39 protein-coding genes, 1 tRNA gene and 1 pseudogene are annotated in these 47,062 nt (G+C 61.4%); 12 read left to right on the top strand and 29 right to left on the bottom strand.

Translation table 11 applies throughout. The features are described from left to right. The coding region (locus WH91_RS22625; RefSeq protein WP_144408370.1) for a flagellar hook-basal body complex protein at window positions 1–1,400 on the bottom strand (1,400 nt) is incomplete at its 3' end. Between the two features lie 227 nt (window positions 1,401–1,627). On the opposite strand from WH91_RS22625, the gene WH91_RS11440 reads away from it, so the two are divergent. The 4 genes from WH91_RS11440 (at window position 1,628) to WH91_RS11425 (ending at window position 6,217) form a co-directional block, all read left to right on the top strand. Beyond that, window positions 1,628–2,494 carry a hypothetical protein gene (locus tag WH91_RS11440; RefSeq protein ID WP_046171145.1) on the top strand — a complete coding sequence of 289 codons (867 nt, stop codon included), beginning with the start codon at window positions 1,628–1,630 and terminating at the stop codon, window positions 2,492–2,494. Between the two features lie 125 nt (window positions 2,495–2,619). Continuing rightward, on the top strand, window positions 2,620–3,534 hold the full coding sequence (locus WH91_RS11435) for a homoserine O-succinyltransferase (RefSeq protein ID WP_046171144.1): 915 nt from the start codon (window positions 2,620–2,622) through the stop codon (window positions 3,532–3,534). A 224-nt stretch (window positions 3,535–3,758) separates the two neighbouring features. Then, on the top strand, window positions 3,759–5,210 hold the full coding sequence (locus WH91_RS11430; protein ID WP_046171143.1) for a YcjX family GTP-binding protein: 1,452 nt from the start codon (window positions 3,759–3,761) through the stop codon (window positions 5,208–5,210). After that, entirely contained in the window at window positions 5,207–6,217 is a 1,011-nt protein-coding gene (locus WH91_RS11425; RefSeq protein ID WP_046171142.1) for a YcjF family protein, read from the top strand. The genes WH91_RS11430 and WH91_RS11425 overlap by 4 nt, the downstream gene beginning before the upstream one ends. On the opposite strand, the gene WH91_RS11420 is transcribed toward WH91_RS11425, so the two are convergent. The 11 genes from WH91_RS11420 to WH91_RS11370 form a co-directional block, all read right to left on the bottom strand. Then, window positions 6,218–6,646: a winged helix-turn-helix transcriptional regulator gene (locus tag WH91_RS11420; protein ID WP_046171141.1), complete on the bottom strand. Its 429-nt coding sequence runs from the start codon at window positions 6,644–6,646 to the stop codon at window positions 6,218–6,220. A gap of 140 nt (window positions 6,647–6,786) precedes the next feature. After that, complete coding sequence (locus WH91_RS11415) at window positions 6,787–7,554, bottom strand: EAL domain-containing protein (RefSeq protein ID WP_046171140.1); 768 nt, start codon at window positions 7,552–7,554, stop codon at window positions 6,787–6,789. A 111-nt stretch (window positions 7,555–7,665) separates the two neighbouring features. After that, window positions 7,666–7,986: a 2Fe-2S iron-sulfur cluster-binding protein gene (locus WH91_RS11410; RefSeq protein WP_046171139.1), complete on the bottom strand. Its 321-nt coding sequence runs from the start codon at window positions 7,984–7,986 to the stop codon at window positions 7,666–7,668. A gap of 75 nt (window positions 7,987–8,061) precedes the next feature. Next, window positions 8,062–9,087, bottom strand: coding sequence for an NAD(P)/FAD-dependent oxidoreductase (locus WH91_RS11405; RefSeq protein WP_046171138.1), 1,026 nt, complete (start codon window positions 9,085–9,087; stop codon window positions 8,062–8,064). A 73-nt stretch (window positions 9,088–9,160) separates the two neighbouring features. Then, window positions 9,161–10,435 (bottom strand): phosphoadenylyl-sulfate reductase, encoded by a 1,275-nt coding sequence (locus WH91_RS23425; RefSeq protein WP_082102121.1) that lies wholly within the window; start codon window positions 10,433–10,435, stop codon window positions 9,161–9,163. Further along, the gene (locus WH91_RS11395) at window positions 10,422–12,080 is read right to left on the bottom strand and encodes a nitrite/sulfite reductase (RefSeq protein ID WP_046171137.1); all 1,659 of its coding nucleotides are present in this window, start codon (window positions 12,078–12,080) and stop codon (window positions 10,422–10,424) included. The genes WH91_RS23425 and WH91_RS11395 overlap by 14 nt, the downstream gene beginning before the upstream one ends. Continuing rightward, entirely contained in the window at window positions 12,067–12,390 is a 324-nt protein-coding gene (locus WH91_RS11390; protein ID WP_046171136.1) for a DUF2849 domain-containing protein, read from the bottom strand. Before WH91_RS11390 ends, WH91_RS11395 begins: the two co-directional genes overlap by 14 nt. A 4-nt stretch (window positions 12,391–12,394) precedes the next feature. After that, window positions 12,395–13,795 carry a siroheme synthase CysG gene (gene cysG / locus WH91_RS11385; protein ID WP_046171149.1) on the bottom strand — a complete coding sequence of 467 codons (1,401 nt, stop codon included), beginning with the start codon at window positions 13,793–13,795 and terminating at the stop codon, window positions 12,395–12,397. Between the two features lie 504 nt (window positions 13,796–14,299). Continuing rightward, on the bottom strand, window positions 14,300–14,620 hold the full coding sequence (locus WH91_RS11380; protein ID WP_046171135.1) for a 2Fe-2S iron-sulfur cluster-binding protein: 321 nt from the start codon (window positions 14,618–14,620) through the stop codon (window positions 14,300–14,302). A 101-nt stretch (window positions 14,621–14,721) separates the two neighbouring features. After that, complete coding sequence (locus tag WH91_RS11375; RefSeq protein ID WP_046171134.1) at window positions 14,722–15,897, bottom strand: class I SAM-dependent methyltransferase; 1,176 nt, start codon at window positions 15,895–15,897, stop codon at window positions 14,722–14,724. Next, complete coding sequence (locus WH91_RS11370) at window positions 15,894–17,495, bottom strand: peptide chain release factor 3 (RefSeq protein ID WP_046171133.1); 1,602 nt, start codon at window positions 17,493–17,495, stop codon at window positions 15,894–15,896. Before WH91_RS11370 ends, WH91_RS11375 begins: the two co-directional genes overlap by 4 nt. A gap of 256 nt (window positions 17,496–17,751) precedes the next feature. On the opposite strand from WH91_RS11370, the gene WH91_RS23420 reads away from it, so the two are divergent. Together WH91_RS23420 and WH91_RS11365 are read left to right on the top strand one after the other, a co-directional pair. Next, entirely contained in the window at window positions 17,752–18,066 is a 315-nt protein-coding gene (locus WH91_RS23420) for a GIY-YIG nuclease family protein (protein WP_074797425.1), read from the top strand. A 42-nt stretch (window positions 18,067–18,108) separates the two neighbouring features. Continuing rightward, window positions 18,109–18,397, top strand: a pseudogene (locus WH91_RS11365) (HigA family addiction module antitoxin). Here the strand turns inward: WH91_RS11365 and WH91_RS11360 are convergent. Then, entirely contained in the window at window positions 18,394–18,786 is a 393-nt protein-coding gene (locus WH91_RS11360; RefSeq protein WP_046171132.1) for an Hpt domain-containing protein, read from the bottom strand. The pseudogene WH91_RS11365 and the gene WH91_RS11360 sit on opposite strands and share 4 nt — an antisense overlap. A gap of 365 nt (window positions 18,787–19,151) precedes the next feature. On the opposite strand from WH91_RS11360, the gene WH91_RS11355 reads away from it, so the two are divergent. Next, window positions 19,152–24,473 carry an apolipoprotein A-IV repeat region-like domain-containing protein gene (locus WH91_RS11355; protein WP_046171131.1) on the top strand — a complete coding sequence of 1,774 codons (5,322 nt, stop codon included), beginning with the start codon at window positions 19,152–19,154 and terminating at the stop codon, window positions 24,471–24,473. A gap of 583 nt (window positions 24,474–25,056) precedes the next feature. Here WH91_RS11355 and WH91_RS11350 read toward each other — a convergent pair. The 5 genes from WH91_RS11350 to acs form a co-directional block, all read right to left on the bottom strand. Then, on the bottom strand, window positions 25,057–26,250 hold the full coding sequence (locus WH91_RS11350) for an MFS transporter (protein WP_046171130.1): 1,194 nt from the start codon (window positions 26,248–26,250) through the stop codon (window positions 25,057–25,059). 81 nt (window positions 26,251–26,331) lie between these two features. Then, window positions 26,332–27,393: a glycosyltransferase family 4 protein gene (locus tag WH91_RS11345; protein WP_046171129.1), complete on the bottom strand. Its 1,062-nt coding sequence runs from the start codon at window positions 27,391–27,393 to the stop codon at window positions 26,332–26,334. A gap of 87 nt (window positions 27,394–27,480) precedes the next feature. Further along, entirely contained in the window at window positions 27,481–28,275 is a 795-nt protein-coding gene (locus tag WH91_RS11340) for a UDP-2,3-diacylglucosamine diphosphatase (RefSeq protein ID WP_046171128.1), read from the bottom strand. 94 nt (window positions 28,276–28,369) lie between these two features. Then, window positions 28,370–29,461: a glycoside hydrolase family 3 N-terminal domain-containing protein gene (locus WH91_RS11335; protein WP_143078089.1), complete on the bottom strand. Its 1,092-nt coding sequence runs from the start codon at window positions 29,459–29,461 to the stop codon at window positions 28,370–28,372. 302 nt (window positions 29,462–29,763) lie between these two features. Further along, window positions 29,764–31,707 carry an acetate--CoA ligase gene (gene acs / locus WH91_RS11330; protein WP_046171127.1) on the bottom strand — a complete coding sequence of 648 codons (1,944 nt, stop codon included), beginning with the start codon at window positions 31,705–31,707 and terminating at the stop codon, window positions 29,764–29,766. Between the two features lie 190 nt (window positions 31,708–31,897). On the opposite strand from acs, the gene WH91_RS11325 reads away from it, so the two are divergent. Further along, the gene (locus WH91_RS11325; protein ID WP_046171126.1) at window positions 31,898–32,506 is read left to right on the top strand and encodes a GNAT family N-acetyltransferase; all 609 of its coding nucleotides are present in this window, start codon (window positions 31,898–31,900) and stop codon (window positions 32,504–32,506) included. 9 nt (window positions 32,507–32,515) lie between these two features. Here WH91_RS11325 and WH91_RS11320 read toward each other — a convergent pair whose 3' ends face one another. The 4 genes from WH91_RS11320 to WH91_RS11305 all read right to left on the bottom strand — a co-directional run bounded on the left by WH91_RS11320 (window position 32,516) and on the right by WH91_RS11305 (window position 36,133). Then, a complete protein-coding gene (locus WH91_RS11320; RefSeq protein ID WP_046171125.1) occupies window positions 32,516–33,841 on the bottom strand; it encodes a lipopolysaccharide biosynthesis protein in 1,326 nt (441 codons plus the stop codon). Beyond that, on the bottom strand, window positions 33,838–35,019 hold the full coding sequence (locus WH91_RS11315; protein WP_046171124.1) for a lipid II:glycine glycyltransferase FemX: 1,182 nt from the start codon (window positions 35,017–35,019) through the stop codon (window positions 33,838–33,840). The genes WH91_RS11320 and WH91_RS11315 overlap by 4 nt, the downstream gene beginning before the upstream one ends. A 111-nt stretch (window positions 35,020–35,130) precedes the next feature. Next, the gene (locus WH91_RS11310) at window positions 35,131–35,832 is read right to left on the bottom strand and encodes a YjbE family putative metal transport protein (RefSeq protein ID WP_046171123.1); all 702 of its coding nucleotides are present in this window, start codon (window positions 35,830–35,832) and stop codon (window positions 35,131–35,133) included. A gap of 225 nt (window positions 35,833–36,057) precedes the next feature. Continuing rightward, window positions 36,058–36,133 (bottom strand) — tRNA-Lys (locus WH91_RS11305). Window positions 36,134–36,266: 133 nt separating this feature from the next. Here WH91_RS11305 and WH91_RS11300 point away from each other — a divergent pair. Continuing rightward, complete coding sequence (locus WH91_RS11300) at window positions 36,267–37,118, top strand: mechanosensitive ion channel family protein (RefSeq protein ID WP_052952780.1); 852 nt, start codon at window positions 36,267–36,269, stop codon at window positions 37,116–37,118. A gap of 690 nt (window positions 37,119–37,808) precedes the next feature. Beyond that, window positions 37,809–38,915, top strand: coding sequence for a pyridoxal phosphate-dependent aminotransferase (locus tag WH91_RS11295; protein ID WP_046171122.1), 1,107 nt, complete (start codon window positions 37,809–37,811; stop codon window positions 38,913–38,915). Window positions 38,916–38,961: 46 nt separating this feature from the next. On the opposite strand, the gene WH91_RS11290 is transcribed toward WH91_RS11295, so the two are convergent. The 7 genes from WH91_RS11290 to WH91_RS11265 all read right to left on the bottom strand — a co-directional run bounded on the left by WH91_RS11290 (window position 38,962) and on the right by WH91_RS11265 (window position 45,067). Continuing rightward, window positions 38,962–40,521 carry a 2-isopropylmalate synthase gene (locus WH91_RS11290; protein ID WP_046171121.1) on the bottom strand — a complete coding sequence of 520 codons (1,560 nt, stop codon included), beginning with the start codon at window positions 40,519–40,521 and terminating at the stop codon, window positions 38,962–38,964. Window positions 40,522–40,630: 109 nt separating this feature from the next. Then, window positions 40,631–40,756, bottom strand: a complete 126-nt coding sequence (locus WH91_RS25790) for a hypothetical protein (protein ID WP_280140232.1) — start codon at window positions 40,754–40,756, stop codon at window positions 40,631–40,633. Between the two features lie 111 nt (window positions 40,757–40,867). Next, window positions 40,868–41,761: a PhzF family phenazine biosynthesis protein gene (locus WH91_RS11285; protein ID WP_046171120.1), complete on the bottom strand. Its 894-nt coding sequence runs from the start codon at window positions 41,759–41,761 to the stop codon at window positions 40,868–40,870. Window positions 41,762–41,764: 3 nt separating this feature from the next. Beyond that, complete coding sequence (locus tag WH91_RS11280; protein ID WP_046171119.1) at window positions 41,765–42,256, bottom strand: heme-degrading domain-containing protein; 492 nt, start codon at window positions 42,254–42,256, stop codon at window positions 41,765–41,767. Between the two features lie 113 nt (window positions 42,257–42,369). Next, window positions 42,370–43,389, bottom strand: coding sequence for a ketol-acid reductoisomerase (gene ilvC / locus WH91_RS11275; protein ID WP_046171118.1), 1,020 nt, complete (start codon window positions 43,387–43,389; stop codon window positions 42,370–42,372). A 22-nt stretch (window positions 43,390–43,411) separates the two neighbouring features. After that, window positions 43,412–44,062, bottom strand: coding sequence for a TetR/AcrR family transcriptional regulator (locus WH91_RS11270; RefSeq protein WP_046171117.1), 651 nt, complete (start codon window positions 44,060–44,062; stop codon window positions 43,412–43,414). A gap of 105 nt (window positions 44,063–44,167) precedes the next feature. Next, window positions 44,168–45,067, bottom strand: a complete 900-nt coding sequence (locus tag WH91_RS11265; protein ID WP_046171116.1) for a hypothetical protein — start codon at window positions 45,065–45,067, stop codon at window positions 44,168–44,170. Window positions 45,068–45,206: 139 nt separating this feature from the next. On the opposite strand from WH91_RS11265, the gene WH91_RS11260 reads away from it, so the two are divergent. Then, the gene (locus WH91_RS11260; RefSeq protein ID WP_046171115.1) at window positions 45,207–46,334 is read left to right on the top strand and encodes an NADH:flavin oxidoreductase/NADH oxidase; all 1,128 of its coding nucleotides are present in this window, start codon (window positions 45,207–45,209) and stop codon (window positions 46,332–46,334) included. A 121-nt stretch (window positions 46,335–46,455) separates the two neighbouring features. Beyond that, window positions 46,456–46,893: a hypothetical protein gene (locus WH91_RS11255; RefSeq protein ID WP_052952774.1), complete on the top strand. Its 438-nt coding sequence runs from the start codon at window positions 46,456–46,458 to the stop codon at window positions 46,891–46,893. The last annotated feature ends 169 nt before the right edge of the window (window positions 46,894–47,062 follow it).

Genomic DNA, 47,062 nt, shown 5'->3' with positions numbered 1-47,062 from the left:
TGTGGGCGGGTGGCCTGAAACGCGCCGTTAATGCCTAGGGCAGTCGCACCTGCACCGGCAACCGTAAGGTTGTTGGTCTTGTTCGTGCCCATGCTCACGCCAATTTGGCCTGTGGCGTCAATGCTGACAGTAGCGGTCGAAAATGCGGCCCCACCTTGGGATCGGAGCTTTTCCTGCATGGAGGCCAGCACGTCCCCGACCTTGGAGCCAGCCGGAATACTAACTCCAACATTACCTGCCGAGGCCGTGCCGGGAGGAGTGTAGAACTGAAGGGACACGGTTTTCGGAGGAACGGTATTTGCTGTGAAGCTCAATACACCCTGATCCACGAACGCTGCGCCGATAACGCGCTGCGCCGCAGTTGGTGGCTTTTGCGTGCCTTCGACAAGCCCCAGACTCGTGGCCCCCGTGCCACCGCCTATGACTAGTGAGTCTGTGACATTGGAGCCCATGCTGACAGCGAGCTTTCCATCTACAACGCCAACTGTGGCCGATCCGAATTGGGGGCCCGCAGCCTGCAACTTTAGCTCCATCTCGGCGAGTACGTTGACCGTCTTCCGATTGGCGGTAAGTTCGATTTCGATATTCGGAGGCGTTACCGCAGGACCGCCAGTGGCTCGGAACTGGAAAATAACAGTTTGCCCGGCGGCTCCAAAGCTGACCGTCTGACCTGCAACAAACCCGTTGTTTATGGCATCATCCGCACCTGAAACGGGATTGGTGGCAGCGGCAAATGTCCGACCGGTCACCGTTGCGGGCTGACCTGGGATAGTTATGCCGGTATCCGCCGCCGCAAGACCTAGATAGCTACCCGTATTTAGCAATTCACTGCCCGGCACCAGTGCATTATACGATGTCGTCTTGGGAATCTGCGGCAGGTTCGCCTGATAGTCGATCCGGCCCGTCCGCTGCGCTGGGAGGAACGCGTTCGACAGCTTGATGACTTCTGGAACCGATCCGGACACGTTACCGGTTGTCGTATCGATCGGCAGGCCCTTGAGATAGTAGCCGGCACCGTTGACCAGCATACCATCCTTGTCGATTTCAAAGTCGCCGCGACGGGTGTAGAAATTGCTGCCCGAAAATACTGGCTTGCCGTCCGACTGGCCAGTTTTTGGCTCGACGACGAAAAAGCCGTTGGAGTTCAGCGCGATGAAGGTCTCGTTCGAGACCGTCTTGATATCGCCGCCGATATCATTGGTACCGCGCGACTGTGAGAGAACGGCGCCGGGGACCTGGCGCGAGATCGGAGCATCGGGGATCAGGTCGAGAAAATCGGTCTCGATGCGCTTGTAGCCCGTGGTCTGCGAGTTCGCGATATTACCCGAAATGTTTTCCAGCGCATGCGCCTGGGCCCGCAGACCGGTCACCGCACTGGAAAGAGCGCCATAAATGCCCATGTGAAACTCCGTAAAACCCGTTTGCGCCGTCCGACGCGTTCCCCACTACCTGTGCAAGGAGGATGCCAACTACCTTGGCCTCTGATTTTGCTGGGTTTTTCAGGATAACTGCCTGCAATTGCGGCGATATCCCGGCAAGAGAGTCCGAGCACGCGGCAGAAATTGCCGCCCGCTTGTGATCGGAGGGCCGTTGCAGTAATGCAGAGACCGCAATACCGGGGCGTTCCATGCTGTTTTCGAGTGCCGATGAATTCGTGAAAGCGCCACGCCGCGCCGTGACCGTGTTCGGCATGGCCGGTGTTGGCAAGACGCGCCTGAGCAACATGCTGCGGGCCAGCAAGTGGTTTCACTACTCGGCCGATTACCGCATCGGCACGCGGTACATGGGCGAGTACATCGTTGACAACTTCAAGCACGAAGCGATGAAGCTGCCGTTCCTCGCCGAACTGCTGCGCTCGGACTCGATCTACATTTCGTCCAACATCACCTTCGACAATCTCGATCCGCTCTCGACCTACTTGGGCAGGCCCGGAAACCCTGACAAGGGAGGCTTGCCGCTGGAGGAATACCAGCGTCGCCAGGAGCAGCATCGGGTGGCCGAAATTGCCGCACTCAGGGACGTGCCACATTTCATCGAACGCGCGCAGTCGCTCTACAACTATGACGATTTCATCACCGATACCGGCGGTTCGCTGATCGAGGTCATCGACCAAACCGATCCGAACGACGAAGTGGTGAAAACGCTCGCCGCCTCCACGGCCCTCCTCTACATCCGCGGCACCGGCAAGGACGCGGCAGAGCTGGTCCGCCGCTTCAAGCAGAGCCCCAAGCCGATCTATTACCGGCCCGAATTCTTGGTGGCGAAATGGGCCGAGTACAAGCTCATCAACGGCATCGTCGAAGATCATGACGTTGACCCAGCCGGCTTCGGCGCCTGGGGTTTCGAAGCCCTGATGCATGACCGTCTGCCGCGCTACCAGGCACTGGCCGACAATTTTGGCTATGTGGTGGAGGCTTCAGACCTCGCCACCGTGCGCGACGGCGACGAGTTCATCGACCTGATGGCCGCCGCGATCGAAAAGCGAATGCGCTAGCGCGCTTCCAGGAAAAGTGGACCCCGCTTTTCCGGTTCGGAAGCGCGCCACGAGACCGGCGATCTCCACGGGGAGACGCGTACCGCCTGAATCGTTTTTCGATCAAACTGGCTTAAGAGGCTGATATGCCTATTCGAATTCCCGACAACCTGCCCGCTCGCAAGACCCTTGAAGACGAGGGTGTCTACGTGATGGATTCGACCCGCGCCGCGCGGCAGGACATCCGTCCGCTCTCCATCGGCCTGCTCAACCTCATGCCCAACAAGGAGCGCACCGAAACCCAGTTCACCCGCCTGATCGGCTCGACGCCGCTGCAGGTGGAGCTGACCCTCGTGCGCATCACTGAGCACCAGTCCAAGCACACCTCGGAGGACTACCTCAACACCTTCTATAAGACCTGGGAACAGGTGCGGGAGCAGAAGTTCGACGGCTTCATCGTCACGGGTGCGCCCATCGCAAACATCCCGTTCGAAGAGGTGCGCTATTGGAAGGAGATGGTGGAAATCATGGATTGGACGCAGACCAATGTGCACCACTCCATGTTCATCTGCTGGGGCGCCCAGGCCGCCCTGCACCATTTCCACGGTGCGCAACGCTATCGTATGGCGGAAAAGGCCTTCGGCGTATTCCGCCATCTGGTGGTCAACCCGCGCTCGCCCTTCCTGCGCGGTTTTTCCGATAGCCCAATGATCCCGGTTTCGCGCTACAATGATATCGACCGCACCACGCTGGGTGCCGATCTCGAAGTGCTGATCGACAATGCCGAGATCGGCGTCTCGATGCTCGGTGACCAGAAGCACCACGCGGTGCATTTTCTCAATCATCTGGAGTATGACAACCGCTCGCTAGCCGATGAATATGAGCGGGACGTCAAGGCGGGGCTCGATACGCCCCAGCCGACAAACCTATTTCCCAATGGCGACACCAGCGCCACGCCGGAAAACCGCTGGCGCAGCCATGCCCATCTGCTGTTCCAGAACTGGATCAACGAGATTTACCAGACGACGCCTTATGACAAGGCCGAGATCGGAAAGGCCTAGACGCGGCTTTTACCAAGGCGCTGCGGCCTTTGCTCCCCTCCCCATTGAGGGGAGGGGTTGGGGTGGGGTCTATCCGTAATCAACCGGACCACCCCCTCCCTCGCTCCATCCCCTCAAGGGGAGGGAGGCGAAAGCCCTCGTACCAGCGAGCAAACGCCCTTCCCATCCCCGCTTGAACCCTTTCCACAAATCCCTATCTTGCGGATTGATCGAGAGACCCGCGCGTGCCCAATTCTCCCACGACCATCGTCGACGAACTGGGCATTGCCCTCTCCAACCTGGCCGATGCCGCGACTGGGGCCTTTACGCCGACGCTTCGGCTAGGCGTCACCGGCCTCAGCCGCGCCGGCAAGACCATTTTCATCACCGCCCTAGTCCACAATCTGCTGACCGGGGGCCGCATGCCCGGCTTTGCGCCGCTGGCCGAGGGGCGCTTCATCGGCGCCCGGCTTGCCGAGTATCCGGACGCCACTATCCCGCGTTTTGCCTATGAGCAGCATCTGGCCGCGCTGACCGGCAAGACGCCGTTCTGGCCCGAAAGCACGCGTCGCATATCCCAGCTCCGTCTCGTCCTGAAATTCCAGTCGAGGCACTGGTACGCCGGCATCACGGGCCCATCGACGCTCAATCTGGATATCGTCGATTACCCCGGCGAATGGCTGCTCGACCTGCCGCTGCTGGGACTGAGCTTTGCCGAATGGAGCGCAGAAGCGCTCGACCGAGCCAATCGCCCGGACTCCGGCAAGGAGGCCGGCCCCTTCATCACACTGCTCGGGGAAATCGATCCGCTCAAAAACGCCAATGACGTTGATGCCGAACGGCTGGCCGCGGCCTTCACCGATTATCTGCGACGCTCCCGCGAGCATGGCGCGCTGTCAACCCTGCCGCCCGGTCGTTTCCTGCTGCCCGGCGACCTCGAGGGCTCGCCCGCGCTGACCTTTGCCCCGTTGCCCCGCCCGCAGCAGCACGTGCGTGGCAACAGCCTCTATGCCATGCTGGAAGGGCGCTACGAGGCTTACAAGGATCAAGTGGTTCGCCCGTTCTTCCGCGATCACTTCGCCCGGCTCGACCGGCAGGTCGTGCTGGTCGATACGCTTCGCGCCCTCAACGCCGGCCCCACCGCCGTTGCCGATCTGGAAACCGCGCTCAGCGCCGTCCTCGCCTGCTTCCGGCAGGGCGAGACCAATCCATTGCTGCGCCCATTCGTACGCAAGATCGACCGCATCCTGTTTGCCGCCACCAAGGCCGACCACGTGCATCACACCAGCCACGACCGGCTGGAAATCATCCTCAATCGTCTCGTTTCGAATGCCAGCAAGCGAGCCCGCTTTGCTGGTGTCGAGACGAAATCCATCGCCTTGGCCGGTATCCGCGCCACCCGCGAAGGCACAATCAGCGAGGGCGGCGAGACGCTGCCCACCATCATCGGCACGCCGATGGCCGGCGAAATGCTCGATGGCACGGCCTATGACGGGAAAACCGAAATCGCCTTGTTTCCCGGTGACTTGCCGGAGCGCCCGGACTCATTGTTCGAGGACGGACGGCCGGTGGAGCTGAACTTCCTGCGCTTCACGCCACCCCAGACCCTAGACCGCAACACCAACGGCGATGTCGTGCTGCCCCATATCCGCTTTGACCGCGCCCTCGACTATCTGGCGGGAGACTGGCTCGCATGAAACGCCCGATCGCACGCCCCACCACCACGCCCGTGGAAGACACCGAAGCCTACCGCATGCCACGCGCCTTCGCGCCGGCCAGCGTGATTTTGACCGAACCAGAGTTCGACGCGTCCATCGACGAAGCGGAGGCTACTGCGCGCCCGCCCCGCCGCATGGGCTGGCTGAAGCGACTGGCCTGGACCACAGGTGGGATATTGGTTTCCGCCGGCCTCGGCCTCGCCGCCGACCGGCTGATCCATGACCTGTTCACCGCCAATGAATGGCTAGGCTGGCTTGGTCTCGGCGTGCTGGGTGCGTTCCTCGTCGCCGTGCTGGCTTTGTGCGCACGCGAAATGTTCGCCCTGCGCCGCCTGCGCGTGCTAGATGCCCTCAAGCGCGATGCCGTCCTGGCGACCGCCGAAAACGACGCTCACCGCGCCCACAAGGTCGTCGATAGCCTGACCGCCATCTATGCCGCCCGGCCCGACCTGGCCCGCGCGCGGCAGCAGGTGGTCGATAATATCCCCCATCTGTTCGACGGCCACGAAACTATCGCCCTCGCCGAACGCAGCCTGATGGCGCCCCTCGACGCCCGCGCCAAGGCATTGACGGCAGCGTCTGCCAGACGCGTCGCGCTCGTGACTGCAGTCTCGCCTCGCGCCTTGGTGGATATCGCCTTCGTCGTGTACGAGAGCATCCGGCTGGCAGGAGCTATTGCAGCCCTTTACGGCGCCCGCCCGGGCCTGTTCGGCTTCTTCCGGCTTACCGGTGCCGTACTGGCCCATCTGGCTGTCACCGGCGGCCTGGTTCTGACCGACGGCGTTGTCGAGCAACTGGTCGGCCAAGGCATTGCCGCAAAGCTCTCCGCCCGCTTGGGCGAAGGCGTGGTCAACGGCCTGATGACGGTCCGTGTCGGCATCGCCGCAATGCGCGTCGTCCGCCCCCTGCCCTTCGAAACGCAAAAGCAGCCGATGGTGCGGGACTTCATCGGCGAACTGACAAAGCTGGCGGCCGATCCGAAATAACTATTCGGCGGCTTGCATCAACGGCAAAGTGGCCAGCTTCGAATTGGCTTTGGGTTTGGCCTCGGGGTGCAGGCTGAAAAACCGCCCGCGCGCTTCGAGCACCTTCGGCCGGTTATCGACGGCCCACCTGCCCAGCACGTCGAGCGGCTTCTGTAGGTCGCTTCCCAACTCGGTCAGTTCGTAATCAACCCGCGGCGGGATTGATGGCGTCACCGTCCGGGTGACAAAGCCGTCCATTTCCAACTCACGCAACGTGGCCGTCAGCACTTTCTGACTGATCCCGCCAATCTGGCGCTTGATCTCAGAAAACCTTTTCGGTCCGTCGCTCAGCAGGTTGATGGTCAGCACTGTCCATTTGCCGCCGATATGGTGCAGGATCTCGCCAACGGGCCGGCAATCGTTGTGAATGTGCAGTTGTGCCGGTGTCATTTTTGGTGCCTCGGGTATGGAAAAAACAACCGTCCCGCGCCACCCTGGACAGTCACTTATATAGCGTCAGTTTCCAAAGGATACCAGATGATAATTTGAATGAAAACAACCGGAGCCGGACCGATGGCCGGCCCTGACTCCTAGGCGGCCCTGCTCAACTCGCCATAAGACTGGAATTTCTCGACAACCGGTCGGGCAAAATAATAGCCTTGGAACAGCCTGATGCCAGTGGCCCTGAGCACCGAAAGCTCTTCAGCGGTTTCGACGCCTTCGGCCAGCACCGTTATTCCAAGTTCTGCGGCGATACCCACCAGGCCGCGCACGATGGCCTGCTTGACCCTTGAGGCCTCGATGTGGCGCAGCAGTTCCATATCAAGCTTGATCAGGTCGGTCTGGAACTTGGCCAGTAGCGCCAGCCCGGCATAGCCAGCGCCGAAATCATCGAGCGCCGTGGTGAAACCCATCCGGCGATATTCCGCCACGATGTGACTGACGTGAGCAACGTCGTCCATCCGCTCGTTCTCGGTAAACTCGAACATCAGCCGCTTCGGATCGAACTGCATCCGCCCGGACGCCTCAAGGGTGGCGCGAATGCAGGCCTTGGGCTCATAGACGGCGTTGGGCATGAAGTTGATGCTGAGCTTTGCGTCCCCTCCAGCGATACCGGCACCGGCCAGCTCGATCGCCTTGACCCGACGGGCCTGGTCGAAAGCGTAGCGGTTTTGCTCGTTGACCTGGCTCAACACCTGGAAGGCGCCCTCGCCCCCGACGCCGCGGACCAGGGCCTCATAGCCCCATATCTTGTCCGCCACCACGTCGACGATCGGCTGGAACGCCATGGTGAATGGTATGGCGAATGCACTGGCGTCAGCGTTGCGACAGCCGGCGCAACTGGTTGCAGAAGTCATCACTATGATCCTGAGATGATTGTCATTTTTGGGCTGATGCTGACGCTAGGCTGCCACAGGATTGTAAACATTCTCTCAAATCAGGTTACGCATAACTACGTCTGCGACCGATCAGTCCTTCGAGGCACTGGCCGCCAGCGTAACCTTGAGCCCGTCCAGCGCATCGCTGCACAGGATCTGGCAGCTGAGGCGGGAATTGGAGCGGACATCGCCGACGCTGTCGAGCATGTCTTCTTCTTCGTCGCTGGGGGCGCCGACGACGTCGAGCCAATCTTTGTCGACATAGACATGGCAGGTGGCGCAGCTCAGTGCGCCGCCACATTCTGCTTTGATATCAAGGCCCCAGTCGCGGATCACTTCCATCACGCGCCAGCCTTCGAGACCTTCGAGCGCGTGGTTTTCACCCTGCTGGTCGGTGACGTGAATGATCATGCGCGGTCCTCAACAACGCGGCGTCCATACCCCGCAAAATGCCTTTCCCGCAAGGAAAAGGCGTTAACGCTAGGCTCAGGCCACGCCAAGCTTCTTTTGCAGCTTGGTCGAGCTGGTGGTGTATTGGAACACCACGCGCTCGCCGGGCGAAACGATGGCCTTTGCGGCTTGGGCCATCAGGGCAGCTTCGTGGAAACCGGAGAGGATAAGTTTGAGTTTTCCCGGGTAATAGTTGATGTCGCCGATGGCAAAAATGCCGGGCACCGAGGTCTCGAATTTCTCGGTATCGACCTTGATGGTGTTGTCGTTCAGCTCAAGGCCCCAGTCCGCGACCGGACCGAGCTTCATGGTCAGCCCGAAGAACGGTAGCAGCCGCGTTGCCGGCACCGATAAGTCGCCCGCGTCAGTGATCAGATGCACATGGTTGATCTGCCCGTTCTCGCCATCCAGTTTGCCGATCTGGCCGAGGAGAAAGTTGATCTTCCCCTCCATCACCAGCTCTTTCATCTTGTTGACCGAGGCCGGCGCGGCCTTGAAGGCGTCGCGGCGATGCACCAGCGTCAGCGAGCGCACGATAGGCTGCAGGTTGAGCGTCCAGTCGAGCGCCGAATCGCCGCCGCCGACGATCACCACGTCCTGGTCGCGGAAGTCGTCCATCTTGCGGACCGAATAGAAAACCGACTTGTTTTCAAAGGCTTCGATGTTTTCGACAGGCGGGCGCTTGGGCTGGAACGAACCACCACCGGCGGCGATCACCACTACCTTGGTGTGGAAGATTTCGTCAGCATCGGTCTCCAGCCGGAACGATCCGTCGGCCTGCTTCTCGATCGAATTGACCATGCGGTTGAAATGGAATTCCGGCGCAAACGGCGAAATCTGGGCCATCAAATTGTCGGTCAACTGCTGGCCGGTGATCACGGGGAAGCCGGGGATATCGTAGATCGGCTTCTCAGGATACAGCTCGGCGCACTGCCCGCCGGGCCGGTCAAGGATGTCGATGAAATGACATTTGAGATCGAGCAAACCAAGTTCGAAGGCTGCAAACAGTCCGCAGGGGCCAGCGCCGATGACGACGACATCGGTAGTGATTTCAGTGCTCATCTTGATCTCAAAGTCCGTTTCGCCGGGGGTTCAAGGTCCCCGGATTAAATAGGATAGTTGCGGTCCACTTACCTCAGTGGACGCGACGAAGAAAGGGGCGCGTGCCGACAGGGATTTCAGTGACCCCGACCGGCTGATAAAACAGCGCCACCTCAGGCAGCCGGTTCTCGATCAGCGCTTCGCGCGTCGGCTCATGGGTCACTACAAAAGCGTTGAAACCGCAGCGGCGCATCAGCGGAATCTGGTCCTGCAAGACGTCGCCGATGGCTCGCACTTCGTTAGCGTAATTGTAGCGTTCTACTAGCAACCGTGCTGTCGAATAGCCGCGTCCATCGCTGAAGGCGGGGAACTTGATGGCCACCGATACAAAGCGTCCGAGATCGGCTTCCACCTGCTCGACATTGTCGCCCGGCAGCACCAGCAGCCCGAGCGGGTGCTGGGTGGCGAGGAAGGCATCGCGGTTGGCGAGGAACACCGGCAGCGGCACATGCTTGTAGCTTGCCGTCGCCGGCTCGTCGGCTTCGGTCCATTCGTGGAACGGATCGGCGATGAAGGCGCCATCTTTCCAGAGCGTATGTTTGGTCGCAGCGGTCATGGGCGAGGCGATCGCTCCGTTGAAATCGAAATGGATGCCGCACTCTTTCTTGTTGAGGCCGCGCCAGCGTCCGGCGCGCGGATCCTCGCCCTCGGCAACCACCGAAGTGCAGGGGGCGCAGCCGATCGACTTGTAGCCCTTAGCGAACAGCGGGTGCTCGGGCAAGCCGTGGTCGATCTTGTATTGGTTGACATCGGCATCGGTAAAGTAGGCCAAAGGGTTGACCTTGATGCGATCGTCGCTGGTCAGCTCGAAATGCGGCAGCACGCCGCGCTCCTTGGTCTGGAAGCGTTTGCGGCCGGTAACCCAGCCGCCATACTGCTCTGTGATCGGCTCCAGCGGCTCGGTCTTACGAATGTGGCAGCAGCTGTCGGGATCGGTTTCCCACAAGGTTCCCGCCGGATCAAAACGCTTCACATCTTCCGGGCTGGGATGGATGGCGTGGACATTGATCAGGCCGAGGTGCTTTTTCAGCGTCTCGACATAGTCCAGCGTCTCGGTGAAATGCTTGCCGGTTTCGAGGAAATACACCGGCATCGACGGATCGACCTGCGCCACCAGATGCAGCAGCACGCCGGAATCAGCGCCGAAAGACGAGACGATCGCCAGGTCGCCCGGCAACACATCGCTCACCGCGTAGCGCAGCACGCCGACGGCGTCCATTTCGTCGAACATGCCATTGAGGGCAAGAATGCCCAGCGCCCGCAGCTTGTCCTGCGCGGCGGGAGTATGAGCCAATTTAGGCATTGCCATAGAGGGCCTCCTTGAACGGCGCTTCCCCGAGGCGTCGGTAGGCTTGAATGAACGTCTCGTCAGCGCTTTGGCGCCGCGCGATATAGGTGTCGACCAGCGTTTCGATGGCGCCAGGCACCTGCTCGGCCTCAAAGCCGGGCCCGATGATCTTGCCGACCGCGGCGTGCTCGGTAGCGTCGCCGCCCAAGGTGATCTGGTACAGCTCGCCGCCCTTTTTCTCGACGCCGAGAATGCCAATGTGGCCAACGTGATGGTGGCCGCAGGCATTGATGCAGCCCGAGATCTTGATCTTGAGCTCGCCGATTTCCGCCTGACGCTTCGGCTCGGCAAACTTGCGCGAGATTTCCTGCGCAAGCGGGATCGAGCGCGCATTGGCAAGCGCGCAGAAATCGAGCCCCGGGCAGCAGATCATATCGGTGATCAGCCCGGTATTGCCGTCGGCAAAACCAGTGGCCACCAGTGCGTCATAGACGACACGCAGGTCAGTGATGGCAACATGCGGCAGCACCAGGTTCTGCTCATGCGTCACGCGCAGTTCGTCGAAGCCATAGCGCTCGGCGATATCGGCGATGTCGTCCATCTGCTTGTCGGTGGCATCGCCGGGGGCGCCGCCGACGGGCTTGAGCGAAATGGTGACCGAGACATAGCCCGGCTCGCGATGCGAGTTGATGTTGTGGTCGAGCCAGCGCCCATAAGCCGGGTCGATGATTGACTGGTAGGCCACGTCGATCTTGGTCGCAGGCTGCACCTTGAATGCGGGCGGCGCAAAGTACGTCGTGATGCGATCGACTTCCTCGGACGGCAGAGACAGCACGCCACCGCGCACTTCGGCGAACTCTGCTTCGACCTGGCCCTTGATGGTCTCGAGGCCTTCTTCATGCACCAGGATCTTGATGCGCGCCTTGTACTTGTTGTCCCGGCGGCCATAGCGGTTGTAAACGCGCATGATGCTTTCGAGATACGCCAGCAAGTGCTCGTTCGGCACGAAGCTGTTGATCAGCTTGCCGATCATCGGCGTGCGGCCAAGACCACCGCCGACCCAGACCTCCCAGCCGATATCGCCCGCCGCATTGGTCGCCGCCTGCAGCCCGATGTCGTGAAAACGGATGGCAGCGCGATCGTTCGGCGCTCCAGTGACGGCAATCTTGAACTTGCGCGGCAGGTAGCTGAATTCGGGGTGGAGGCTCGACCACTGGCGCAGGATTTCAGCGATCGGGCGCGGATCGATGATCTCGTCGGCGGCAGCGCCGGCGAAATGATCGGCCGTGACATTACGGATACAATTGCCCGAAGTCTGGATGGCGTGCATCTCTACCGATGCCAATTCTTCGAGGATCGCCGGGACGTCCTTGAGCCGCGGCCAGTTGAACTGGATATTCTGGCGCGTCGTGAAGTGGCCATAGCCGCGATCATAGGTGCGCGCGATGTGGGCAAACATCCGCATCTGCTTTGCCGACAGGGTGCCATAGGGCACCGCGATGCGCAGCATATAGGCATGCAGCTGCAGGTAGAGCCCGTTCATCAACCGGAGGGGCCGAAACTGCTCCTCGGTCATTTCGCCCGACAGGCGGCGCTTCACCTGATCGGCAAACTGCGCGGTGCGGCCCATGACGAAGGCCGCGTCGAATTCGTCATATCGATACATGACCGTCCTCATCCAGATGCTGGCGGTCGTAAATCTCGCCGTTTAAAGTCAATGGCGCGGAGGGACCCGCAGCCCGAATGCGTTCGCGCAGGCGCTTGGGAGTGATGATTCCCTGCTCCAGCGTCACTTCCTCGATCTCAAGGCTGATTACCCGGCCGCCGGCTTTGGTGGCCGCCAGTGCAGCATCGCGCTCGGCGGTCTCTTCCTTGGAAAACACGCGCGCTGCCGCGAGGCTTTCCACCCAGGTGCCGCTTGCGTCGAGGTAAACCGTCCCGCCGGACGTCAGTTCATTGCCAGTCAGAATTTCCATGCTGCTATGCTACCTTGAAGCTTATGCCGGCGAGCTGGACGGAATTTGCCCAGTCTCCGGCCTCAACGGCTTCGCCTACGAGAATGATTGCCGGGCCTTCGTTGAACGCTACCTGACCCGAGGCCAAGGCGGACAGCTTGCCCGAATATGTGGATCTGTCGGCGCGGCCTGCATTGATCACGATGCCAACCGGCAAATCTGCCGATGCGCCATGCGCGATCAGCCGCGACGCGACGTCGGACGCGATTGATTTGCCCATGTAGAGCGCCAGCGTCAGGCCAGACTGCGCCAGTGACGCCCAGTGGCTGAGGTCGCCATCATCGGCGCCATGCGCGGTGGCCATGATGAAGCCGCTTGATACCTTGCGCAGGGTAACCGGCGTGGCGGTATCTGCGGCTGCAGCGAGCGCCGCGCTGATGCCGGGGACGATCTGGTAATCGATCCCGGCCTTGCGCAGCGCCACGATTTCTTCGCCGGCCCGGCCGAAAATCATCGGATCGCCGGACTTGAGGCGAGCAACGCGCTTGCCCTGCCCGGCCAGCCGCACGATCAGCGTATTGATCTGGGCCTGCGAAAAGCTGTGATGGCCCGTGGCCTTGCCGACGTCGATCCGCTCGGCATCGCGGCGGCCCATATCGACGACGACGGTGGGTACCAGCTGGTCATGCACGATGACATCGGCTTCCTGCAGCAGCCGCTGGGCGCGCAGGGTGAGCAGGTCTTCCGAACCGGGACCGGCGCCGATCAGCCAGACGACGCCCTTGGTCTCGCCGGCCTTGATATGCTGTTCAAGCAGGACTTCAGCTTGATAGCGACCCGCCACCGGGCTGGCACTGACGGCAGTTTCGACCTGGGATGAGCTGACCAGTGCCTCATAATAGCGACGGCGGGCTGGACCATCGTGGATCAAGCTTTCAACCCGCTGGCGCAAGCCGCCAGCCAGCCGCGCGACCTTGCCGAAAGCCGGCGGCAGCATGGCCTCGATCCGGGCCCGAACCAGCCGCGCCAGCACCGGGGCATTGCCCTCGCTGGAAATGGCAATGGTCAGCGGTGCGCGATCGACGATGGATGGCGTGTAAAAATCACACTCGGCGGGCACGTCGACGACGTTGAGCGGAATGCCGCGAACGCGGGCGGTAACCTTGGCCAGCTCGGCATCGTCGCTCTCTTCGGCAACGAAAACCAGGGCGGCATTGTCGAGATCGGACGGCACAAAAGGACGCCTGATCAGCTCGACGTCGAAGGCTGCAAACAGCGGCTCGATGTTGCGGGAGATAATCACGACCTGAGCAGTCGTCTTAATGACCAATCGGACTTTGTTGAGGGCTTCTTCTCCACCGCCGATGAGGACGATGCGCTGACCCTGTACTTTGTAGCTCAACGGAAATGTGTTGAGTTGACCCATTGGAACCCTGGTGATGACCGTGGGAAAATAATCCGATCCGGCCCACTCCGGCAAGGCGTTGAAATTCAATCGCTTTTATATTCCCCTTGCAGGGCGGCGCGTGGAAAGCTCGAAGCGTTCTAAGGTGAAAGCCGCTAAATGAATCTTAGCGCGGCGAGCGGGAAGAAAATTTTGCTCATCCAAGGAGCGCATCTGACCCACGCTGTCATTCCGGCGCAGGCCGGAACCCATCCTGAGATAGCGTCGCCAACGCTGCCCGCGGAAAGACCTAAGGATGGATCCCGGCCTGCGCCGGGATGACATCGAGAGTGGGGTGGCGGGCTGGCAAGCACCTGAATGGACCCACTAATGGCTTTCTCCCTCGGGCTTGACCCCAGGGCCGCTCACAATTCGGCGCAAGCGACAAGCAACCCTCGGATCAACTCCCAGGGAAAAGCGGTGGGTGGAAGGGATATTGCACCACCGCAGAATGCTCCCACTAGGATTGCGCCTCCAAGCTAACGCTTAGCCCTGCCGGCTCGGCACATGCACCACCAAGCCATCCAGCGCGTCCTTCACCTTGATCTGGCAACTCAACCGGCTCTGGGCGGTGACGTCGAAGGCGAAGTCCAGCATGTCTTCTTCCATGTTGGACGGGCCGCCGACCGCTTCGGTCCAGGCTTCATCGACATAAACATGGCAGGTGGCGCAGGTACAGGCGCCGCCACATTCGGCGATGATGCCCGGAACGGCGTTCATGATGGCGGTTTCCATCACGGTGGAGCCATTCTGGCCTTCAGTCTCGATGCGGGCGCCGTCCTTTTGGACGAAGGTGATCTTGGTCATGGGTCTCTAGGGGCTTGCTGTGTGAGACGGATATAGGGGATGGGGATGGATTTAGGAAGGCGGGGCGCCTTCACCTCTCCCTTGGGGGAGAGCTGAGAAGATCAGAGCCCCAGCAATCCTTCGAGGTAATGCTTGTCCACTCCGAACATCGCCTTCACCTCCGCAATCTGCTTGAGCACCGCATCGCGGTCGCGCCCGGTTCGGGCGTCCTTCTCCGCGACGATCAGATTGTTCTTCGGCGTATGCGCATCCGAGACGAATTCGAACACCTTGGTCTTGTAGCCGCTGAACTCCAGCAGCAGTGCCCGCAGCGTGTCGGTGACCATCTCGGCTTGGCGTTCCAAGAAGATGCCGTGGCGCAGCAGCACATGCAGCTCACCGGCCGGCTTCCCCGCCTCCATCTGCCGGCGGATTTGCTTGTGGCAGCAAGGCGCGACGGCGATCAGCGACGCTCCAGCAGTTATCCCCTTGAAGATGGCGTCGTCAGTCGCGGTATCGCAGGCGTGCAGCGCAATGACGGCATCGGCCCCCGTCGCGTCATAGTCGATGATGGTGCCGGGCACGAAGGTCAGGTCGGAAAAGCCCGATGCGGCAGCGGTGTTGTTTCCGTCCTTCACCAAGCCATCGCGCAACTCGACACCGATGACTTCGGCCGGGCGATTGGCGACATTGGCAAGATAATCGTACAGCGCGAAATCGAGGTAGCCCTTGCCGGCGCCCATGTCGACGATGCGCGGCTTGTCGGCCTCGATCGCCTGAATCAATGGCGCGAAAATCTCGACCATCTTGTTGATTTGCCGGAACTTATCCTGCGCATCATTGCGCACGACGCCGTCCTTGCCGGTGATGCCGAGGGCAAGCAGGTAGGGCTTGTCGGTCTCGCGCAGCGGACGGTTCTTGGCGCGGTTATGATCGGTCGATGGCGCCTCGCGGCCGGCGGCTTCCATGCGCTTGAGCCGCACCTTGTCGCCATTTCGCTCAAAGCTCATGTCGAACTCGGTGGTGGCGAGCTGGGCGCTGCGGAACTCCTCGGTCAGCGCGATGCGCAGGTTGCCCAGCGCTTCGGGCTGGATCTGATTCTTGATGATGTCGCGGGTCTTGTAGTGGAAGGTGAAGCTGAACTTATCCCCGCCCTTGACCACGATTTTCTTGACGTCGATCGACTTCAGATCGGGCTCGTCGCCGTGATAGCCGCCCAGTTTCAGCCGCAACAATGAACCGTTTATAAACGCATTCTTAACGGCCGAAAGGAACTCTTCGATGCGCTCGGTGCTCAATGCCGTTCCTTCGTGGTCAGGAAGCGGATTTTCGGGAAATCCTGCTTGGCACGATCGGCCCACCAGGCGTTTTGCGCCAAGAATACCGGGGCGTTGGTGCGGTCCTCGGCCATGTTCATCTTCTGGGAGGCGATGAAACGATCCAGCTCCTTGGGATCGTCGCTTTCGACCCAGCGCGCCACTTCGTAGTTGAGGCTCTCAAAGGTGATCGGCACGCCATATTCCTTGGCGACACGCGAGCTCAGCACCTCGAGCTGCAGCGCGCCGACCACGCCGACGATCCAGTCGGCACCGACCATGCGGCGGAACACCTGGGTGACGCCCTCTTCCGACAGGTCGGACAGCGCCTTGGCCATCTGTTTGGTCTTCATGTGGTCGGTGAGGCGGACGCGGCGGATGATTTCCGGCGCGAAGTTCGGAATGCCGGTGACGTTGATGATGGCGCCCTCGGTCAGCGTATCGCCCACCGACAGTGTGCCGTGATTGGGAATGCCGACGATGTCGCCCGCCACAGCCTGTTCCGCCAGCTCGCGATCATTGCCAAAAAAGAACATCGGATTGGAGACGGCCATGTCCTTGCCCGAGCGTACGTTCTTGAGGCGCATACCGCGCGTGAAAGTGCCCGAGCAGAGCCGGACAAAGGCGATACGGTCGCGGTGATTGGCGTCCATGTTGGCCTGCACCTTGAACACGAAGCCGACAACCTTTTTGTCGCTCGGCTCGATCGGCTCAGGAATGGCGGGCTGCGGCCGTGGTTCGGGGCCCCATTCGCCCAGCGTGCGCAGCAGCTCGGCAACGCCAATGCCCTTGAGTGCCGAACCGAACAGTACGGGACTGAGATGGCCGGCATGGAAAGTTTCGAGGTCGAACGGCGGCAGCATGGCCTTGGCCATTTCCAGCGTTTCGAGCGCCGTCATGAACACCGGATCGTCGACTAGGGTCTCGTTGTCCAGCAGGTCTTCGATTGCATCATATTCGGCGATCGGCTTGCCCTGCGGCGACAGCACGCGCTTTTCCAGCAGGTCGAGATAACCGTGGAAATCGACGCCCTGCCCGATCGGCCACAGCACTGGCGTCAGGTCGAGCGCCAGCTTGCCCTGGATTTCGTCGATCAGCTCCAGCGGGCTGAGTCCCTCGCGGTCCACCTTGTTGATGAAGGTGATGATCGGAATGTCGCGCAATCTGCAGACTTCGAACAGCTTCAGCGTCTGCGCCTCGATGCCCTTGGCGGCGTCGATCACCATGATGGCGGCGTCGACGGCAGTCAGGGTGCGGTAGGTGTCCTCGGAAAAGTCCGAGTGGCCCGGCGTATCGAGCAGGTTGAGCGTCAGCCCGTCATACTCGAAGGTCATCACCGAGGAGGTGATGGAAATGCCGCGCTGCTGCTCCATCTCCATCCAGTCCGAGCGGGTCGAGCGCGTCCCCGCCTTGCCGCGCACCGCGCCGGCCGACTGGATGGCGCCCGCTGCGGCCAGCAGCCGTTCGGTCAGCGTGGTCTTGCCAGCATCCGGATGCGAGATGATCGCAAAGGTACGGCGGGTGCGGAACGGTTCGGAGATGGGCCGGGGCGCGACCTCGGCGGCGGTGGATACGGTCATCGATACTGCTGGACTCGAGGGGCCGCAGGCAAAGGCGCGGCAGGGTTGCGCGCTATATAGGTGATGGTGCGCAGAGGGTCAAATTGGGCGGGCGCCAGCGATTGTCGGTGGAGTGCCCAAACTGTTACGCCACGCCCTCGTGGTTCGACGGCCTCACCACGAGGTCTACTCAGAAATCAGCTCAAGATTTCTGCGGCATTGCGCGATCCACCAGCAGACCTCATGGTGAGCTTGTCGAACCACGAGGGCGTGGCACATGACTTTCACAGTTTACATTCTCGAGTGCTCGGACGGTTCTTATTACACCGGACTGACACGGCGCCCCATGGAAGAGCGCCTTTGGGAACACAATGCGGGTGTGGTCGAGGGCTACACGCATTCGCGTCGGCCGGTCGTCGTGAGGTGTGTCGAAACCACTGAAAGTGCACGCGAAGCCATCACCCGCGAGCGGCAGATCAAGGGATGGTCACGCAGGAAGAAAGAGGCGCTGATGGCAGGCGACTATGAGGGGCTGCCTGCGCTGGCCCGAACGGCGGCAGCACGCCCTCGTGGTTCGACGGGCTCACCATGAGGTCCACTGGTAGTCACCACAGCCCATGGAGCGGCATGACAAATGGCAATCACTATGCCGGTGTTTCATCCCGGCGAAATCCTGCGAGAGGAGTATCTTGTTCCTCTCGGCATGTCGGCAGGGGCGCTGGCCAGGAAGCTGAACGTGCCGCGCACGCGGATCGAGCGACTGGTCAAGGAAACGCATTACGGCTGACACGGCACTTCGTTTGGGGAAGTATTTCGACACGACGCCGCATTACTGGCTGAACATGCAGGTGGCCTATGATCTTGGCCACGACGCCGCAACCTTGGCGGCAGAGCTCGAACGCATCGAAACGATGGCAGCCTAGGCCGCTTCGTTGCTCAGCATGCGGGCGATGAAGCTCCGCACTTCTTCCACTGCGATGCCAAGGTCGGCGATGCGTTCGGTGGTCAGGGGACGGCCGGCCTGCAGTTCGGCTTCGCAACCCTTGGCGAGATCCGCGATGGTCCAGGCGCCGACGCCGCTGGCGGCGCCCTTGATGGAATGCAGGTTCAGCGCCAGATCGTCGTAGTTGGCAGCCAGTTCGAGCCGGTCGAAATAGGTTTTCACCGTGGTGTCGAATAGGCGCAGGATTTCCAGTTCCAGGTTTTCGTCGCCCAGGCACTGCTTGGCCAGATGCACTAGGTCGACCGGCCGCATCGAGCGCATATAGAGGGTCGGTTCGGCCTGTTTGGCGGTTACTGCTGACGACGCCATGGCGGCTCCTTGGTCTGACGTGGTCCGCATGCCCGTTACAAAACTGGGCAATACCACCCCACCAGCCTAGATTGCCCGGGTGAACAGCTGATTAAGCCACACCTTCGCCTTGCTTGCTCGATTGAGGTGACGGCGCGTCTTCCCCAAAAAATTAACCTTTGGGTAAGATAGCGCTCGGTTTGCGTAAAATTGAATGTATTAATGAGCTTTGAACCAGCGCGCGGCGGCGAGGGCGGGGGAACGATGCGGGGCAATTGCATCGAATTGTTTCCATTTGACGATGCGACCGGAAACGGGTGCGGAGTCATGACAACTCCCATAGTCCGCCTTGTTGCTGTGAAGCCGACGCGAGAGTTGTAAAGAGTATGGCGAAGAACCTGACCCCCCATAACGATCCTGCCGCGCTGGCCTTTTCGGCAGTGGAAGACGCTCTCAAGGATTCGGTGTTCAATCTCGATAGTACCCCGGACAAGGCGCCCGAGCGCCGCGCCTCCGATACGGCGCGTTCGGAACGCCTACGTGCGGCCGACAAAATCGCCCAGCAGGCCGGTCCTGTCGCCAATGACGATCGTTTCCCAGCCTCGAAGATTCTCTACAACCTGCAGAGCCGCTCGTCGGCCACACCGACCTGGATCGCAGTCTTGCTGTCGCTGGTCTGGCTTGCCGTTTCCGGCACGGTCGCATGGCTGCGCTATGGTCCGCAGATGGCCAACTTGGGCCAGTTCGTCGGCACCGTCGATTTTATCGGCCTGATCGCCATCATTTTCCTTCCGGTGATGGGCTTTTTTGCCGTCGCCACCCTGTTCCGCCGCGCGCAGGATCTGCGCAACGCCGCCTCCTCGATTACCCAGGCTGCAATGCGTCTGGCCGAGCCTGAAGTGACTGCCGCCGACAAGGTCGCCTCGGTCGGCCAAGCCGTGCGCCGCGAAGTCAACGCGCTGGGCGATGGCCTCGAACGCGCCCTGTCGCGCGCTGGCGAGCTCGAAGTGATGATCCACAACGAAGTCACCGCGCTCGAGCGCACTTACTCAGACAATGAATCGCGCATGCGTGCGCTGATCGCCGAACTGGCCAGCCAGCGCGAAAGCGTGCTGACCAATACCGAGCGCGTCCGCGAAGCCATCACCGAGAGCCATACCGGCCTGGTGTTCGATCTCGACATGATCAGCCAGCGCATCGCCGGCACCATCGTCGAAAGCGGCGGCAACCTGACCCGTGCGCTCGAAACCGCCGGCAATACGCTGACCAACACCTTTGGCGAACGCACCGAGAACTTTGTATCCTTGGTCGATAACCGTACCAACGACTTCATGGGCGCCCTCGACGACAGCGCCGGCCGCCTGGCCCTGTCTTTTGACGACAAGACGGCCACTATGACCAAGGCGCTCGACGAGCGCGCCGCCGAGCTGAATTCGGGCGTAGAACATCGCATTGCCTCGCTGACCGATGCCCTCGATTCGCACTCCATCTCGATCGCCTCGGCGATCGATTCGCGCACCCAGGCCATCGAAGAACGCACGGCGGCCCTTACCGGCAGCTTCGAAGACCGCACCCAGACCATTGCCGGGCTGATCGAACAGCGCACCGGCGAGCTGACCTCGGCGCTCGACGAACGCACCGCAAGTCTCTCTACCCTGTTGACCGACGGCGGAGCTTCGCTGCTGGATCAGTTGCGTGACCGCGGCCACGAAGTGACCGGCGGCCTCGACATGATCGGCCAACGCATCGCCGAAGACATTACCTCCCGCTCGCGCGAAGCCGAGGTCATGCTCAATGCCCTCACCCGCCAGCTCGACGAGTCGGTATCGATCCAGCTCAATGCGATGGATAGCCGCCTGCAGACGGCTGTGCTCGAAATCAACGGCGCATTGGACGACACCTCGGAGCGCGCCCGCATCACGCTGGCTACAGCCGGACAGGATTCGCTGGGCCAGTTTGACGCCCGCTTGAGTGAAATCGCCTCAATACTCGACACCCGCCTGCACACGCTGGACGGCGTCATCGGCGACAAGGGCGATACACTGATTGCCCGCCTCGAAGCACAGGGCACCAGCTTTGCCGCCCGCGCCAATGTGCTTGAAATGGCCCTGAATGAAGAATCCGGCCGCTTCAACGACGTCGTCACCGAACGCACCCGCGAACTGGGCGAAGTGCTGGGCGCCCGCACCAAGGCAATCACCGAAAGCCTGACCAACCGCACCCGCGAAATGTCGGACTCGCTGGAAGGCCATGCCGGCGTCATCGCCGAGGCACTCGACGCCCGCAGCTCGGCTGTCGATGACCTGCTGGTCGCCCGCACCACCGAACTTACCGACGCGATCCGCGCACGCAGCGAAGAGCTTGGCGCGACCCTGACCAGCAGCACCACCACCTTCGACCAGGCCATTGCCGGCCGCACCCAGCGCCTCGCCGATACGCTTTCGGAAAAAACCACAACGCTGTCGCTCGAGATCGATTCTCGCACCGGAACGCTGGCCAACCAGCTCGACGAACGCACCAGCGCCCTAGTCAGCCAGCTCGATGAGCGGACGGGTTCACTTGGGATTGGCCTCGAAGATCGCATCGGCACGCTGGTCAGCCAGCTCGATGAACGCACCAATGCGCTGGTGAGCCAGCTGGACGAGCGAACCGGCATCCTTGGTGTCGGCCTTGGCGACCGCATCGATACGCTGGTCAACCAGCTCGATGAGCGCACCGTAGCGCTGCACGGCGAACTTGACGCCCGCGCCATGGAGTTCCGGACCACGCTCGATGGCGGCACTCAGCAACTGGCCCAGGCAGTCGGCACCCGCACCCAGCAGCTGTCGGAGGCCCTTGGTCAGCGCACCCAGGCGCTCAACGACACGTTGGCAACCCATACTTCGTCGATAGGCGAAACCATCGGCTTCCGCACGGCCGAGCTGGCCGAGACCATCGCTCTGCAGGGCGAAGATGCTCGCACCAAGATCGACGGCGCATTGCGCGAAGCAACCGACAATATGGGCCAGCGCGTCGATGCCATGTCCTCGCGCATTGCCGACAAGGTATCCGAGCTCAACAGCAATCTCGGCACTGGCCTCGACAACGCCATCTCGCGCCTGTCCGATGCCGAGCACGGCATGACGGCGCGTATCGATGCGGCCAGCAGCACCGTCAGCGAAAGCGCGCGCAAAGCTGCCGAGCTCATTGAATCCGGCGTTACATCGGCACGCGACGCCATCACCGAAATGGTCGACAAGCGCCTGGGCTCCCTGCCCGAGGCCATCACCGCCCGTGCGGATATCACGGCCGAGCGCCTGGCGGCCCTCAACGCCTCGATCAACACCTCGATCACCCAGTCGATGACCGACCTCGAAGCCGGCGCCGACCGCATCGAGGAAACCATCGCCACCCGCATCACCGTTGCCAGCCAGAATATCGTCTCCGATATCACCGCCACGGCCAATCGCATGGATGGCGCCGTACGCACCGCGCTCGAGCACATCCGCTCCGCAGCGACCGATATCGACGAGCTGATTACGGTCAAGGCCGTTGGTGCGGCTACCAGCATCGAAGCCCGCCTCACCGACATCAACCAGTCGGTCGAGCAGCACACCACGGCCTTCGCTCATCTGGTCAACGAGAAATCGGCACAGCTGCAGGGCGCGCTCAACAGCCATGGCAACCTGCTGCGCGATGCGCTGGGCGAGAACGCCCGCGAAGCCGAAGCCATCATGGCGGTGTCCACCTCGCGCATTCTCACCGATGTCACTTCGGCACTCGGCAAGCTCAACGACAGCAACCTGCTGCTGCAGCGCGTGCTCGATGCGTCGACGGCCAACCTCGCCAATCTCGAAACCAGCGTTGCCCAGCAGACCTCGACCTATTCGAGCACCGTGCGCGACGCCATCGGCCAGACCGAACAGGCCGGCGCCATGGTCAGCCAGCACGTGCAGGCACTGCAGGCCACCATCCGCGGCATGGTCGAGGAATTCTCCTCGGTCCTTGGCAAGCTCGACGCCGAAGCCGCCCAGATGTCTCAGGCTTCGACGGCGCTCACCCTTAACGGCGACAATGCCCTGCAGACGCTGGAAGATCGCCGCGGCGCCATGGATGCGCTGGCCGAGAGCTTCGCCACCCGCGCCGACGATATCGATGGCCGCATGCGCATGTTCGCCCAGTCGATCGCCGACACGGTCAACGACACGGAACGCCGCCTGATCGGCGCTCGCCGCGCCATGGACGAGGCATTGACCGCAACCACCGGCACCATCGTCGAGACCATCGAAACTTCGACCAACACCGTGACAAACGCCCTCCAGACCAATGCCGATCAGGTCGACAGTGCCGTGCAGCGCGCCGCCGACGCCGCCGCTGCTGTCCTCAGCCAGACTTCTTCCTCGGTCCGCTTCGCCCTCAACGACCAGACCGCGCAGGTCAATTCCGCGCTGGAAGACAATGCCAGCCGTGTCAGCGATATGCTGTCCTCGACGGCCAGCAGCGTCACCGACGTGCTGACATCCACCACCAGCACACTGGCCGAGACGATCAACGACAGCTCCGCTTCGGTGCGCAACGCCATCGCCAGCAACACCGGCAACTTCCGACGTGCCCTGGACGAGACCACCGGCACGTTCCGGCAGACGCTGGACGACACCACTGGAACCTTCCGCCAAACGCTGGACGAGACCACCGGCGAAGTCACCGAGAAAATGGGCGACTTCCGCACCGCTGCCGATGCCGAAAGCCGCCGCGCCTCTACTGCCCTGCAGCAGGCCCAGCAGCAGATGGCTACCGAAATGCAGCGCGCCATCGAGGAAGCCACCCTGCGCTTCAACGACACCGCCCGCGCCATGCGCGAGACGGCGCGCGAAGTGGGCAGCGAACTTGAAGCAACGCGCGCCGAACTGGCCCGCGGCGTCAACGAACTGCCCGAAGAAACCCGCGCCAGTGCCGCCGCCATGCGCCGCGTGGTGGCCGAGCAGATCGAAGCGCTCAGCGAACTCAACGCCATCGTGCGCAGCCAGCCTGCCACGCATGACCTCAACGATCGCCGCCCGCCGCGCCCTGCCCCGCGCGTTGAAAACCGCATCGAGGCTCCGGCCTACCAGCCGCGCCAGCCGGAACCGGCCCGCGAAACCTATCGTGCCGAGCCCGCTCGCCAGACGCTGGTCGATCCGATCCGCACCGTGGAGCGCCAGCCCGAACCCGTGCGTCAGGCCGCGCCCGTTCGTCAGGCCGAGGCGGCCCGTCAGCCGGAACCTGTGCGCCAGCCCGAGCCCGCTCAGGCGGAAGCCGAGCCGGCAACGGCCGCCGCCGACGGCGGATGGCTACGCGACGTGCTGCGCAATGCCACCGCCAAGCAGCAGAGCACCCAGCCCCAGCCGCAACAGCAGAGCCTCTCCGGTCTGACCGATGAGATCGCTCGCTCGATCGACGATCGCGCGCTAGCCGATGCCTGGGCTCGCTATCAGGCTGGCGAGTCAAACGTGTTCTCACGCCGCATCTATACGCTGAGCGGTCAGGGCACCTATGACGACGTCCGAAAGAAGCTGCAGCGCGATCCGGAATTCGCCCGCACCGCACAGGCCTATATGGCGGAGTTCGAACAGCTCCTGAAGCGCGCCGCCGCTGGCGCACAGCCCGCCGCCGAGACCCGCGAATACCTCCTGAGCGACCGCGGCAAAGTCTACACCACCCTCGCCCACGCAGCCGGCCGATTGAACTAAGCGGATTGCATGAATGAAGACGGCCCTGGGAAACCGGGGTCGTTTTGTTTGTGCACGCTATTTGGGAGAGGACTCAAACTTATGTAGGAAGGTAGCCCAAGCCTTCCCTGCTGCTATACCGTCATCAAGGCTCTGAGGCTTTTCTGCTCGTTCACGCGCTATTTTATACGCGAGCCAAAGCTTAGAAACGCGGCGGCGTTGAAGGCCAATCACGTCATTTAGATTAATAGTGTCGCCCATCCCGAGTCTCCGAGAAATGTAGGTGACCTGTTAATAACTATGGTTAATGGCCAGAGTTCCTAGCTATAGCCAAGGGTTAACGGTTCCAGCGTTGGGCTGTGAACACTGTGAACACTGTGAACAACGGGGAGAGCGGTGCATTCGCCTCGACTTGGAAAGAAGCTCTCAGCCTACCGATTCGGATTACATTCCCTCCTGCGCTAGACACGCCCTAGCGCATGTTTTTTGGGTCGCGTCAGGCGTGGGACGTCCAAACGTAGAAGGCGCTGATTACGCCGCGATCAGCGCGATGTCGGATAGCAGTTGCCGCATGCAAACACCGATATCAGCTCCACTAGGCAGGTCACCGCGCGTCCTTGGGTGGCTTGAGATACAGCGACACCAGCACGCAGCCGATGGCGATGAGGGCGGTAAGAGTTGAGTAGAAGAAGGCTTGGCTGCCAAAATGCTCGACCAGCACGCCAAAGACGATCAGCGCCAGCATTGCGGCGCCCATGTTGAGCATGTTGAAAAAGCCTTGGGCCTCCGCGGCATTTTCCTCGTTCGTCCAGTTGGCGATAAAATGCACCACGCCGAAGTAACCCATACCAAAGCTGAAAGCGTGCAGCAGTTGGGTCAGGAACAGCACCCCGACCGGCGGATTGAACGCCATTATGGTGAAGCGGACGAGGCCAGCCACCGCAGCCACGAGGATCATGTTGCGGGCCGTGACCCGCCCGCCAAATCGCCGCCACGCAAACATCAGGATGGCTTCTCCCACTGCGGCAATGCCCAGCAAGGGTCCGAGAAAATAGTTCGGAATGCCGTTTTCATGCCAGAGCAGCGCAGCAAAGCCTCCGAGCACTGCATTGCTCGAGTTGACCAGCGCAAAGGCCACCAGCGGCAATACGAACCAGAGCTGCAGCGAATCCCTGAGGCGGCTGGGCTTGGTTTCCGCACCGGGTACATTGGCAAGGGTTGCCTTGAGTGCCGGTGAACGGAAACGGGGCAGCAGGTAGGCAAGGCCAGCGCGCGCCACCACGGTTGCCACGTAAAGGGTAATGAAGGCTCCAGAACCTAACACATTGAGGAACAGGCCAAGGCCGCCGGCAGCGAACACGTAACCAACCGTGGCCCAGGCGCGGACCGCACCGAAGTCGGTACCGTTGCGGCGCGTCATTCTCATTGTGGCGGCGTCAATGACCGGTGCGATCAACCCGTTGCTGGTGGCGCAGAGTGCCCAGACTAATAGGATGCCCCAGAATTCCGAAACAAAATACAGGGGCAATGGCGCCAGCGCCGAAAGGAGAGAAATCACGATCAATGCCGTGCGCCAGTCGTCCGCCTTGTCGGCAATCCGGCCGACCACGATGTTGAGCATCAGTAGGCACAGGGTCGGCAGCGCGTTGATAATGCCGATCTGGTCGGCAGGCAGTCCATGTTCGCTGAGCCAGATGCCCAAAAACACCGAGGCTACGCCCCCGGGAATATAGACAGTGAACTGGTAAATGGAGGCGCGCAGCTCGGGACTGGCCGAGCGCGAAAGTGCCGAAGGCATGAGGAAATCAACTCCGGGCAAATCAGTGCCCGATGTCTTTCGTGACTCGCATCGACCTTCAAGGCAAGGCGGTTTGCAACGTTATTGTACGGAGGAGGCGCGCAATTTGTGCTGGGGCGCGTGCAGGGGCTCGAGTGCGGTGAAAAACTGCGTCGCGCTGGCTGCCCAGGTGAAGCGTTCGCCATGCGCCCGTGCGTCGGCCCGTTTGAGCGTCAATGCCCGCGCGACCGCCAGATTGAGGTCGGCATCCATCGACCCGGCCTTGGGGTCGCTGAGTACGTCCACCGGTCCGGTCACCGGATAGGCAGCGACGGGAGTGCCCGATGCCAGCGCTTCAGTAATGACATTGCCAAATGTGTCGGTGAGGCTGGGAAACACCATCACATCGGCACTGCGATAGAGCGCGCCCAGTTCCTCACCATGACGATAGCCGAGGAACACTGCCTCGGGATAGGCACGCATCAGGCGGGCACAGTCGGGTCCGTCGCCAACCACGATCTTGGTGCCGGCAATGTCGAGCTTGAGGAAAGCCTCGATGTTCTTCTCGGCGGCAACACGGCCGACATGCAGCAAATGCGGCCCGGGCAAGTCCACGAACCAGGTCTTGGGGCCGGGGCGAAAACGATTGCCATCGACCCCCCGGCTCCACAGCGTGAGATTGCTGAAGCCGCGCGCCAGCAGATCATCACGCAAAGAGGGAGTCGGCACCATGGTGCGGGCGGCAGCGCTATGGAACCAGCGCAGATAACCATAGGTCCAATCCTGCGGCACCGGCATGCGCATGGCCAGATATTCCGCGAAACGTGTGTGGAAACTGGTGGTGAAGCCGAGCTGCCGGTCGATGCAATATTGCCGTGCCAACAGACCCAGCGGCCCTTCCGTCGCGATGTGGATATGATCGGCCTCAATGGCGCGGATCTGTTTTGCCACGGCGCTGCCGGTGGCCAGCGACAGCCTTATTTCGGGATAGGTCGGCACAGGAACGGTCCAGAACCGCTCAGGTGTCAGATAGTGGACCTCATGGCCCGCCTCGACCAGTGTCTTGCCGACACTTTCAAGAGTGCGGACCACGCCGTTGATCTGCGGACGCCAGGCGTCGGTCACAATGAGAATGCGAGCGGATTTGAACGCTTCGAGTTGCATGGCTGCACCACATGGGTTCGAATACCCATGCAGTGTCGCCCGAGTCCGCGTCGGTTATGTGAATGATTGGCGACGGGTTGGTGACGCCTAAACGGCCTTGCGCAGCCTGAACTTGCGGGGTTCGCCCACGACCATCTCGGTCCACTTCACCAACTCGAACTCCCCTTCAGGGGTCTCGACGATGGCGGTGCAGCTTTCCACCCAGTCGCCGGTGTTGATGTAATGGATGCCCAGCCGGTCGTGCATGTCGGCAAAATGGATGTGGCCGCAGATCACGCCATTGACGCCGGATTCCTTGGCCTCATGCACCAGGGCTTCCTCGAAACGACCGATGATCGAGACGGCGTTCTTGACCTTCTGCTTGGCCCAGGCGCTGAGCGACCAATACTGAAGGCCGAGCCGGCGGCGTACCCAGTTGATGGCAATATTGACCCGCAGCGCGGCGTTGTAAGCCCAGTCGCCGGCATGGGCGAGCCACTTGGCGTTCATCACCACCACATCAAACTGGTCGCCGTGAATGACCAGATAGGTCTTGCCGGTCGCCGTCGTGTGGACGGTGCGATCGACGAATTCGACTTCGCCGAAATAGGTACCGAGATATTCCCGCAGGAACTCGTCGTGATTGCCCGGCAGGTAGACGATGCGCGTTCCGGCCGTGGCCTTGTCGAGCAGCACCTGGATCAGGATGTTATATTCGTTTGGCCAGTGCCAGTTTTTGGCCAGGCGCCAGCCATCGACGATGTCGCCGACCAGGTAAATGGTCTCGGCTTCATGGGCGCGCAGGAACTCGATGAGTTGCCCAACCCTGATGGGCTTCATGCCCAAATGGACATCCGAGATAAATATGGCCCGGACCTGTCGGACTTCACGGTCTTCCGCCATCCAGCGACGACTCCTGCTTCTTGGGTCGCACTTTATCTGCGGATGAGGCAGGAGGGAACCGTTGGCGACGAGAAGATGGGGAAATGCCGCAGGATCAGCGTATAGCCGCTTTCAGTGCCACGATACGCGCATAGCTTTGCTCGATCCGCGCGGCAAACTCGGGGTCGGCCTTGGCCTCGGCCAGCAGGATATCCAGGATTTCCTGCCCCAGCCCCGCATGATACTTCGCCGTGTTGGAGAATAACAGCACGTCCGTTCCGGCACGCACGGCCAAGGTGACCGTATCATGCAGGTCATAATGCTCGCGAATGGCGCCCATTTCGAGATCGTCGCTGATCACCACGCCATCGAAACCCAGCATTTCCCGCAACACGCCGGTAATCCACTGGCGCGACAGCGAGGCCGGCGTCTGCGTGCCCTTGTCAGCATAGCCGGCGTGGTAGAGGTGACCCACCATCACCATGTCCACCACGTCGTCGGCGATCATGGTGCGATAGGGATCGAGTTCACTGTCGGTCCAGGTCTGGGTGATATCGACGAAGCCCTCGTGGCTATCGGCCGTCGATGAGCCGTGGCCAGGGAAATGCTTGAGCGCGGTCAACAGGCCCGCGGCATGGTGAGCCTTGATGAAGGCTTCGTCATAGCTGGCGACAACGTCCGGATCAGCGCTGAAGGCGCGGCCGAACCTGGCGATGACCTGATTATTCGGGTTGAGGTTGACGTCGGCGACGGGACCGAAATTGACGCTGAATCCGAGGTCGGCGATAGACGCAGCCATCTTGGCATAGATCGCTTTGGCCTGTTCGGGTGTGTTGTTTGCAGCGATGCTGATTGCATTGGGGATTTCGGTAAAGCCGACATCCTTGGTCAACCGCTCGACCGCGCCACCCTCCTGGTCCAGCGTAATGAACGGCAGCAGGTCCGGCGATGCGGCGCGGAAGGCGTGGTTCATCGCACGAACCGCGTCGAGCGACTTGATATTCGTCTTGAGGAACATCACGCCACCGAGACGCCCCGCGGCCAGTTCATCGCGCAGAGCAACCACCGACGCGTCATCGGCATCATCGCCCTGGAAACCGACCACGATCATCTGGCCTGCCATCTGCTCAAGCGTGGCGGCATGTGCTGAGACGGGAAGAAGTGCCAGGGTGAGAGCGGCGCAGAGACGGGCGAGAAGAACGGTCACGGGCTGGTCCGGCTGTGGGAATCAATGGCCTGACGATGACGGGGAAAAGCCGGTGAAACAATGGCCGGAGCAACTGATCGCCGAAGCGTGAGCATCAGGCGACGACAGCGCAGTCGACACCCTCCCCCTTGAGGGGAGGGATCAAGGGAGGGGGTTCCGGGCTATCCACAAACATCGAAGTTAGCGGATAGCCCGAACCCCCTCCCTACTCGATAACGGAGTTAGCAAGCTAACTCCTATCTCGCGTCCCTCCCCTCAAGGGGGAGGGTGAAGCCGGTGTTTTCGGCACTATCGAAAGTTAGCTACCTATTCTGCCTATTCTCAATCAGATCAGTCACCACCGCTGGATCTGCCAACGTGGACGTATCCCCCAATGACCCAAAATCATTCTCCGCGACCTTGCGCAGGATGCGGCGCATGATTTTGCCAGAGCGGGTTTTCGGCAGGCCGGGGGCCCACTGAATTAAGTCGGGTGTGGCGATCGGCCCGATTTCCTTGCGGACCCAGTTGCGAAGCTCGCTCTTGAGGGCGTCGTCGCTGGCTTCGCCCGACATCAGGGTGACATAGCAGTAGATGCCCTGCCCCTTGATGTCGTGCGGATAGCCGACCACGGCCGCCTCGGATACCTTGGGATGCGACACCAGCGCGCTTTCGATTTCGGCGGTGCCGAGGCGATGGCCCGAGACGTTGAGCACGTCGTCGACCCGGCCGGTGATCCAGTAATAGCCATCCTCGTCGCGGCGGCAGCCATCACCGGTGAAGTAGTAGCCCTTGTACTGGGTGAAGTAGGTTTCGACGAACCGCTGGTGATCGCCATAGATGCTGCGCATCTGCCCCGGCCAGCTGTCCTGAATGGCCAGCACGCCCTCGGCCTTGGTCTGCTCCTGCAGCCTGCCCTCGGGCGACAGCACGACAGGCTGCACGCCAAAGAACGGCTTGGTCGCAGAACCGGGCTTGGTCGGAATGGCGCCGGGGAATGGCGCGATCATGTGGCCGCCGGTTTCGGTCTGCCACCAGGCATCGACGATCTCGCAGCGCTGCTTGCCGACATGCTTGTGATACCACATCCAGGCTTCCGGATTGATCGGCTCACCCACCGTGCCGAGCAGGCGCAGGCTCGGCATATCGTACCTGTCGGCAAAAGCCGACCCGGCGCCCATCAGCGCCCGGATGGCGGTCGGCGCGGTGTGGAAGATGTTGACCTTGTGCTTTTCGACCACCTGCCAGAAGCGCGAGGCGTCCGGATAGCTCGGAATGCCTTCGAACATCAGCGTCGTGGCGCCATTGGCCAGCGGGCCATAGACGATATAGGTGTGTCCAGTGATCCAGCCGACGTCGGCGGTGCACCAGAACACCTCGCCATCCTGATAATCGAAGCTGAGCTGATGGGTCAGTGAGCCATACAGCAGATAGCCCCCCGTGGTGTGCAGCACGCCCTTGGGCTTGCCGGTCGAGCCCGAGGTATAGAGGATGAACAGCGGATCCTCGGCGTTCATCGGCTCGGGTGGGCAGTTGGCGTCTACCGTTTCGACGACCTCGTGATACCAGACATCGCGGCCCTCGACCATGTTCACGCGATTGCCGGTGACCTTGACCACGATGACCTTCTCGACGCCGGAGACCTTGGCCAGCGCCTCGTCGACATTCTTCTTGAGCGCTACGGTCTTGCCGCCGCGACGGCCTTCGTCGGCGGTAAGGATGATCTTGCTGCCGCAATCGGCAACGCGGCCGGCAATGGAGTCGGGCGAGAACCCGCCAAAGATCACCGAATGCACGGCGCCGATGCGCGAGCAGGCCAGCATGGCTACGGCGGTATCGATGACCATGGGCATGTAGATGGTGACGCGGTCGCCCTTCTGGACGCCATTAGCCTTGAGTACATTGGCGTAGCGGCAGACGCGGTCATGCAACTCGCGGTAAGTCGCCTTGCCGTCGGTGCCCGGCGTATCGCCCTCCCAGATGATCGCAGTCTGGTCGCCACGGGTTTCCAGGTGCCGGTCAAGGCAATTGTAGGAGACGTTGAGCACGCCATCCTCGAACCACTTGATAGAGACATCCGGATATTCAAACGTGGTGTTCTTGACCACCGTCGGAAACGTGATCCAGTCGAGGCGCTTGGCCTGCTCTGCCCAGAATCCATCCGGATCGCTGAGCGAGCGCGCATACATCGCGTCATACTGGTCTTTGGCTACATGGGTGCGTGCGATCGCAGCCGCACTCGGCTGGAATACGAGCTGCTCGCTCATACAGTTCCTCCCTTATCTCTCCCGACACCCGTTCTAGTGACCTGACCAGTTCCGGGCAAGGCCTTGAATGTGCCACTTAATGCGCAGTTGCCGGGTTTCGTCCGCGACGCGCTATTAACTGCCCGGAAGCTCGGCGCTTCGGCAGTATCCGTGGCTCTGCTATGATCCAAAGATGGACCCGGAGCCCGTCATGAGCGACATCGCCGCCACCGCCAGCGAGACCCAGGTTGCACCACGGGCACGCATTTATCGCGCCGCAACCTATGCCGATATCGCCTTGGTGCAGACGCGGCTCCAGGAAGCCATCGAGACGTCGCCCTATTATAGCCCCGAGTTCAAGGCCTACGAGTCGGCACGCCTGACCAAGGATTATCTGGCCAGCCTGATCGACGCCGACCCGTATCACGTCATGGTTTTCGAGCGCGACGGCAAGACGGCAGCCTTCATGATTTCAGGGCCAGAACTGGGGACGCTCTGGCTCTACTGGAGCTATGTGTTCCCGGAAAATCGACGCTCGACGCTCGGCGTTTCTGGCATGCGCGCCTTCATCAATCACTGGGATAACGGGCGCTTCCACAAGATCGCTACCTATACCAAGACGGGCAACGAACCGGCCGAGGCCATCATGGGCCGAATGGGCTACGAGCACGTCGCCACGCTCAAGCAGCATATCTTTGGCGATGACTATCAGCTCTACGAGCGGACGCTGAACAAGGTGGAACCCGGTTACGACCGCGGCACCATGGGCGGCTTGAGGCATAAGCTTTTGCGGACGCTTAAACTCGCATTGAACAGATAGCTCCACGCCCTACTCCGCAGGCACGCCGACGGTGCGGCGGTTGCGGAACCACTGCATGATGGACGCGTCCATATGGGCGGTCCGGAGGGCGATCCACCACAGGCCCACCGACCACACCGAGATGGCGATGATGGCGGCAAGCGCCGCTCCCATCAGGCCCAATGTCGGCACCAGCAGCCAGTTGCACAGCACCAGGGCGCCAATGCCCAGGGCCACGAATGGCAGGCTGGCGTAGGGACGGTCGTGAATCGACAACACGAGCGAGGCTGGCCCCATTACCGAACGAATGACCAGCGCCAGGCATAATACCGCCAACGGGGCGGCGCCGGCCGAAAAACTCGGCCCAAACAGCTGAAGCAGCAGCGGCGCTACGAGGGCCATGCCAACGAACAGCGCCACGGAAATGACGCTGGCGACGAAATTGGCATCACCAATCTTGCGCTTGAACGCCTCGCGGTCGGCATTGGCCTCGCTTTCGAACATATCGGGCAAGGTGACGGCATAGACCGCGGCAACGCCGAACGAGATCAACGAAAACAAACGGGTGCAAACGCCGAAAATCGCCAGTTCTTCGCGGCTGAGCGTATGGCTCAACAGCAGCAGGTCGATGTCGAAGAAGAAATCGGTAGCGAGCGAGATGAGCACCCATGGCAGGGCAAAACGCCACCAGCGCTGAAATTCCCGCGAGCGCAATTGCGCGGTGTCCGGCAGACGGTTGAATGACGTGACCACGAAGCCGAAATGCAGCAGTGCAATGCCGACATAGCCGATGGCGATCAGCCACAGCATAAACGAGAAACCTTCTGCCGGTGACGCTATGCCCAATGTGGCCAGAAACGCACCCACAACGATCATCGGCCGGAACATGGTATCGGCGAAGAAGCCGGCAAATGGGCGCTTCAGCCCCACCAGAACCGCGCCGTTGACATAGACCAGCGCCGTGCCGAAGGCGAGCAGGATGATCGGCACGAAGTGCAGCGCCAGCACGCTATCGCCCTGCCCGACGAGGCCCAGCAGGTATGGACCGGCCAACAACAGCACGACGAGCGAGCCCACGACATGACCATAGGCGTGTCTGATGAAGCTCAGGAATTGCCGACGTTCGCCACGCGCCCGGTATTCAGCGGCAAAATAGGTGCCCACTGTATGGAAGCCGAGCGGCATGACCACGGCGATCAAATTGACGGTGGCAATCACCACCAGATATTCGCCCAGCAGTTCAGGGCCCCAGATGCGGGCAATCAGTGCCTGCACTAAAAAAATCAGTCCGGCACCGCCGAGGCGCGCCCCGAAAATGATGGTGGACTGCGATGCCAGGCGGTGGTGGATGCTCATTGCTCTGACTCGTCACCATCGCGTTTCTGCGTCGGCAGCGTCTTGGGATTGCGCCAGCCATCGATCTTGCGGCGCAAGGCATATAATGTATCGCGGACCCAGAAGGCGCCGGCACCAAATGCATAGGCCAGCGGCCTGTGCGCATAATTGGCCACTGGCGGCACCGGGCGGATAACACCGGCAGTGCCCACCATGCCCTTCTTAAACTGATGCAGGCCCTGGAAGCCGTCGGTGCCCCCGAGGTCGTACCAGGTGGCGGTGGTATTATCGCGCAGCCAACGAATGATGTGCCAGTGCATGAAGTAGCCGGCGCGCAGCGGCAGCGCCTTGTCATTGGTGGCGCCATAGAGATAAACCGCGCGGTCGCCAGCCTTGAAGATCAGCGCGCCACCGACCAATTCGCCCTCGTGCCGCACATAGAACAGTTCGGGCCGCAGCGCGGGCACCTCGATGGACATCAGGGCCGGCAGGGTTTCGTAGGCCGAATGGTCGGTAAACTGCTTGCGATCGGTCATCGCATTGTACAGCGCTTCGAAATCGCCAACCGTCTCGGGCGTGGCGTGTTCGAAGGTGAGGCCCGCCTTCTCCGCCTTGTTGAGCTGGCGCCGCCATGTCTGCTGGAAGCTCTTGCGCTGCTCCTCGTCGCTGAGGCTCAGGTTGACGATATAACGGTTGGGAAAGCCCAGCACCGAACCACGCTTGAAGCCGCGGGCAATTAGCCGGTCATAGTCGTGGTTGGTTTCGGTTAGCGACGCGCGTGGCAGCACCGATAGCATATGGCCGCGGTTCTCGGCATAGGTGGCGACCATGGCTTCGACCATGCCGGCCTGGATGGCGACAGCGTCGGGGCGCGAAGCGTCCTTCAGCATCGGCGCCCATTTTGCGACGGCAATCTCGCCCAAGCCCAGCGGCAGCTTCTGCACCATGACCAAAGCGCCGCCGACCACCTCGCCATTGTGCAGGAACAGCATCGGCTCCTGCATCACCGAGGGCCAACGCGTCGATGCGAATGCGTGCATCTGCTCCTGGCAGACCTCGTCGAACTCGGCGATCGTGCGGTCCCATTCCGAACCGCCGACGATCAGCGTCTCCAGCTTGGCGGCAGCAACACCCGTCGCGCGGGCAACGGAAGTGCTGGAGCCGGCCGAATGGGCGACGCGATCGACGATAACGGACATTATGGGCAATTCCCGCTCATGAACTTGAGCGGGAAGCTAGACCTCGTAGGTGAGTAAATCCCTATCCCGTGGCGGCGAATGCCACAAATCGGGACCAATGGTTACCAAAGGCTAATGTGCGACGGCAGCCGCGCCAACAGCATGCGGCGTATAGAGCAGCGGAATTTCCGGGATCGCGACAAAGGCGCCGAGACCTTCGAGCGTCATGCGCAGGGCTACGAACAGGATAATGACGAGACCAACCCAGGCGATCCAGCGATGCTTGTGCAACAGGCCGGCGATGAAGGTTGCGGCAACGCCCATCATCACGACCGAGAGGGCGAGACCGATGATCAGCGCTTCAAAGTGATGCGCAGCAGCGCCCGCCACGGCCAGCACGTTGTCGAGCGACATCGAAACGTCGGCAATGATGATCTGGATGACGGCCTGGTGCAGCGTCTTCTTGGGCGCCTTGCCGGCAATGGTGCCGTCGGCATTGGTGTCGGCATTTTCCAGCGCTTCCTGCGCCTCGTGCTCGTCGGCATGCGAAACGCTAAGCTCGCGATACATCTTCCAGCATACGTAAAGCAGCAGGATACCGCCGGCGATCAGCAGGCCGCCGCCCAGCGCCAGCAACTGCGTAGTGATCAGCGCGAAGAAAATACGCAACACTGTAGCGGCCAAAATGCCGATCAGGATGGCCTTGCGGCGTACGTCGCTGGCAAGGCCCGCAGCCGCCAGGCCGATGACCACGGCATTGTCGCCAGCAAGGACGAGGTCGATCAGGATGACCTGAACCAAGGAACTCACAAAACTCGGGTCAAGGCCAAACATGAAACGATCCTCACGGGGATAGACGAAAATACAATATCGAAGGCGGCTATAACGCTCCACCTCGTCGCTGGAAAGCGCTCACAGCGGCACTATCGACAAAAGTCTTAGATTTATTGGGGTTTGCGCCCCGCCACGACAGCTTGGCGACAGACTTCCCGCTGCGAGGAGCGAAAGGACACACGGCGCTGCCATGTGGTTTTCGTCATCAATTCAGAAAAGAGACTTTGGTGGGCGAGCACGGATTCGAACCGTGGACCCGATGATTAAGAGTCATCTGCTCTACCAGCTGAGCTACTCGCCCAGTGCTTGGGCTTCCAAAGTGGCGCCTTCATAACCAACGGATTCTGTGCTGTCTACAGCTTGATGACACTTTTCTCACATTGCTTGTTTGCTACAGTGTCAGGGGCGCAAAATCTGCCAACAATCGGGGCAATATGACGATTACGCAATTTTTGATGATCCCGGTTGCCTGGCTAGCTGCCAATGCCCTGAGCCTGCTGGCGGCCTTCACCGTGGTGATTGCCGGACGATATGCCTCTCGCATCGCGGCCCGTGCCATTACCCAGTTGCTGCCGCGTGCCTATGGCGTGGACAAGAACTTCGCACCCCTGTTGTCGCAGGCCGCCCGCTACGGCATTCTGATCTTTGCAGTGGTGACAGCGCTCAACTTGCTGGGAGTCGCCAACACATCGATTCTCGCGGTGCTGGGCGCCGCAGGCCTCGCGGTAGCGCTGGCGCTGCAGGGTACGCTGGCAAATATCGCGGCCGGCATCATGCTGATCTGGCTGCGGCCGATCGCCATCGGCGAATTCATCCAGGGCGATGGCGTGGCCGGCGTGGTGGTTGAGATCGGCTTGTTTGGCACCCGCCTGCGCTCATCCAGCGGGCTGTATATTTTTACTCCCAACCAGAAGCTGTGGGCATCGGCCATCACCAACCACAGCCGCGAGCCGCGTCGGCGCATCGATGTCAATGTCAGCGTGCCAGACAGCATCGATATCGGCGCATCCCGCCGGCTGTTGCTGCGTATCGCCAACGCCGACAAGCGTATTCTGCCCGACCCGGAGCCAAACGTGCATGTCGAGAGCTTTTCGGGCGCCGCAGTGAACCTGCAACTCCGGGCGTGGGTAGCCACCGCCGATTACCTCGAAACGCTGTATTCGCTGACCGAAGAAGCCAAGATAGGGTTGCACCGGGAACTGGCCGGCACCAAGGCCGACAGGGCGGGCATCACCGTGGCGCCGGACCCGTCCAATCCCAGCCCCGAGACCCAGGCGGGCAGCTGACCTGATTGTTAGGCGACCTTTGCACGACCCGTACCTTTGGCCCCGAGCGGAGCCTGAAGTGCTGGTCGATACGCTGCGGGACTCCACCATCAATCTTGCAGCGCGGGTACAGGTAAAAAGTCAGCACCGCTGCAGGCCTGTTCTGACTTTCAGGAAAAATCAGCGCGTCGTCCTCGATGACGTTGGCAGCTTTACGCCGCCGACGTCAGCATAATTCGAGTTAGCGTTCTCTGAAACTCGAAAAATACAATATATTGTTGTTGTTGGACCTCATGGACGCTTCTGCACCGGGCTGGTCCATTAGCGTGATGGTACGCTCGATGATATGGCGTAACTGCCGTGTGCGACTGTCTGCACCGTGCAGGATAGCAGCAGCGCGCTGCAGATGGTCGCGTGCAAGGACATGTGTTGGTAGCATGAGACGACTCCTCCGGAGTTGGCTTTTGACGCCAATTGGGATGGCGCGGGTCAAAAGGTGCGCTCCCCTGCCTTCCTCAGCCTTGCTGGCATGATGAAGAATTGTCTAAAAAGCGAGCTGCGGTTAGTCGTCGGAGAGGCCCGCTCGGAGATTTACGGCTGGTGGCTTGCCAGACTGGCTGTGTAAAGGCATTGCCAAGTGGATCGGCGGCGGCACTGGCGGGTCGTGCTATCGGGCCTGTAGTGTTACTCGGCCAATCAGCGAGTCGCCCCGTGCCCCGCCCTTCTCTGTCGCCTATCACCGTCAGCCTTGCCGAAGCCGTGCCCTTCGTCGGCCCGGAAGCCATTGCCCGCCATAGTGGCGTCCTCCTTCGCGCGCGCATAGGGGCCAATGAAAGCCCATTCGGCCCGGCACAGTCGGTGGTTGATGCCATGGCTGAAGCAGCGCGGGAGAGTTGGCACTACGGCGATCCGGAAAATCACGATCTGCGCGAGGCCATTGCGAGCCATCTGGGCATTGCTTCCGTCAATGTCATGCCCGGCGAAGGAGTCGATGCCATCCTTGGCATGGCGGTTCGGCTTTATGCGGCGCCTGGAAGCACGGTGGTTACCTCGCTTGGCGGCTACCCCACCTTCAACTACCATCTGTCCGGCTATGGTGTACAGATGCACACCGTTCCCTACATCAACGACCGCGAGGACATCGACGGGCTGGCGCGGGCCGCCCATGAAACCGGCGCGGCCATGGTCTATCTGGCCAACCCCGACAATCCCATGGGGAGTTGGTGGGACGCTAAGGCAATTGATCGCTTCATCGCTGCCGTGCCGGAAACGACAATGATCGTGCTGGACGAGGCCTACGGCGAATTCGCGCCAGCGGGCACCTTGCCAGCATTGGACATGGCGCGACCAAACCTGCTGCGCATGCGGACCTTTTCCAAGGCATATGGGCTGGCTGGAGCGCGTGTCGGTTATGTGGTCGGCGAGGCGCAGAGCGTTTCCGCCTTCAACCGCATCCGCAATCACTTCGGCATCAGCATTATCGCCCAGGCAGGCGCCATCGCGGCACTGGCCGACCAAGATCACTTGGAAAGCTCGGTCCTGGCTGTGCAGAAGTCGCTAGAGGACACCGCGTCGATTGTCCGGCGGCATGGCCTGATACCGTTGCCCACCGCCACCAATTTCGTTGCCGTGGATTGCGGTCGTGACGGCTTATTCGCACGCGCCATTGTCGATGGGCTGGCCCAGCACGGCGTATTTATCCGTATGCCCGGCGCCGAAGGGCTCAACCGCTGCATCCGCGTCAGCGCCGGTACCGAAGCCGATAGGATATTGTTGGACTTAGCGTTGGGTGAGGTTTTGGCGAGACTACGCGGTTAGGATCACTCCTGCCCCGGCCATTTCAGTCGGGGCAGAAGGCGATTTTTTAGCCAGCCATCGCGCCCTGCGCCGAGGCGCCGCGTTCGATCAGCAGGCGATTATAGGCATTGAGATAGGCGCGGGCCGAGGCCACCAGCGTATCGGGTTCGGCCGCATTGCCCGAAACGATACGACCATTCATTTCGAGACGCACATGGGCCGAGGCCTGCGCGTCGGTGCCACCGGTGACGCCATCGACCGCATAAAGCACCAGATTTGGTTCCTGCCCGACGCCCTGCTTGATGGCGTTGAAGATCGCGTCGACCGAGCCGGTGCCTTCATAGGTGACCGAAGATTCCGCGCCGTCGATCGACAGCACTATCGTGCATTTGTGGACGCCGCCGGTCTTGGAAACGACCTCCATGTCGACCAGCTTGATGCGATCGCCAACCGAGCCGACTTCGTCATCGACCAGCGCCACGATATCGGCGTCATAGACATGCTTCTTGCGGTCGGCCAGGTCCTTGAAGCGCTGGAAGGCTTCCTGAAAGGCATTGTCGCCCAGCGTATAGCCGAGCTCGCGCAGCTTGTCCTTGAACGCCGCGCGGCCGGAATGCTTGCCCATCACCAGGGTGGTTTCCTTGATGCCGACGCTGGCCGGGGTCATGATCTCATAGGTCTCGGCATTCTTGAGCATACCATCCTGATGGATGCCGCTCTCATGCGCGAAGGCATTCTTGCCGACGATGGCCTTGTTATACTGTACAGGAAAGTTGGCTGCCGCGGAGACGATCCTGCTGGCGCGAGCCAGGTGGGTGGTCTCGATTTCGGTGTGGTAGGGCATTACGTCGCCGCGGGTGCGCAGCGCCATCACGATCTCTTCGAGTGCTGCATTGCCGGCGCGTTCGCCCAGGCCATTGACCGTGCATTCCACCTGCCGGGCGCCACCGCGAACTGCGGCCAGCGAGTTAGCGACGGCGAGGCCCAGGTCATTGTGGCAATGCGCCGAGAAGATCGCCTTCTCGGCGCCCGGCACCGACCCGATGACCTCGCGGAACATCTTTTCATGCTCGTCCGGCACGGCATAGCCCACTGTATCGGGCAGGTTGATGGTGGTAGCGCCGGCCTTGATCGCCGCCTCGACGCAGCGCTTGAGGAATTCCAGCGGCGTGCGGGTGGCGTCCATCGCCGACCATTCGACATCATCGATCAGGTTGCGTGCATGGGCCACGGTGCGGGCGATGATCTCGATGACCTCGTCCTCGGTCTTTTTCATCTGATGCGCCAGATGGATCGGCGAGGTCGAGACGAAAGTGTGGATGCGCCCCTTCTGGGCGAGGCGCACGGCTTCGCCCGCCCGGTCGATATCAGCCGTGATTGCACGGGCAAGGCCGGTGACGGTGGCTCGCTTGACCTGCTTGGCCACGGCCACCACGGCTTCGAAGTCGCCATTGGAGGCAATCGGGAAACCGGCTTCGATGATATCGACGCCCATGTCGTCGAGCGCTTCGGCAACCTGCAGCTTTTCTTCGAGCGTCATCGTGGCGCCGGGCGATTGCTCGCCGTCGCGCAGCGTGGTGTCGAAAATAAAGACGCGGTCTTTGTTGGTATCGGTGGTCGCGGACATAGCTCTATTCCTATCGGTCGGCCCAGAGTCACAGCTCTGCGGGCCGGACATTTACTGTTCGGCTTGTGGCACTATCCCCTGACGACCCGCTCGTTCGAGCTGTCGGTGATCAGGGGCTGATAAGAAGGAGGAGAAGCGCGGCGGGGAGCAGCAGCATGCCGGCAGCAATCGTCAGAACGCGATTGCGCTCCTGAGTTTTGGTGATTGCGATGGCAATGGCGCGCTGGCGCTGCATGGGTCTGGTCCCGTTTATTCGGCAACAATGCGCGAATCCCCCCAAGGGTGCAAGCCCAGGGAGGGCACTTAGTGAACTTTAGCTTTGCGACTTTAGGTTAGGTTAAGATGATCAATCATCGAGATCGAGCACGCCTTCGGCGACGATCACCGCGTGGCCGCCAATGCCGCCATGCACCAGCACTTCGTTTTCCTTGCGCAACTGCACCGTGATGCGGCAAGGGCGACCCATTTCGTGGCCCTGGCGCAGCACTAGATCCACCTGCCCCGTGCCGATATCAACATGTTCGGACAACAGGCCAATCAGCGCCGCAGCAGCCCCGCCGGTGCCAGGGTCCTCCGACAGCCCCATGCCCGGCGCAAACATCCGCGCCGCCAGATCATTGTCCTTCTCGCCCGGCGTCTCGGTAAAGACATAGACCGCGTTGCGGCCATGGGGGAACACGCCGTTCCATTGCCCCATGTTGAGCGTCAAGCGCTTGAGCACCTCGGCATCGCGCACCGGGACCAGGTGAAACACCACGCCAGCGCTGAACACCGCTGGTTGATACACGCCACAGCCGATCTCGTCACGCTCGATGCCCAGGGCCAGGGCCATACCGGCGCGGTCATTGATCGACGCGACCCGTACGGGCAGTTGCGGCAATGAAAAACGGGCCTCGCCCGAGCGCTTGCCAGTCTTTTCAAACAGTGCGGTGATCAAGCCGATCTGCTCTTCGATGCGAACCGCCGTCACCTTGTTTTGCAGGCCAAGCACGATGGCGGCGCCCACAGTCGGATGTCCCGCAAAGGGCAGCTCGACGGTCGGCGTGAAAATCCGCACCGACGCGGTGTTGCGCTCGCCATGTGGCTTCTGGATGAAAATGGTCTCGCTGAGGTTAAACTCGCGGGCAATAGCCTGCATTTCGCCATCGAGCAGGCCATCGGCCTTGCACACCACTGCCAGTTGGTTGCCCTTGAGGCGTTCCCTGGTGAAGACGTCGAGGAGCAGATAATTGAGCTTCATGGCCTATTCCGCCGGTAGAGTGTAAGTCGCCCGGTCCAGGCCGAGATGATCGCAAAAGGCATCGACAGCCACGCTATGGTCGATGCGGCCCGGCAGACCTGAGATGGTCAGGCAGCCGATGATGCCGGCGCCCTTGACGCGGATCGGGAAACCACCGCCCGCGATAACGAAGTCGACCGGATCGGCGCCAGACATCGGCGAAAACACCACCTCGCCGCGCTCCAGCACCATGCGATAGCTGGCGCGGTGGAAGCGCCGGACCGTATTGATCTTGCGCCGCACCCAGTCGGCATTGTCCGAACTCGTGCCGGCGGTGGCAGCAAAAAACATCTGCCGGTCCCATGTCCGGATATCGACGACCAGTGAAAGTTCCTCAGCCAGCGCCCTCCCGCGAATGGCACCGCCCAGCGCGAAAGCCACAGTCTCGTCGAACTCGGCCAGCACCAGGTCAAGTTCCTGCTTCTTGACCAACAGGATATCGCTCTCAGTGCTCACGCTATTCTCCTCATTGTACCGACACCTGTATCGCAAGAAAGACGGAGCCGGAAGGACAACCACTAAACAAACGGGGCCCCGAAGGACCCCGCTCTATAGTCAATTTGAACTGATTAGTTCTTGGCCTTGTCAACCAAGGCACCGGCCTTGATCCAAGGCATCATGTCGCGCAGCTTGTGGCCGACTTCTTCGATCTGATGTTCGTCGGCAAGTCGACGGGTTGCCTTGAAGCGTGAGCCACCGGCCTTGATTTCCTGCATCCACTCGGCGGTGAACTTGCCGGACTGGATGTCCTTGAGCACGCGCTTCATCTCGGCCTTGGTTTCCGAGGTGATGATGCGCGGACCGGAAACATATTCGCCCCACTCGGCCGTGTTGGAGATCGAGTAGTTCATGTTGGCGATACCGCCCTGATAGATCAGGTCGACGATCAGCTTCACTTCATGCAGGCATTCGAAATAGGCCATTTCAGGCGCATAGCCGCCTTCGACCAAGGTTTCAAAACCGGCGCGGATCAGCTCGACCAGGCCACCACACAGCACGACCTGCTCACCGAACAGGTCGGTTTCGCATTCTTCGCGGAAGTTGGTTTCGATGATGCCAGAACGGCCGCCGCCAACGCCCGACGCATAGGCCAGTGCGATGTCATGGGCATTGCCCGACGCATCCTGATGCACGGCGATCAGGCACGGCACGCCGCCACCCTTCTGGTATTCGCCACGCACGGTGTGGCCTGGGCCCTTCGGCGCGATCATGATCACGTCGACGGTCGACTTGGGCTCGATCAGGTTGAAGTGGACGTTCAGGCCGTGGGCAAAAGCCAGGGCGGCGCCGTCGCGGATGTTGGGCTCGATATGCTGCTTGTAGATGTCGGCCTGCAGCTCGTCGGGGGTCAGCATCATGATGACGTCGGCCCACTTGGAGGCGTCGGCAACCGACATCACCTTGAGGCCTTCGCCCTCGGCCTTGACGGCCGACGGGGAGCCTGGACGCAGCGCGACCACCACATCGGTGACGCCCGAGTCACGCAGGTTCAGCACGTGGGCATGGCCCTGAGAACCGTAGCCGACAATCGCGACTTTCCTGGACTTGATGATGTTGAGATCGGCATCCCGATCGTAATAGACGCGCATGGGTATCTCCCTTGATATGCTGTTATGCGTTACTGGCTTTCGCCCCGAAAAGGGTGAAAAACTGGTCGGTCGCGGCCTTCACATCGACTTCGATATTGGCCTCGATATTGGATTGGGTCAGCGCCTTGTCGCCCAGTAGCAGGCGAATCTGCACGTCGCGGACCACGAGGCCGAAAAACGTGCGATAGGCGTCTTCGCTGGACTCAAAGCGCAGCAGGCGAGCGTCGCGCCCGGCTTCGAGAATGGGCTTCAGACGGCGGCGAATGGCCAGCGGGCCATTTTCCAGCACGATCAGGCCGAGACTGTCTTTTTCCTGGGCGGCATGGGTCACGGCGGTGCGGTTCAGCGTCACCGAAACCTCGCCGACGATCACCGTCAGCAGATCGCGCGCAAACTGCTCTATGCTGAGCCGCAGGGTCCTGGCACTGAGGTGCGAGCGATCCACCACCGGCATGCGCACCTTGGCCGCCTGCCACTGCACGGTTGCCGTGAGCAACCCGTCGCGGTCGCCAAACCACTTGTATAGCGTCTCCTTGGAACACGAGGCGCGACGCGCCACCGCCGTCATGGTCAGGCCATCGCCATTCTCGACGAGCAGGTCCAGCGCAGCGGTCAGCACAGCCTGCTGGCGCGGCGTGAACGTCTCTTCGCTGACCTTGATGGCCACTGGCACGACTGACCCCCAACTGACGCGCCGAACGGTTTCGGCAATTTCCGTCTGCTGGCGTACCGTACGGTACGGTTCGACGCAAGTGCTATTTGCGTTCGTAATCAGGAATCATGCACGCAGCGCCTTTCGTGCACTGGCCCAGCGGTTGAACCGTGCCAGTGCCAGCCCAAAGCCGATCAGCAGCAGGCCGCCGCCGAGGATCGAGAACGGCTGTGCGCCAAGCGCCATGAACCATTGGGTGAAGAAGTGTACTGCCCCAAACACGGCTACGGTGTTGACCACCCAGCGCCGGTTGGCAAACACCGCCCAGGTGCCGAAAGCCAGCAGGGCCAGTGCCCAAGCGATGGCGAAATACAGGCCGGACCAGCCGAGAAATTCGTCGCCGAACACCGAGCCGATGAAGAAGGCGACATTGACCAGCAGGATCGCCGTGCGCATGGCGATGATGGCAAGGCGCTCATAGGCCGGCGGCAACCGCAGCGAGGCGATGTAGAGCACAAGGGTCAGCAGCGACAGTGAGCCGATCGCGGCGGCAAGGTAATGCGTCGGCGTCCACAGGTCGGCGTCTATGGTAATCGTGGCGGCAAAGGCCAGCACCGATATCGACACCAGCAGGCCCGACGCCGCGACCACGCCCGCGACGGCCAGTCCCAGCGTCAGCGCAACGCGAACCCACAATTGTTCGCCAAACAGCGCGAACAGGCCACCGCCCAGCGCCAGCGCGCCGATCACCATGATAATCTGGGCAAACACCGACCACTGTTCGACGCGGGCGATGCGCATCACGAAACCGGCAACGAACAGCACGGCACCCAGCGCGATGACTGTCTCGAGCGAGGGAATCAAAACCCCGACACCGACCGCCACTGCTGCCGCACCCAGCCCGAGCAACACGTTGATCGCCAACTGGCCGGTGTCGGCCGCAGCGTGGGTCTTGAGCCGCTCGGCCTCGGACGATGTCAGCTTGCCTTCGGCGACCAATATGTCGAGGTCGAGCGTGATCTTCATGCAGGTTTCTCCATCCGCGCGGACACTAGCATTGCATGCGCCCACGGCAACACTGCGTCCTATACATCGGCACTTGCCGATGGAGCGTGAAGGGTCCATCTATGCCGCTACGTTTTAGGACCAAGTAAAGAGAAGTCCATTGTCCCAGCTGTTTTCCCCCATCACCCTGCGCGACCTGACCATCCGCAATCGTACGGTCGTCGCGGCCATGTGCCAATACTCGGCGCAGGATGGTTTCGCCAATGACTGGCACTTTGCCCACCTAGGACGCTTCGCCATCGGCGGCTTTGGCCTGGTGATTCTAGAAGCCACCGGCGTGGTTCCCGAAGGCCGCATCAGCTATGCCGATCTAGGACTGTGGAAAGACGAACAGATTGCTCCCCTCGCCCGCATCGTCGATTTCCTGCATAGCCAAGGCACTGCCGCTGGCATCCAGCTGGCACATGCCGGCCGCAAGGCTTCGACGCCCGTCTCATGGAACGACACTGCTAAGATGTCCGCAGCCGAAAAGGCCGCGGTGGGCTATGAGAACTGGACGCCGGTCGGACCGAGCGCCATTGCGCATTCGTCGAGCGATGCCAGCTTCCAGACCCCAACCGAGCTGGATGCAGCCGGCATACGCCAGGTAATCGACGGCTTCGTCAGCGCCGCCAAGCGCGCCGATGCAGCCGGTTTCGACACCGTGGAAATCCACGCCGCCCACGGCTATCTGCTCAACCAGTTCCTGTCGCCGCTGGCCAACCAGCGCACCGACCAATATGGCGGCAGCCGCGAAAATCGCATGCGCCTGCTGCTCGAGGTCACCGTGGCTGTCCGCGCCGTGTGGCCGCAAGGCAAGCCTTTGCTGGTGCGCCTCTCGGTCAGCGACTGGCACCCCGACGGCTGGCAGGTCGAGGACAGCGTCGTGCTTTCGCGCGAACTCAAGGCCTTGGGTGTAGACGCCATCGACTGCTCGAGCGGTGGCTTTGACGGCGCCAAGATCGACGCAGTTGCAAACTACCAGGTCCCCTTTGCCAAGGCCGTGCGCGACGGTGCCGACATCGCCACCATGGCAGTTGGCCTGCTCGGTGACGCGCAGGGCGCAGAGGCCATTCTGACCAGTGGCGAGGCAGACTTCGTCGCCCTGGCCCGCGGTGCCTTGGATGATCCAAACTGGCCGGTGCATGCCCGCCACGAACTGGGCGCAACGGACTACGACCTGTGGCCAGTCCAAACCAATCGCGTCAGCAGTCGCGATCGTTCCTTGGGCCTGCGCGGCTGGGCATAAATCTGGTAACGAACTTCCGCCAAACGACCTTCGCGGCAACGCAAATTTGCCGCGATTGGTCGGCCACTCTTGTCCCGTCGCGTTGCGATCACCAGATCAGCGGCGAACAGGGAGAAGTTCGATGGATACCAAGGCCGCAATTCTTGCCCTCATGAGCGTCTGGGGCGTTGGTGTCTGCAACCTGCCCGCCAATGCGCAGGACGCCAGCGACACGGCTGAGGACGCCACCGACGATGTCGGCGAAAGCGAAAATCCGCTGCTCAACAAGGTCTGGGTCCGCGCCGACGCAGATGAGAACCTCCCTGGCCCGATGCAGATTTTTCTCGGCGACGGCACGCTGGTGACCGACAGCTGCTGGGAAACCTACCGCCTGTCCAAATGGCAGCAGATTTCCGATAGCGCCATTAGCTGGGATGAAGACGGCATGACCATCAACGCCGACATTTCAGAACTCACCGAAAACGAACTGGTGCTCAATCTCAAGCTGGGCAGCGACGTGCTGGAACAGCGCTATGTCACCGCGACCGTGCCGTATCTTTGCCCGGATATGATTAAGTAGCGACTGATCAAGGATCGGTGGCTCCCGTCACCCCACCCTCAATCCCTCCCCATTGTATGTTTGCTTTGAGGCTGTGATTGACGATGATCGGCCTTGGGGCATCGTGTTTTGCGATGCTCCGGGTCAGATAGCGTGTGTCCCCTTAGAGCCAAGCGAGCTCGTCCCTGAG

Source organism: Devosia psychrophila (assembly GCF_000971275.1).
GTDB classification, from domain to species: domain Bacteria; phylum Pseudomonadota; class Alphaproteobacteria; order Rhizobiales; family Devosiaceae; genus Devosia; species Devosia psychrophila.
The sequence above is the reverse complement of the archived record's forward strand: the minus strand, read 5'-3'. Positions and strand labels throughout refer to the sequence as shown.

Excerpts from the sequence above, each read along its gene's own strand:
- WH91_RS11440 (WP_046171145.1), top strand. The coding sequence starts at position 1,628 with ATGCTGTTTTCGAGTGCCGATGAATTCGTGAAAGCGCCACGCCGCGCC.
- WH91_RS11435 (WP_046171144.1), top strand. The coding sequence starts at position 2,620 with ATGCCTATTCGAATTCCCGACAACCTGCCCGCTCGCAAGACCCTTGAA.
- WH91_RS11425 (WP_046171142.1), top strand. The coding sequence starts at position 5,207 with ATGAAACGCCCGATCGCACGCCCCACCACCACGCCCGTGGAAGACACC.
- WH91_RS11420 (WP_046171141.1), bottom strand. The coding sequence starts at position 6,646 with ATGACACCGGCACAACTGCACATTCACAACGATTGCCGGCCCGTTGGC.
- WH91_RS11415 (WP_046171140.1), bottom strand. The coding sequence starts at position 7,554 with ATGACTTCTGCAACCAGTTGCGCCGGCTGTCGCAACGCTGACGCCAGT.
- WH91_RS11410 (WP_046171139.1), bottom strand. The coding sequence starts at position 7,986 with ATGATCATTCACGTCACCGACCAGCAGGGTGAAAACCACGCGCTCGAA.
- WH91_RS11405 (WP_046171138.1), bottom strand. The coding sequence starts at position 9,087 with ATGAGCACTGAAATCACTACCGATGTCGTCGTCATCGGCGCTGGCCCC.
- WH91_RS23425 (WP_082102121.1), bottom strand. The coding sequence starts at position 10,435 with ATGGCAATGCCTAAATTGGCTCATACTCCCGCCGCGCAGGACAAGCTG.
- WH91_RS11395 (WP_046171137.1), bottom strand. The coding sequence starts at position 12,080 with ATGTATCGATATGACGAATTCGACGCGGCCTTCGTCATGGGCCGCACC.
- WH91_RS11390 (WP_046171136.1), bottom strand. The coding sequence starts at position 12,390 with ATGGAAATTCTGACTGGCAATGAACTGACGTCCGGCGGGACGGTTTAC.
- cysG (WP_046171149.1), bottom strand. The coding sequence starts at position 13,795 with ATGGGTCAACTCAACACATTTCCGTTGAGCTACAAAGTACAGGGTCAG.
- WH91_RS11380 (WP_046171135.1), bottom strand. The coding sequence starts at position 14,620 with ATGACCAAGATCACCTTCGTCCAAAAGGACGGCGCCCGCATCGAGACT.
- WH91_RS11370 (WP_046171133.1), bottom strand. The coding sequence starts at position 17,495 with ATGACCGTATCCACCGCCGCCGAGGTCGCGCCCCGGCCCATCTCCGAA.
- WH91_RS23420 (WP_074797425.1), top strand. The coding sequence starts at position 17,752 with ATGACTTTCACAGTTTACATTCTCGAGTGCTCGGACGGTTCTTATTAC.
- WH91_RS11360 (WP_046171132.1), bottom strand. The coding sequence starts at position 18,786 with ATGGCGTCGTCAGCAGTAACCGCCAAACAGGCCGAACCGACCCTCTAT.
- WH91_RS11355 (WP_046171131.1), top strand. The coding sequence starts at position 19,152 with ATGGCGAAGAACCTGACCCCCCATAACGATCCTGCCGCGCTGGCCTTT.
- WH91_RS11350 (WP_046171130.1), bottom strand. The coding sequence starts at position 26,250 with ATGCCTTCGGCACTTTCGCGCTCGGCCAGTCCCGAGCTGCGCGCCTCC.
- WH91_RS11345 (WP_046171129.1), bottom strand. The coding sequence starts at position 27,393 with ATGCAACTCGAAGCGTTCAAATCCGCTCGCATTCTCATTGTGACCGAC.
- WH91_RS11340 (WP_046171128.1), bottom strand. The coding sequence starts at position 28,275 with ATGGCGGAAGACCGTGAAGTCCGACAGGTCCGGGCCATATTTATCTCG.
- acs (WP_046171127.1), bottom strand. The coding sequence starts at position 31,707 with ATGAGCGAGCAGCTCGTATTCCAGCCGAGTGCGGCTGCGATCGCACGC.
- WH91_RS11325 (WP_046171126.1), top strand. The coding sequence starts at position 31,898 with ATGAGCGACATCGCCGCCACCGCCAGCGAGACCCAGGTTGCACCACGG.
- WH91_RS11320 (WP_046171125.1), bottom strand. The coding sequence starts at position 33,841 with ATGAGCATCCACCACCGCCTGGCATCGCAGTCCACCATCATTTTCGGG.
- WH91_RS11315 (WP_046171124.1), bottom strand. The coding sequence starts at position 35,019 with ATGTCCGTTATCGTCGATCGCGTCGCCCATTCGGCCGGCTCCAGCACT.
- WH91_RS11310 (WP_046171123.1), bottom strand. The coding sequence starts at position 35,832 with ATGTTTGGCCTTGACCCGAGTTTTGTGAGTTCCTTGGTTCAGGTCATC.
- WH91_RS11300 (WP_052952780.1), top strand. The coding sequence starts at position 36,267 with ATGACGATTACGCAATTTTTGATGATCCCGGTTGCCTGGCTAGCTGCC.
- WH91_RS11290 (WP_046171121.1), bottom strand. The coding sequence starts at position 40,521 with ATGTCCGCGACCACCGATACCAACAAAGACCGCGTCTTTATTTTCGAC.
- WH91_RS25790 (WP_280140232.1), bottom strand. The coding sequence starts at position 40,756 with ATGCAGCGCCAGCGCGCCATTGCCATCGCAATCACCAAAACTCAGGAG.
- WH91_RS11285 (WP_046171120.1), bottom strand. The coding sequence starts at position 41,761 with ATGAAGCTCAATTATCTGCTCCTCGACGTCTTCACCAGGGAACGCCTC.
- ilvC (WP_046171118.1), bottom strand. The coding sequence starts at position 43,389 with ATGCGCGTCTATTACGATCGGGATGCCGATCTCAACATCATCAAGTCC.
- WH91_RS11265 (WP_046171116.1), bottom strand. The coding sequence starts at position 45,067 with ATGAAGATCACGCTCGACCTCGACATATTGGTCGCCGAAGGCAAGCTG.
- WH91_RS11255 (WP_052952774.1), top strand. The coding sequence starts at position 46,456 with ATGGATACCAAGGCCGCAATTCTTGCCCTCATGAGCGTCTGGGGCGTT.